Origin of the sequence: Marinobacter nitratireducens (assembly GCF_000708045.1) — a bacterium.
Lineage (GTDB): Bacteria > Pseudomonadota > Gammaproteobacteria > Pseudomonadales > Oleiphilaceae > Marinobacter > Marinobacter nitratireducens.
This window is the reverse complement of the sequence record NZ_ANIE01000006.1, coordinates 1-56,584: the sequence shown is the minus strand read 5'-3', so window position 1 is coordinate 56,584 and position 56,584 is coordinate 1. Positions and strand designations below refer to the sequence as shown.

Genomic DNA, 56,584 nt, shown 5'->3' with positions numbered 1-56,584 from the left:
ATCAAGAGCTACCTGTAGATTTTCCGGACCCGTTCTTCCGGGGCCTCCACCGTATTATCCGGTTTGCCATTCGCATTCTGGCGGTGCTGATGGTTGCTGTCATCCTCTGGGGCGTGGGCGACGTCGTTTATATAATCTACGATCGTTTGGTCACGCCTCCTTTGATGCTATTGGGCATCAACGATATTTTCTACACGTTTGGTGCCTTCATGGCCGTGCTTATCGCGGTAGAAATCTTTATCAACATAAGGCTCTATCTGGGCACGAATGTCTTTCCGGTGCAGTTGGTCGTAGCGACAGCTCTGATGGCCATCGCCCGAAAAGTGATAGTACTGGATTTTGATGAGCTGACTCCGATGTATCTGATCGGAATCGCGGCGACAACGCTTGCGCTGGGTGTGACCTACTGGCTACTTCGTCAGGGGCAGCAATATGATCGTTGGGACGATTAAGTTTCAATGAGCCTGAGCGATGTTTTCTCCCTTTGTTTTGAACAATTCTCTCGGATCGTCTAAATATTAATCAGAGTGACTGGGTACTCTGTCTAATCCCAACGGTGTGCGAACCACGCCAACAACAAGACGACCAGCCCCGATGCTGACACCGGGCCGGCCACAAGCCGGCAAGTGTGTCGCCAACGCTTTCACCAATAAGCGGGGGTAAGGAGGATGGGATGAAGCATCTCCACGAGTTTCATGTGGATAGCGTTGTTTATCTGGATGACCGGGGCGAGCCGCTTGATGAGCTGCCGCACCAGGCCAAGGATACCCAAAGGACCCTGGCCGCCTACCGCAACATGGTGCTGGCACGCACCTTCGATTCTAAAGCCATTGCTCTTCAACGCACCGGTAAGTGCGGAACCTACCCTTCGGTACTCGGCCACGAGGTGATTGGCACCGCAATTGGCCAGAGCCTGGCGAAGACGGATGTATTCGTTCCTTACTACCGTGACCAGGCTGCCCACATTCTGCGCGGGGTAAGTCTCAGCGAAATGCTGCTCTATTGGGGAGGGGATGAACGGGGAAGTGCCTGGAAGGCATGCCCTGAAGACCTGCCGATCGCTGTGCCTATCGCAACTCAGTGCTGCCACGCAGTGGGCGTGGCAGCGGCTATTCGGGTCCGGGGAGAATCCCGGGCGGTGGTGTGCTGCGTGGGTGACGGTGGAACCTCCAAAGGGGACTTCCTTGAAAGCATCAATCTCGCAGGCGCCTGGCATCTGCCTGTGGTCTTTGTGGCGATCAACAACCAGTGGGCAATCTCAACCCCCCGAAGCATTCAGACCGGTGCGGAAACCATTGCCCAGAAAGCTATCGGAGCCGGACTGCCGGGGCATATTGTTGATGGCAATGATTACTTCGCTGCTATTGAGGCGCTCGACAATGCACTGGAGCGCGCCCGTGCAGGCAAGGGCGGAGCCGTCATTGAGGCTGTGACTTATCGACTGGGTGATCATACTACGGCCGACGATGCTACCCGCTATCGCAGTGCTGAAGAGCTTCGGGAGGCGTGGGAAAAAGACGGCATAAAACGGTTACAGAATTATCTTCACAACGCCGGGCTCTGGAACCCGGAGAAGGAACAGGCGCTGCAGGCTGATTGTAAGCAGACTGTTGAACAGGCTGTTGAAGAATACCTGGCCACCGAAGCCGAACCTCCCACCGCAATGGTGGACTACCTTTTTGACAGCCTGCCCGCTGCGTTGGCATCACAGCGCGAGCGTATTGCCGAGAAATATCGGGGAGGTGAGTCATGAGCAAGCCCGATGTCCGTGATGTCACCCTGGTGGAGGCGGTCAACCTCGCTCTGGCCTGGGAGATGGAGCACGATGATAACGTGGTGGTGCTCGGTGAGGATATCGCCACCAATGGGGGAGTCTTCCGCGCGACGGTTGGTCTCAAGGACCGGTTCGGTTTCAAGCGGGTGATGGACACACCTCTGGCAGAGAACCTGATTGCGGGTACCGCCATTGGCATGGCAACCCAGGGACTGAAACCGGTGGCTGAGTTCCAGTTTATGGGTTTCATATACGCTGCCATGGAGCAGATCGTTAGCCATGCCGCCCGAATGCGAAATCGAACCCGCGGCCGCCTGAGTTGTCCGCTGGTATACCGGGCGCCATTCGGTGGCGGCATACATGCGCCGGAACACCATTCGGAGAGCACCGAAGCACTGTTCGCCCATATTCCCGGGCTACGGGTGGTGATTCCAAGCTCGCCACAGCGAGCCTATGGACTGTTACTTGCGGCTATTCGCAACCCGGACCCGGTAATCTTTCTCGAGCCCAAACGTATCTATCGGGCTGTTACTCAGGCTGTGGATAACAACGGCGAAGCCCTGCCACTGGATACCTGCTTCACCCTGCGTGAGGGCGAGGATGTGACCCTGATTAGCTGGGGCGCCTGTGTGATGGAAACTCTTCAGGCGGCAGACAAACTGGCAGAGCAAGGCATTATGGCAGAGGTCATTGACGTGGCGGCTGTCAGTCCGCTGGATCGGGACACCCTGCTGTGCTCGGTCGCAAAGACCGGCCGGGCGGTGATTGTGCATGAGGCCTGCGGCAATGGTGGTGTGGGCGCTGAAATCGCGGCCTCGATTGCTGAGGGAGCGTTCCTGGATTTGCAGGCGCCGGTGGTCCGGGTCACAGGTTACGACACCATCATGCCGTATTACCGTAACGAACAGGCCTACCTGCCCGAGGTGGGCGATATCGTTCAGGCAGTGGAACAGGTGATTGCGCTATGAAAAATTTCAAGTTGCCTGATCTGGGTGAAGGTTTGCCAGAAGCCGAAATAGTGGAGTGGCACGTCAACGTGGGCGACGAAGTGACTGTCGATCAGGTCCTCGTATCAGTGGAAACCGCCAAGGCCATTGTCGAGGTGCCGTCTCCTGAGGCTGGCACCATTGTAAAATTGTACGGCGAGCCTGGGGATATCATCCATACCGGGGAGCCGCTACTGGCCTTTGAAGGAGAGGGCAGCGACAGCGGTACGGTTGTCGGCGAACTGAAAGCCTCGAGGCCAGAGGCGGGCATGTCGGCAAAGGATGAGTTCATCATCGGAGCCGCCCCCTCAAGCAAGCGCGCCCGGGCTAATCGGGCAACGCCAGGGGTCCGGGCGCTGGCGGAACGCCTCGGCGTCAGCCTCGAGCAGATCCGTGGCAGCGGCCCGGGAGGTTTGGTTACCAACGATGATGTGCACAAACACGCCAGCCACCAGAAACAACTGGGTGATGCCGAGGCGCTTCGAGGCACTCGTCGTACTATGGCCAAGAACATGGCGCTGTCTCACGCTCATGTGGTGCCTGTGTCCATCTTTGAAGACGTGGACATTGGTGACTGGAAGCAGGGTACGGATATCACCATGCGCCTTGTTCAGGCCATTGGCGCCGCCTGTGAGGCATCGCCGGAACTGAACTGCTGGTTTGATGGCGATAACCTCAGCCGCCGTCTGCTCACGGAAGTCCACGTAGGCATTGCTGTTGATACGCCGGATGGCCTGTTTGTACCGGTGCTGCGTGATATTACCCACCGTAGTCAGAAGGACCTGCGCAGTGGACTCGAGAAACTGAGAGAGGCGGTGGCAACCCGTAAGATTCCGCCGCAGGAAATGCAGGGCGCAACCATTACCCTATCCAATTTCGGTACCATGACCGGCCAATACGCCAACCCGATCGTTACGCCCCCGCAGGTTGCCATTGTCGGGGCGGGGCGTATCCGTGAGAAAGTGGTTCCGGTTGACGGAGAGCCGGGGGTTCGTCCGGTGTTGCCGTTGTCACTGACGTTCGATCATCGCGCGGCAACCGGCGGGGAGGCCTCAAGATTTTTGCGGGCGATGGTAGAAGCCTTGGTATGTGCTTGAGGGATATCAATAAAAAATCATTGACGCTGACACAGCGGATGCGAAATCCTGAGAGTTACCTATAATGATGTGAATGATTATTGCTGTAGTTTATTTATTTCATTTGCCCCAGTTGCTGTGAGTCCCGGGTTTGGCCATTCTGAAAAAAAATATCTGGTCTCTTTTTTTCCTGATCGTCTTCAGTGGCCTGATCTTGCTCACCGTGATTCTGGTGTTTCGCTGGCAAGCCATCGTGTCCGAAACGAAAACCTACCAGACCACCCGTGCAGAGTTGGTGGACCAATCTGTAGACAGCCTTCTGAGGACTCAAGAGCTGGTGTTGGATGTGGTGGGCCGGGAACTTCTGAGACAGGAGGATCTGTATTCGGAAAGCCAGCACATCCCACTGCTGGACAGCATTCTCAGCGTTGATGAGTCGCTCGTGGGTTTCGGGCTGGCCCGCCCGGACGGCACCCTTGTGCGCACCAGTTCAAACCTTGATCTTTCTGAGCTTCCAAACCTTCGCACCCATCCCCAGTCCCGTGACAGTTTTGCCGAGGCTCTCAAGTCAGAGGCCATGGTTCTGGGTCGCACATACTATTTTGAGCCCCTCGATACCTGGTTGATACCGATCCGAAAAGCGCTCAGGAATGAAAACGGCGAGGTGGTTGCGGTGATGACCGCGGGTTTCAAGCTTACCTCAGGAAATTCGGTTTTCAACAAGAGGCTTTATGACGGGGCTGATGACAGCGTAATGCTGTACCGTGAGAGCGACGGCTACGTGCAATTTCTTTCCCAGGAAGGTTCCAGCCCCGACGTCTACTCCCAGATACATGTCGATAAAAAGACGCGTGATGAGCGGCGCAGAGGTTTTGAGATTGCGCTGGGCCGCACCGTTGAGTCGATCAAGCAGAGCCGCGAATCGGTGGTGGTCAGAACATCGCGGGGAGAGGAGTCCTTCATAACTGCGGCCATCTTCAATCAGCGTTATCAACTGTGGACTCTCTCTGAGACGCGCTTGAACAGCATCTACAAGGAATTTTCCGTCGCGTTGTTGCAATACCTGGCGGTTTTCATCGTGGCCGCCCTGGTATTGTTCAAATGGTTCAAGGCCATCGACGGCGCAGAACGCAACCGGCGCCGCGAACTGCTATACGTTTCCCGCCACGATGAACTCACCGGGTTGCTGAATCGGACGGGGTTGCTGGACCGCATTGAAAGCCTGATCCCGAGTCAGCAACCGTTCAGCCTGATCGTCATCAATATTGATAACTTCAAAGGCATCAATGACCGGTTCGGCCTGGAAATCGGAGACGCGGCGCTGATCGAGTTCAGCCGTCGTCTGGTGAACCTGGTAGAGCGCCGTGATGACCTCGCACGCCTTGGCAGTGATGAGTTCGCCATTGTCACTCCCAACACCGATCTGCTTGCCGTTGAGGACGCGTGCGTCTCCTTGGCGGATAACCTTGGTGAAACCTTCGAAGTCGATCGCCTCCGGCTGCAGGTAACCGCCAGTATTGGGGTGGCCTCCTTCCCCGATCACGGCAGTTCTCTGAGCAAAGTGATTCGCAGCGCCCATCTGGCGCTTTATGAGGCCAAGCAGAACCGTAATTCCGTCTGTGTGTACCGGTCAGAAATGGAACAGGCTTACCTGCGCCGCCTGTCGGTGGAGCAGCGTCTGCGTTACGGCCTGGCGACCAACTCCCTGTTTATGATGTATCAGCCGCAGGTGAACGAAGAGCAGCAAACGGTTGGTCTGGAGGCCCTGGTACGTTGGAAAGACGACGAGCTGGGTTTCGTCTCGCCGGCAGAGTTCGTTGAAGTTGCCGAAAAGAGCGGCCTGATGGTCCCGCTGGGCCGGTTTGTATTGGAAACCAGTGTTCGTGAATACGCTGAATTGCGCAAGGAACTTGGCCGCTCCATCGATCTGGCCATCAACATCTCGGTGATTCAGTTCCGGCAGCCGGATTTTGTTACCTCGGTGGTCAAAGTGCTCGAGACCTATGACGTTTCCCCCAAAGATCTGGTTCTCGAGATCACAGAGACCCTGTTCATGAGCGATTTTGACCGTGTGCTTTTCACCATTGAACAGCTTCGGGTGATCGGCATTCGGGTATCCATGGACGACTTCGGAACGGGCTATTCCTCCCTGAGCCTGCTGCGCAAACTGCCTTTGGACGAACTGAAGATCGACAAGAGTTTTGTGGACAGTATCCTGGAAGATGAAAAGGCCGCTAACATGATCCGTAGTATCATCGCGATTGCCCAGGGACACAGTATGGAGCTGGTCGCAGAGGGCGTTGAGGAATCGGAGCAGGCAAGCGCTCTGATCAAAATGGGATGTCGGCGCTTCCAGGGTTATTACTTCCACCGCCCGATGCCGTTGGATGCCCTGCGTGAACTCCTGGCGGAAACCTCCGAATCCTGAGCGAGCCTGCGACCATTAGCCGCAACTCGCGGCTTGGCAGCTGAATCAAAGCTTTCTATGCTGTTTGCCAACACGTCAGCCGAAAGGATCCCAGATGAAGCAATGCCTTAACGTGCTCCTGCTTGCAGCGGCGCTGATCTCCCCGAGTGCCTTCGCCCACGACTATACCCACGGTTCCATCGAGATAGAGCACCCCTGGAGCCGGCCAACGCCACCGGGAACCCCGATGGGCGTGGGCTATATGGCCGTGACCAACAACGGCAATGACGCGGTTACCCTGGTGAGTGCTGAAAGCCCGCGTGCAAGCCATATCTCCATCCACGAATCCAGCATGCGAGATGGCGTGATGCGCATGCAGCCTGTCAGTGGTGGCCTGGCTATCCCTGCTGGTGAGACCATTGAACTCAAACCCCACGGCTATCATCTGATGCTCGAGGGGCTGCGTGAAGCCCTGAAGCCGGGAGAGCGTATTCCCGTAACCCTTCAGTTTGACGGGGCAGAAAGCCTGAGTGTTGAACTGACGGTGGAGACGTTGGACGGCGCGATGAAACAGACAGAAATGAAGATGGAGCACTCCGAGCGTAAAATGAATTAAAGACATTTGGCCTGAGTACGTTACCGATGGTGTCACAGCAGCCTGTCCCCGATTTTCACACGAATGTGAGCCGCATTGACGGCATTCTCGAACCTTGGCGGGAGACGATTGGTGGCGATTTTCAGGGGTATCGAAACCATGTGATTCGGATGGCCACGGTCAGTCTTATGCTGTCACCCTGTAACTCTGACGACCAGAAAAAGTTGGAAATAGCCGCGTGCTTTCATGATATCGGGCTCTGGACTGCGGGAACTCTGGATTACCTCGAGCCGTCGCTACCGCCGGCAGAGGAGTACCTCAAGGCCCATGGCCATGCTGACTGGGTGCCAGAGGTCTCACAAATGATCCTCCAGCATCATAAACTGACTCCGGTAGCGGATGGTCAGTCCAGGTTGGTGGAGGTGTTCCGGCGGGCGGATCTGGTTGATGTTTCAAAAGGCGTGGTGCGATTCGGCCTCGGGAGAGGAGAGATCAGCCAGCTCAAAAAGGCGTTCCCGAACGCCGGTTTTCACGCCATGTTGATGCGTCGAACAGGTCGTTGGCTGCTGAAGCACCCCCTTAATCCATTGCCCATGATGAAGTGGTGAGGCGTTGCTCTGATGGCTTTTCATAATCCGGACCCCAAGCTGCGTGAAATCGAGTTGGAGAATGCACGGCTGCGCTCGGCCATGTTTTCCCGTGTCTATCGCCGAATCGGGCGTTTCCTCATGCGCCTGATGGGTAAACGCGAGGGCGAGTTCCAGAAAAACTCTGATGCCTCAGGAACGCCTGCATCAGACTCTGGCGGTTGCAGAGCTCGAGTTGATGATTAAGTCTGAGCTGCATGCTTCTCAACGGTACGATCAGCAAACCAGCGTCTTTGTTTCCTCACTTTCCACATCCACATAGCTGACCTTGACGGTATTGAAGTTCAGATCCACAAACAGGTGGCAGTAGTACTCCCCATGCCGCCAGGCCATGGCGACGCTGGAGTCGTTGGAGTAGTTCAGTTCAAATCGACCGTCGAATGCCGGGTAGTTGGTTCGGAACTTCATCAGAGCTAGCAGTCGCTGTACCACCGGTTTCTCTATCGCCTCATCCACTTCATCCAGCGTGTAATAGTGTCTGTTGATATCCCGCAGTTCGCCGGTCTTCTCCATCAGTTCCTGATCGTTGCAACCGGCGAGGAGACCCACGTAATAGACTTGGGGGATGCCTGGGCAGAAGAACTGGATGGCTCGGGCGGCAATGTAGGCATCGTCATTCTGCATCAGGGCGTCGTAGAAGGTACAGGTGAGCTGATAGATGGCGCCCACGCTGTGGATGTTGGCGGCGGAGCGGCGCATGATCGGGTCGGCACTGCGGGCATCGATGTTGTCGATCAGCACTTTGATCTTGTCATCCGGGAGCACACCCTCCACGTCCGGGATGCAGATGCCGTCGTGGGTGTCGAGCACGGTCACCATGTTGCGTGGGCACATGCGCAGCCAGTTTTTCAGGTACACGCTGTTGGCATCCAACAGCGAGTAGAGCAGCAGTGGCGGCAGGGCGAAGCCGTAGGGATGCATGTTGCGGCGGCTGATGGCGTACTGGTAACTGGTGTGATCATGAACCTCCGGAAGGCACTCGGCACCATGCTTCAGGGCGACTTCGTTGATCCAGTCCAGAATGCGGTAAACCTCGGGTTCCACCAGGAAGCAGCTGGTACCGATGCGTTTGGTGGTGTAGCCGAAGGCGTCCAGGCGCAGCAGGTTTACGCCCTTGGAGGTGAGAAAGCCGATGTAGCTCTCCATCAGCTGGTAGGCGAGGTCGCCGTCGTAATTCAGGTCGATCTGCTGCTCGGTGAAGGTGCACCACACGCGGGTTTGAGTACCGTCTGCCAGGGTGACTTCCCGGAACGGCTCTTTTTCCTTGCGGATATGGATCTTGGCCATGTCGTCCGGGGAAATCTCACCGAACTTGTCGACATGGACAAAGAGATCTGCGTATTCCGAGTCGAGCCCTTTGGCGATGAAGTCCTGGAATTCCTCGGACTCGTCGGAAATATGGTTCACCGTCAGGTCAACGCACAGATCGTATTTCTGGGTAAAGGCTTCGATGTCGTCCCAGGTTCCGAAGGCCGGATCCACCTCTTTATGGGTGAGGGGGGAAAAGCCGCCGTCTGCATTTGAGGGGAAAAATGGCAGGATGTGAAGACCACCAATGGCATCAGAAAGGTGTTTCTCTACGACGGTGTGAAGATCGTTCAGGTTGTTGCCGATTCGATCCGGGTAACAGATAAGCTGCACAGCGTTTATTAGCAGCATGGTGAGGCTCCTGGTCTGGAAAAGAATGGGGGCTCCGTGGCGGAGCCCCTGGGCGATAGTGGTGGGGCTCAGTTCGTCAGGCCGCGCTCTGGCCGATGTCTACAATTTTTTTAAGCTTGCTTGCCCGGCGCTCTTCCACGGAGTCTATGAATTCTTGGCCCCAATACCCGATGTCGTAACGACATACGGCTTCAAAGGCTTCGGTCAGCCGGTTTCTGGCTTCACTTCGGCTCATGGCCAGGGCGTAGTAACAGGTGTCGGCGAGATCTTGCGGGTGGTGAGGGTTGGCAAGAATAGCACCCCGAAGCTCTGCGGCAGCACCGGCAAACTCGGACAGCACCAGTACCCCGCTGCCCTGAGTAAGTCCCTGGGTGGCGATGTACTCCTTCGCGACCAGGTTCAGGCCGTCTCGCAGGGGGGTAATCCACATCACATCGGCCATGGTGTAGTAAGCCACCAGTTCCTCGAAGGGCAGGGCGCGGAAGAAGAACTGCACCGGCGTCCAGCCGACCCGCGCGAACTGGCCGTTGATCCGGCCGACAGTCTGTTCGATCTGCGATAGCAATTCCTCATAGATTGTCATGCCCTTGGCGGCCGGTACGCACACCATCATCAGGGTGACCTTGGTTTCCAGCTCCGGATGTTCGTTGAGCATGCGCTCGTAGGCGTGGAGTTTTTCAATAATGCCCTTGGTGAAGTCCAGGCGCTCCACCGAGAGAATCAGGCGGACGTCCTCCAGCTCCTCTCGCAGCGCTTCCATTCTGGCCTGAACATCCGAATCGTTCAGGGCATTGCGTACCCGGTTCAGGTCCAGCCCGACAGGGTGAGCGCCCAGTCCGATCCGGCGTTCATTCACTTTGATTTCGGTGCTCATCTCATCGAGCCCGACCGCGCAGCCATAGGTCAGGAAACGGGGGGCACATCCGGCCCTCTGAGTGACTTCCAGCGGCGTGACGCCTCGGGCGACGTCCACAAAGTTTTCAGCCTGTTTGGGAATGTGGAAACCGATGTGGTCACACTGCAACAGGCTGCCAATGATTTCCCGGCGCCAGGGCAGCACATTGAACACGTCGGCCGATGGAAAGTAGGTGTGGTGGAAGAAGGCGATGGTAACGTCCGGGCGCAGCTCCCGGAGATACGCGGGCACCATCCAGAGGTTGTAGTCGTGGATCCACACCACGGCATTCTCCGCTGCTTCCGCTGCGGTCCGTTCCGCAAACAGCTTGTTGACCTTGAGGAACACCTGCCAGTGATCGTCCCGGAACGTTGCCCTCTCCCAGAAGGTATGCAGAGTCGGCCAGAAGGCTTCCTTGGAGAAGCGTTTGTAGAAGATCTCAACGTCTTCCTTGGTCAGTGGGACCCGGGCGGCTACCAGCTTCTCATACCGGCGGGTATCTACCTCCGTGTGGGTCTGGAATGGTCCCAGCTCCGGATCGTCGATGGACCAGGCCACCCAGGAACCGGCTTTACCGTCGGCGAAGAAACTTAGCAGCGTGGGGATGATGCCATTCGGAGATTTCGGACGGCGGCGGATCAACTCACCGTTTTCGACCACTTCTTCATAGGGCAGGCGGTGATACACAATGACCAGGTCGGATTTGCCCGAATTCATGGCATCGGGAATCTCGGCTTCAATGCCGGCATGGCCCAGGTACCCGAAGTGTTCAAACGCTTCGAGTATGCCGCCACAGCCGGGTGCCTCGGCATGATAAACCCTGGCCTGATGCTCGGTGGCTTCCAATAAGCCACTCTCGGAAGCACCAACGCATACGCCTTTGAATACCTGTTGATACATGGACAAGTCGTTCAGCGTGTCACCGGCCACCAATACGGTTTCCGGATCCACGCCCAGATGTTCCACCAGACGGGTGAGGGTGCTGCCCTTGTTCACGCCTTTCGGCAAAATGTCCAGATACTTGCCAGCCGAGAACAGAACCTCGCATGACAGGGACTCGGCCGCGGAGCGCAGTTGATCGCTGACGAATTCGCCATCGCAAAAATAGGATACCCGCCGTTCCTGGGGGACTTCCTGACGTTGCAATCCTGCAAAGGATGAAATGGCATCTTCCACTGTCTGCTGGCCTGGCCAGAGCTCGTCGATTTCGCCCTGGATCGGATGAATCGCCTGCTGAGAATCGCCGTGCACCACGGTGCAGCCAACGTCGCAGATGATGTAGTCCGGTTGCGGAATGGTGGGATCCGAGAGCAGTGGAAGCACCGATTCGAGACCGCGACCGGTCACAAAGACCAGGTCAATCTCGGGGTGGGCAGAGATCAGTTGGTAGAGTTTGAGGCGGTGGTCCGGGTTACCGGCGAGGAAGGTGCCGTCCAGATCGGTGGCCAATAGCATCTTGGACTCCTGTGTCAGTTAACAGTCTGTCCAGGAGCTCAGCAAAACATCGCATTGGCAAGAGAGTCTCTCAGTACCTGCAATGCTTTGCTGAACCAGAGGACTCCTGACGGGAGTCTTGCAGGTATCGTACCGACTATTGGCCGATGGTCGGCGTGCTAAGCCTGTTTCAGCTAAATAATGCCATCAAAACAGTGGTATAGCATGCCTGATGGAACAGGGTTTAACGAACGACAAAAACCGAAATATCACTGTGCCTGACAATGTTTGCACCATTAGAGTGCAGGATGTGGAGTTTATCTCCCGGTCCGGGTGTGTGGGAGGCCATGACGATCAGATCGGCCCCGGTGTCTTTGATGGCATCCAGCACACGGTCGTCCAGTTCGATCGCGGTGTCCGGTGTGGTAATGACCAGGCTCTCGGTTTTTATGCCGTGGGCTTGGCCCTGCTCTTCGGCAAATTCTTTCATCTTCTCCGCCAGTTCCTCCGGCGTGTGCGCGGCGGCTCCGGGGGTCGTGTTGGTGATGGCCACGTAACAAAGCTTTGCCTGGTAGTGCTTGGCAATGTCTATGGCCGTGTTCAGTGCTTTGGCCAACTTATCGGTGTGAGACAGGTCAACGGGCACGAGTATCTTGTGATACATAGTGGATCTCCTTGTCTTGCGAACCATTCATCGCAGGGTTTGCCTATCAGTGTAGACCAAGGAGTTTGATCAGGTTGTCCCGGAAAGCTTCAGCCACCGGACGTCCGGCCAGGCCCTCCGCCAGGCGGATTCGTTTGTTGCCGTCCCGGAATGCAACGGAAAAATATTCGATGGTGCGATTGCCGTAGGTCATTTTTCCGCCGTCGACGAGTTCGACCTGGCCCGGGTTAACCAGCATGCCGGTTCGCTTCCACAGCGCAATGCCGCACCAGTAACGAACGGATTCGACCCGATTGGCCGAGATTCGGGTTTTCATGCTGCGTCCTGCCATGAACAACCCGCCGAGGAACATGGGAAAGCCAAACAATCCGAACACAAACGCCATCAGGTACAGCATGACGCCTTCGGTGGCCGCGGCATAGGCAAGCCAGACGCTTGCACCGCCGAAGATGATGCCGAACAGAATAACCATCAGCTTCATTGTCAGGTTGCGGCCAATCCGACTGGTCACGATCAGGCCTTGAGGGGCCATCTGAACATCGATCTGTTCGGCTGCTTCGGTCAGCGCCTGAACCTTGCCGACTCGCTCATGGTGTTCAACGTGAGCTTCACTCATCGTGATGGCGGAGCGTTCTGTCCCTTTGAGCACCGGAATATCGAACGTGCGCTCCAGTGGGAAGGGCTCGGTAGGCCCTGCGAGCAAGATACGCCAGGTGACCTGATCTCGGCCCTCGTCGTCGGTTTCAGGGAGATTTTCAGGCGGCTCAAACTTGAAGACGATGGATGAGCCCGGGTGCTCGTTGATCACTTCTGGAACCTGCTCGCTCTGCCAGATGACCGATTCCCGGCGGCTGCTGTTTTTGCCTTTACTGATGCGTACCCGGACGCATTGCAGGGTGATCAGCCAGTTACCATCCGTCGTTTGTCGCGCCAGTCGGATCCGGCCGGCAATGTCCCCGCCGACCTGCCCCGGGGCCGGGTCCAGTTGCAGCGGCGTTGGGCCGTAGTAGCGCCAGTTTCTGCGAGACACCCAGGCCATCCTGGCAAGCCATAGACCGACGAGAGGAAACAGAAGCACGGCGAGTATCGGCCAGTTGCCGTCGTTCAGCTCCTTCGGGATTGCAAGCAGTACCGGCACACTGATGCCGATGAACATAAAAGCCATGAAGGCGAATACCCAGAACCCGTGCTTTTCGGAGGAATGAATGGAATCGGAGGTCCGGATGTCGGCAGCGGAACGCGTCTTCCGGGTCCCCAGGAAGATAACGAGCAGTCCTGCGGCGCTGAATACGGCGCCGAAAATGGCCGTGAACAGGATTTTCTCCCAACGAATCTCCCGCACCAGATAACTTTCGGCAGGTGCGCTCGGGTTCACCCAGGCGCTGACCTGGCCCCGTGCCTTGGCCTGTTTAAGCCGACGGATCATGGCGTGGTGAAAGTCGCCAATGTTATCGCTGCCCCAGTCGTAGTTGACTCGAGAGCCGTAATAGGTTTTTCCGCGATAGTCGTACCGGTAGCTGGCGTTGATGGAGTAGGTGTCGGAATCGTCACTGGAGCTGGTCTGCAGGCTCACGCTATCCAGAATGGCGGGCACCCGGATCCAATCGGCACTGGCGGCGTGCTCGTAGAAGGTGAAGAGGGGGCCGACGATGAGAATTCCCAGTCCAGGCAGGGCAAAGAGCAGCCCGAAGATGATTACGCCGATGCCGGATTTCCGGTTTTTTTGTTTTTCTGCCACAGTGTGAGTGCCCTCCTTGTGCGCGAATGCCCGTGAGCCTGAGTAATTTAGCAAGCTTCAGGGCGAAAGAAACCCGGTAGCGACGAGATATGGACCATTACGACCCGATACTTGAGACCATTCCTGATGTCCGCGACGGCCTGACCAGGACGGAGCGGATCATTCTCCACGTTCTTAATGAGGCTCAGAAAGAACTGAATGGGCGTAACGTGCCGACGGTCATGCTCTACGGACGGGTGGTCGAATATGTGAATATCAGTGAGGCGGAACTGCATGAGTACCTGTACCGTCTTGGAGTGAGCCGGAATTGAGTGGGCAGCTCAATGGCGAAAGTCTCGAGGGTCCATCCGGTAATAGTTTTTCAGCGCGTCGAACACATCCGGTTGAGCCTTGTGGATGTGCTCCGGCTGCTGGAAGAAGGCTTCGGTCAGCACGGCAAAAAACTCCGCGGGTTGCGTCGCGCCATAGGGATCCAGCCAACTGTGGCTATGGTGCCGGAGTGACTGCCGCAGGTTTTCATAGGCTCGACTCATGGTTTGCTGCCACTGATCGGCAAATTCTCCACTCAGAGGTGGGGCGCCATCGGCGGTGCCGTCCAGATAGTCCAGTTGATGGGCGAATTCGTGGAGGATGACGTTGTGGGCACCGGCTGACTTCGAGGCAGCTTCTTCACATTCCGTCCAGGCAAGAACCACCTGCCCACGGCTGGAGGCTTCACCGGCGCGGACCTGTTCGTTCATGTGGACGATCATCCCGTCATGTTGCGGGGACTGTACCCGGTAGATGTCCGGGTACACGAGAATGCTGCGGACCTCGTCATAGGTGGAAAAGGGTCGTTCCAGTACCAGCAGGCAGGCATGGCCCGCGATGGTTACCCGGACGGTGTCATCCACCTCAAACCCATCACAGCCGTAAAAATCCTTCTCGGCGATAAAGAGCTGAACATGTTCCTCGAAGCGTTTTTTCAGTGATGAGTGGAGGCTCGCATAGAATGGCACTGTTTCATGCAACAGCTTCCGCCAGGTTTCGGGAAAGGGCTGCTGAAGTTCCCGCTGCCGACGCCAGTTTCGGTAGAAAAACAGATAGAAGACGGAGAGGGCAATAAAGGCGAAGGCAAATATCGCGTAAACCAGTGGTGATGACATTCCGTTTTTCCTTTGACGGGTGGTAAGTTTTGCCCTGGTTACTCCATAAGCTCCAGTTTGCCCTCTCGGCTGAGCCTGAGTTGCGCGAAATCGCGAGCCATAATCAGGTTGCCCTGATAAATTCCCCGGGCTTCGGATTCCACCTCGCTTATGTTGGGGTAGGCGTCCGGGTGTGACTGGTACCGGGAGCTGAAGTGGGTCAGTACCAGATTGGGAATACTGGCCGACTGGGCGAAGCTGGCGACCTGGGCCGCGGCACTGTGCATGGGCCAGGAACCGACGCGGTCGGCGACTTCCTGAGTGTACGTGGCCTCGTGGATGAGTACTTGCGCGCCGTGGCTGGTGTCTCTGAGTAATTCCGGCGTGTCGTTATCGCCCCCGACGATGACCTTTCTCGGACGGCGGTTGATCTCCGTGTAGTCGTGGCTGCGGATTAGCGTGCCATTATCCATAATCACGTCCTGTCCCTGTTGAAGCTTTCCCCAGATTGGGCCAGCCTCGATACCATCGGCGGTCAGTTTTTCTTTCAGTAGCTGACGCTCCAGATTCTTTTCGGTAAACGTAAAGGCGCGACAGGAGACCCGATGGGAAAGCTCTGTGGCGGTGACCTGCAGCGCGTCGTCTTCCCAGTAGAAATCTTCCGCTTCCGAGTCGATGAACTTGAGCTCGTAACTGAGGCTGGAGTCGGTATTGCCCAGGGCGGTTTCAACGAATGTCCAGACCGGGCGTGGCGCTATCAGAAAGAGTGGATCCGTGCGGCCATTCATTGAGGCGCTGCAGAGCAGGCCGGGCAGGCCGAAGGTGTGGTCGCCGTGCACGTGAGTGATGAAGATCGCTTGCAGTTGCATCACTGAAAGCCGTGTCCTCAGCAGGCGATGCTGAGTGCCTTCACCACAGTCGATCAGGTACCACTGCCTGGGAGCGCCGTGCTGCAGGGCCAGCGCCGTGACATTGCGGGACTTGGTGGGCATTCCACCGGAGGTTCCGAGAAAGGTGAATTCCATGTTGTCTCCTGCATTCGAGTCTCGCTGGCGAGGATGCCCCGCCCGGACAGAGGCAATTCATACGAACGTATCAGATTTTTGGTGGTTCGGGTTGTTTGGTGATGGTTAGGTGGGTAATTATGTGTGCTTTCCCAATCAAAGGAGTCCAGCCTTGTCCGATCTTGCCTCATACGAAAGCTTCAGCGTTGAAGTGAAGGATTACATTGCGCACGTGCAGCTGAGCCGCCCGGAAGCTCTGAATACCATGAACAAGGCCTTCTGGCTGGAGCTTCCGCAATGCATGCAGGATATCGAAGCCAACACCGATGCCCGGGTGATTGTCATTTCCAGCACTGGCAAGCATTTCTCTGCAGGCATGGATCTCGGCGTGTTTTCTGATCCCAAAGCGGTGCCGATGTCCGGAGATCCTGGCCGTATGGCGGAAAACCTGCGTCGAGTTGTCCTCCAGCTCCAGGACACGCTGACCTCTCTCGAGAAGATTCGCCTGCCGGTGCTGGCGGCGGTGCACGGTGGCTGTATTGGTGGCGCCCTGGACATGGTTTGTGCGGCGGACAGCCGATACTGCACCGAAGATGCCTACTTCACCATCAAGGAAACCGAACTGGGTATGACCGCTGACGTGGGCACCCTCCAGCGTCTTCCCAAACTCATGCCAGAAGGCGTGGTTCGGGAGCTGGCCTACACAGGCCGCAAGTTCTCAGCCAACGAGGCTCAGAGCCTGGGGTTTGTGAATGCCGTTTATGCGGACCAGGCGGCTATGCTTGAGGCTGTCATGGGTATTGCGGCCCAGATTGCCGCCAACTCACCGCTGGCAGTGACCGGCTGCAAGGAAATGCTGAATTACAGCCGGGATCATTCCGTAGAAGACAGCCTGAAATATATGGCCACCTGGCAGTCAGGCATGTTCCGTCCTGGCGATATGATGAAATCCTTCCAGGCCAAGGCGCAAAAGCAGGCGCCGGCGTATGACGATCTGCTTCCGGTAAAGGGCCTGTTTGAGTCCTGAATGGCGGCGCGAGGAGCGAGCAACGGTATCTCAGCCCTTGCCGCCCTGTTGTTTCAGGGCGGCATCGGGGTGCTGGGGTTGCTCGCGATCTGGCTGTTTGACATACCGGTTCGCTGGGTGGGCATCGGCGAGGGCAGAGTCTGGCTGTTCGGGGCCATCGGTGCTGTTCTGACTTACCTTCTACTCCTGGTGTTGACTCGCATCCCAGCGCTTTTTCCGGATGATATGGCCCGGCAGATGCGTGGGCTCTATCAATTTGCCCGCAGTTTCTCTTGGCCTGTTCTGATTGCACTATCAGTACTCGCCGGAGTCGGGGAGGAGCTTTTGTTCCGCGGCGCTGTGCAGGGTTGGCTGGCGAACCTCACCGGACCCTGGCCTGCAATCTTCGCCTCGGCCTTGTTGTTTGGCCTGGTTCATTACGTCTCGTTTACCTATTTTCTGGTCGCGACAGGTCTCGGACTGCTGCTTGGCTTTGCCTACCACGTATCGGGCAGCCTTGAACTGGTCATGATCTGGCACGCCCTGTATGACATGGTGGCGCTGTTCATCCTGGTGCGCTTTCCCCACTGGTTCGGTGTCGAGAGCCCTGCTTCCGGTTAACTGCCTCAGGCCTGAGTGCCGCTTTTTCTGGCCTCGAAATTGGCCAGTTCCACGTTAATGGCGTTGGTGGAGATCTGGATCTCGTAAAGCGAGTAAAGCAGCGAGAGCGACAGCAGGACCAGGCTGATGCCGAATGCGATGATTCCCGGCATTTCCAGACCAAGGAACAGCAGAAACATCGACACCGTGCACAGGAAAAAGCTCAAGACACCAAACGCCTGCATTCGCTTGGTGAGCACGATCCGCTTTCGGAGCATGCCGATTTGCCTGGCAATCAGCCCGTGATCTTCCTCGGTATCCATTTGCTTGAGCTGTCGGATGAGCTGGGCCAACACCAGAAATCGATTGGTGTAGGCCAGCAACAAGAGTGAAATTGCAGGAAAAAGCAGGGCTGGTGTGGTCAGGTCCAAGCGTGAATCCTTTTAAACGGGTGAAACGCCAATGAGCCACTGATGGGCCCAGAATACCGTAATGAAATACACCGCCAAACCACCGATTACCGCAATGGCATCATTTGCGCCCGATTTGGGCATGGTGATGATTGCGCGCTGGGTCCGGCGTTTCATGGAGATCCGGTCTACCACCGCCCAGGCAAGGAAAGCACCAAACAGAAGAACATCATGCAGCATGCCGTTTGCCAGCAAGTGAGCCAGCGCCCAGAGCTTGACCGCGACCAGCATCGGATGCTTCAACGTGGCTTTGATCCGGCCCGGAAAGTAGGTGGCAAAAAGCAGGGGAAATACCGGTATCAGAAGCAACATGGCAACATGCCGCAGCCATCCCGGTGGTGTATACAGAACCGTCGGTTCCAAGCGTGCAGCGCCGTACCCGATGACGATCAGCACCAGCCCCAGCAAAGACACAACAGAGTAAGCCCCTTTGAAAGGCCATTCACCCATTGAGTTGCTAAGCCGGTTCCTCAAAGGTTCGTTGACGATGGATAACGAATGAATGCCGAGGAATATAACCAGTCCCGCTATTAACATTGCCATGTCGATTTTCATCCTTTTATGCCAGGGAATCTGTGTCCGTGAGCGTCCGGGTCAGACGATTCATGGTATCGCCCCCATGACGCCAGAAATGCCAGTATAGTTCCACTCGAAGCTCCTTTCCCGGCGCAATGTTGATCAGCTTGCCTGACTTCAGCTCGTCCTGTGCCTGTAACTCCGGAACCATGCCATAGCCCATGCCGGCCAGTGCGAGTTTGATGAACCCTTCCGAGGATGGGCAAAGGTGGTGAGGAAAGCTGCCGTGATATCCGCACCCGGCCAGAAACCGATGCTGAAGCTGGTCATCAGGGCCGAAAACAATCACCGGTGCGGTCCGCAGGGCCGATTCGACCAGCCCCTCCGGCAAATATCGTTCGACATAGTCAGGGGAGGCCAATGGCAGGTAGGTCATCTCACCCAGACGGACGCAGCGGGCGCCTGCAATGGGTTGAGCACTGCTGCACAAACAGGCGGCCACGTCACCTTCGCGCATTTTCCTGAGCCCGATGTCCTGATCCTCGACCACCATATCCAACAGAAGCCCTTCCTGATTGCAGAAATCGCCGATGGCATCTGCCCACCACGTGGCCAGGCTGTCAGCATTGAGTGCAATCCGCAGCCGGGTAGCCGATTCCGAGAGTGATGGAATGGACTGGCTGAGGTCCCGTTCAAGCAGTTTTACTTGCTGTACGTGGTTGAGAAGCCGTTGGCCGGCCGGGGTTGCTTTGATGGCCGGGCTTCGGACCAGAGCGGGCTGCCCGAGCCGGATCTCCAGAGTGCGGATACGCTGGGAAATCGCAGACTGGGTAAGGCCGAGTGTCGCGCCGGCCCGCTCGAACCCGCCACACTCAACCACCGTTGCCAGAGCTTCCAGCAGTTTGTAATCCAGCATTAGAAAAACTTATCCATCATTATGATTATGAATTTCCAGTATATACGGAAATCGCTATCCTGCCTGCATTCGGGAACAGGAATTCATGCAGGGGGCGTTGTGCTGGAAAGCTATCTCACGGGGTTGGTGGTCTGTGGCGGAATCATCGTGGCCATTGGAGCCCAGAACGCTTATGTGCTGAGCCAGGCCATCCGCCGTGAGCATCACTGGTGGTCCGCTGGGCTGTGCATGCTGTCGGATATTGTCCTGTTCTCGCTGGGTATGTTCGGCGTGAGTGCGGCTTTGATGGCGATGCCGGAGGCTCTCGAGATACTGCGTTGGTTAGGTGTGGTCTTTCTCGGCTGGCTGGCTTTGCAGGCGCTGGTGAGGGCTAGCCGAGGGCGCGCTGCCCTGGAGACGGGGGAAATTGCCAAACGCAGCTTGAAGGGGGTTCTGTTCACGACCCTGGCCGTGACCCTGCTCAACCCGCAGGTGTATCTCGATACCCTGTTGCTGATTCCTGCGGTCGGCGCACAACAGGCGAATGCGACCACTTTTGTCGCCGGGGCCAGCAGCGCATCCATTCTATGGTTCGGTGGACTGGCCTGGAGCGGGGCCGCCCTGGCACCTGTTTTATCCCGGCCGCTGGCCTGGCGGATTATTGATGGTGTTATTGGTGTCATGATGGCTGCTATTGCACTGCAGCTCGCCGTAGGCGGTCATTGATGTTGCAGGACTTCGACCTACGGCTTCACCCCCGCTAGAAATGTCCCAATGTCATCAAAGGCGTCCTCGGCTTCTGGGAGAAGCGGGGTGAATATCTGCCAGACGTGTACCATCCCGGGCCACGTGTGCAGTTGAATAGGCGATCCCTGGGCTGTCGCTTTGCCCGCGTAGCGGCGTGCGTTGTCCAGGAGCATTTCGGAATCGCTGGCTTGAATCAGTGTTGGTGGCAGGTGACTCAGGTCGCCGCGCAGTGGGGATGCAACCGGGCTCGTGGGTGAGACCCGAAACGCGGCCCAGGTCGCCCACCAGATCACTGGCAACGGTATCTTCGCGAGTCCGCCAAAAACCGGACCCAACAGGGGATCGGTGCTGATATTGTTGCGATTGCTGGGCGCCGTCAGAGTCAGGTCTGTCGAAGGCGAGAGGGCTACGGCAGCGTCGGCCTGTTTCAGGCCGTTGTCACGTATCCACGCCAGCAGACCAAGGGTGTGGCTGCCGCCCGCCGAGTCCCCGGCGATCACCATGAACTCGGATTTCTCCGGTCCATCCGGGCCATTCTCGAGCAGCCAGCTGTAGGCGCGGCGGCAATCCCGGACCCCATCCATGTACCGGTGTTCTGGCATCAGCCGATAGTCCACCGCAAACACCGCTGCATTGGCGATGTGAGAGAACCGATCGGTGATGGCCCTGTGGCTTCGCGGGCTACCAGCAGCCCAGGCGCCACCGTGAATGTAGAGCACGCGCCTTGCGGTATCGACCCCAGGTGCAATGACCCATTCACCCCGGGGCTCCGGGCAATGCCGGAATTCAGATTCCAGCTCGAGGCCTTCGCTAAGTCCGTCCATATGCTTGCGGAGCGCCATCAGCCGGGCCCTGCCTCGAAGCCCCCGGCCGCTTTCACCCATTTCGCGAATGCGTCCGAGGACTTTCTTGTTGGCTTCGCTGGGGTGACCATCCCGCACCGGGTAGTCATGGCTGTCCAGATGGGAAAGGTCTTCGAGCCGGAAAAGCACCAGCGTTGCCACGATAATAAGGGCAACGATTGCAAGCAGAATCCAGAGCATAGAGTCTCCGTGTCCAATTAGCCCGATGGTACGGGGCAAACTAAGATGAAGATAATACCCGTTCATTTGGGTGGGTGCTGCCCTTTCGAATCACAGAAGGAGTAGGGCGATGCAGATAGCGTATCGTGCCCGGGATATCACCGAGGCGCACATTGTGGCCGGTCTCCTGGAGGCTAACGGTATTGAATCGTTTGTGGGGGGACATTACTTGCAGGGCGCCATGGGGGAAATTGGCGCTGCCGGTTTCACCAACGTGCACGTGGCGGATGAGGATCTGTACCGGGCAAGAGAACTGGTGAAGGAGTATGAAGCGGGCGGGCATGCCGTGGCCGTCACGGACGAACTGGAGGACAAGCCCGATGCCTATGCGCGCTGGTTCCTGCTGGCGTTTATCGTTGTGGTGTTTGTATTGGTATACCTGTAATCGGCCGGTCGCTTCTGGGAGAGAGTCATGGCACGCCTGTTTTTGGGGCTGGAATTGCCGAACCGGGTAAAGTCAAACCTGCTGGAGGTCCGTGAAACGACCTCGGGTGTGAAAGGCGCCCGGTGGCAGAGTGCCAGCCAGTTGCACCTGACGCTGGTATTCCTGGGCGAGGTCAACGAGGAACGGATGTTCCAGCTCAAAGATGCCCTCGATGGAAATCTGGCGACGGTCTTTGATCTTTGGATTGAGGGTGTCGGTTGCTTTGGCGCTCCCTCTTCACCCCGCAATCTCTGGGCAGGAACCTTTCCCGAAGCGCCTGTGGCCGCACTGCACGATGAATTGAGAAGGAGGCTGGAGACTGTTGGCTTCGAGTTTGAGGCCCGACGATTCCGTCCTCACATAACGTTGGCCCGATTCCGGAGGCACAGTGGATCCGTTGAGGCATTGCTGGATCAGTGGCACAGCGAGGCGTTTGGTTGCTTCCCGGTTCAGGAGGTTGCCCTGTTTCAGAGTACGTTGAAGCCGGACGGCTCTGAGTACACCGTGAAAGAGCGTTTTCCTCTTTCAGAGCCCGATTGAACGTGTGGGCTAACCGCGTTTAGGGCTGCGCTGGCGACTCTTGCCTGCCTTGCCGGGTTTGGCCGGCATACCGGGTCTGGCTGGTTTTCCGCTCGCGCCCGGCTTGCCGGGCCGCGAGGGACGGCCTGGTTTGCCCGCTTTTTTCTGCCTGCTACCGGATCGGTCCTGCCCGCTGGCATGTCGTCTGGTTTTCGCCGGTGCGGATTGCTTCACTTCCCGTTTCGTGCCCGGAGGGGCTTCGGACGAAGAATCCTTGATGGCATCGAAGAGAATACTCAGTTCCTGTTTCGTGAGATCCCGCCACTGGCCAACCGGAAGGTTGCCGAGTTCGATGTTCATGATTCGAACCCGCTCCAGTTTCGTCACTTCATAGTCGAAATACTCACACATCCTGCGAATCTGGCGGTTCAGCCCCTGGACGAGTGTGATGCGGAAGACAAACCGGGACTCCTGTTTGACCCTGCATTTCTTGGTGACCGTTCCGAGAATTGGCACGCCGGACGCCATGTTCTGGACAAACTCACGGGTCACGGGCTTATTCACCGTCACGACATACTCTTTCTCGTGATTGTTGCCTGCTCGGAGGATCTTGTTGACCAGGTCTCCGTTGCTGGTCATGAAGATCAGACCCTGGGAATCCTTGTCCAGCCTGCCAACTGGGAAGATGCGGGTGCTGTGGCCGACAAATCGCTGGATGTTGTTCCGCTCAGCGCTATCAGTTGTGCTAACAACGCCCACGGGTTTGTTCAGAGCAATGAAGACAAGATCTTCCTCGGCCCGGGGTTTGACCAGACGATTGTTCACTTTTACTGAGTCGCCGGGCATGACCTGGTCACCCACCTGCGCCCGCTGACCATTGATAAACACCTGCCCCTGCTCGATGTAACGGTCGGCTTCACGGCGTGAACACAGACCGCTTTCGCTGATGTATTTGTTGAGACGTTTGGAGGCAGAGCTGGTCATGAAGCATCCGGGAGCAGAAAATGAGAAAGCGCATAATAACAGGTATATTGGCGAGAAAAATCCGACCCAACGATTCCGGGGCCTTTGTGACAACTCTGAAAATTGAAGCGCTTTCCATCGGCGCGCTGGCTGGCGTCAACCTGACCGTGCGTGCAGGCGAGGTCGTCTGCATATCCGGTCCCTCCGGCAGCGGCAAAAGTCGGCTTCTGAGAGCCATTGCGGATCTTGAACCTCATGATGGATGTGCCTATCTGGACGATGTTTCCCAGTTGTCTATGCCGGCAAGCCATTGGCGCAGGCAGGCGATGATGGTTCCGGCCGACAGTCAGTGGTGGTTCGAGTCGGTGGGGGAACATTTTCCGGAACACTGCGACCTGGTGGCTCTGGAAGCCTTTGGGTTCAGCAATGACGTGATGGACTGGACGGTGGATCGGCTGTCGTCAGGAGAAAGGCAGCGGCTTGCCTTGCTGCGGGCCATGGCCAGATCCCCAAAAGCCCTTCTGCTGGATGAACCGACCGCCAATCTGGATGAGTCCATGACCCGTCGGGTGGAGGCCTGGCTGAAAGCGGAGATCCATAAGTCACAGGTACCGGTGATATGGGTTGCTCACGACCACAGTCAAATAGAGCGTGTGGCGGACCGCCACTATGTGATAGCGGGCACAACACTGGAGCAAATCGATGGAAGTGATTGACCTGGCCTGGTGGAAACTGGCATTGGCTGCGCTGCTGATTCTGGCGCTGGGCGGTGTCAGCATGGTCGCTCGCCTCGGTATCGTTCGAACCCTGTTCATTGCCAGTGCCCGTACCATTATTCAGCTGGCATTGATTGGTCTGGTTCTGGAGGCGCTTTTTGCGTCTTCTGAGTTCTACTGGATAGCGTTGCTGGCGGTGATCATGCTGCTGGTAGCGGGTCGGGAAGTGGTTGCCCGACAACAGCGCCGTCTCAAGGGATTCTGGTCGTTCGGGATCGGTACCGGCGCCATGTTTGTTTCCTCGTTCACGGTAACGGTGCTGATTCTGGCCGTGGTGATCGGTCCGGACCCCTGGTATTCGCCCCAATACGCCATTCCGCTGCTAGGTATGATGCTTGGAAATACCATGACCGGTGTTGCCTTGAGTCTCGACCGGTTGACCGAATCGGTCTGGAGCCAGCGCGCTGTCATTGAGAACCGTCTTATGCTGGGTGAGACCTGGCGTTCGGCACTTGAGAGTATCCGTCGGCAAGCGATGCGCAGCGGTATGATGCCGTCCATCAACGCCATGGCCGCAGCGGGCATTGTCAGTCTTCCGGGTATGATGACTGGCCAGATTCTCGCCGGCAGTCCGCCGTCCGTGGCGGTGAAATACCAGATACTGGTGATGCTGACGATCACTGTTGGAACCGGCTTCGGAACCTTGATCGCGGTTGCCTGGGGCAGTCGTTGCATGTTTGATGATCGTGAACGACTTCGGTTGGATCGTCTGGTGAGAAAGAAACATTGAACACTGGGATTTCGTGATGCTAAAAAGTGTTATAGTATAACGTTTTATCTGGCGGTAGACCCATCATGAAACAACCCATACCCACCAACCTGATCCTCGGCTTTCTCGGCGTCGGCAAAACCACGGCGATTCTGGACCTCCTGAAGTCCAAACCCGACGATGAGGTTTGGGCGGTGTTGGTGAACGAGTTCGGCGAAGTTGGGATCGATGGGGCCCTTTTGCAGACCAACGGGGCCTTTATCAAGGAAATTCCCGGTGGCTGCATGTGTTGTGTCGCCGGCCTGCCGATGCAGATCGGCCTCAACCAGCTGATCCACAAGGCTCGCCCAGATCGCCTGATCATTGAGCCCACAGGGCTTGGCCACCCCTCACAAATACTGGAAACCCTGACCAGCGAACACTATGCCGATGTGCTGGACCTGGGACCGGTCATTACTCTGGTCGATCCCCGAAAACTCGATGACCAGAAAGTGCGGGAGAATGTTCAGTTCCGGGATCAGGTTGCGGCCGCAGACATCCTGGTCGCCAATAAGACTGATCTGAGCAGCCCTGAGCAACTCCTCCGGTTCGATCAATGGGCCGGTGATCTTCGGCCGGAGAAAAAAACCGTATTCCGGACCCGTTACGGGAAGTTGCGTCCGGAGTGGCTGGATGGAAACACCGCGCTTTCCGAAGTGTCTCAGCCAGATGCGCATCACCACCATCACGCCCACGAGGTGAAGGAACCTGTTTCCATTGACGAGGCACCATGGCAGGTGGCGGAAAACTCAGGGCAGGGATTCCATAGTGTTGGCTGGCGGATTCACCCGGATGGTGTCTTTGACGAGAGTGCCCTACTGGTTATGTCCATGGACAGCCGCCTCGTACGTTTCAAGGCAGTGGTCCGAACGACAGAGGGGTGGCGGGCGATTAATGTGGTCGATGGTGCCCTTTCAGTACTGGATACGGAGCCCCGTGACCAATCCAGACTGGAAGTGATCAGCCCGGAGCCAATAGAGACTGCCGGGCTGGATCAACAGTTACGTAGCGCCCTGTGTGAGGGCTGAACAACGAACCTGGATCAGTGGCCGTAGATACGCATAGCGGTATTCTGAACGGCCAGGTTGTCGATGGTCAGGGACCCGATTGACGTTCCTCCCACCAGCACCTGTCCAACGGTCATGTCCGCTTTGAAGGTGTTGAGGTCGATTGCCAGGGCATCGCCGCCATTGGCGCGGGTACCGTTGTAGATATCCATATCGACGGTTGCGCCGATAGTCAGGATGCCCGGGTTTTCCAGGTACTGGTCGCCGGTGAGTTTCAGATCACGGATGCCGAGAGCGAGGAACGGGATATCCACATCCAGATCGGAAATGCCGAACATGGTGTTCAGATTCAGGGTGTCGGTGGCGGTATCCACCGTCAGGCCGAGTTTGGTGACGGCGCCGACCATCGAGAAGTTGTTGGCCAGAAGGGTGGTGTCCGTTTGGCCTTCGAGGGTCCACTCGCCGGTGCTGATGCCGAAGTCGATCGGCGCGGCGGTAAGTGGCCAGACATTGATCAGGGCGTCACCGTCAGCGGCGACGTCGATCTCGACCTTGATGTTGTCGATCAGGTCACTGGTGGTCCCGAACGCCATATTTCGGATGGCAGGATCGGTGATCTCTTCGAACAGGTCGGTCCGGTTTGCACCGCCGATTGAGATGTCGCGGATGGAGAGGGAGCCCTCATCGGTGTATTTGAACTCGCCGATGTTGACCTTGGTTTCCAGTTCGATGGTGACACCGGCCTGGCCGGTAATGTTACCCATGTGAGTGTCTTCGAGGGGCTTTAGCTCGGCTTGCGCCGCCAGGGGCAAACCGGCTACGGCCAGCACTAACGCTGTTTTTTTCAGGCTTTTCATTTCAGATTTCCTTTCTTTTTTGTCGTTGGGTGCCTGCCGGCAGAGCCGGCAGGCCAGGGCATCGTTATGCCCGCTTCCTTACTGCTCCGGTGTCAGCATCAGGTCGATGGTGTTGCCGGGGCCGGTGAGGAACTGGTTGAGAACGTCGGTCAGCAGTCCACAGTTTTCCAGTGGAGGCAGGGTGTACTCGCCACTCACGTTGCCGCCGGTGGCTGGGGAGAAGTTGGATCCCTCGGGAGAGGTCAGGGTGATGTCCACGGGCTCAATGGTCTGGCACTGGTCACCGCCGCCCACTTTGAACGGAATGCCGAACAGCTTGAGTGCAACCCTGGGCACCTTCACGTAGAGGTGTGAGTTGGCGGTCAGTTCGCCATTGATCAGCGTGCCGGTGGTCATCTCTGCTTGCTCGAACTCGACGTTAGCAACCGCGTTCAGGCGGCTGAACAGGAGCTTGATGGAGAAGTTGCCCACGGTGGGATCAACCGCCAGATCTGCTTCGAATGTGCCTGAGGCGAGGTCAAGAGCGGTTGCGATGCTGCCATTCAGGGGCAGGGTGCTGCCGGAAGATTTGATGTAGGTGGAGCCTTCAAGGGCCAGCAGCAATTCAATCACAGAGCCGGTTTCCTCATACCCTTCAGCGGTGACCGGGACCGTGATCTCCGGGTTTTCCGGATCGTCTGAGGCAATCACAAGCTGAGCATTGCTGACACCCACAGCGCCGGCGGTAAACGCCAGATCGATGGTGCAGCTCTGATCGGGAGCAACGGTGGTGCAGTTGTTGGTCTGGGTAAATTCAGACGCATCGGAGCCGGTCAGGCTGATGCCATTGATCAGCAGGGTTTCGTTACCACTGTTGGATACCGTTACCTGAGCGGAGGAACTTTCACCCAGAAGTAGACGGCCGAGGTCAACCGAGCCGGGGTTAACGCCGATCTCTGGTACCGGGGCGAGCACGCTGTTACCGCTCAATGCGACGTCGACGCTCGGGTTTTCTGCGTCAGTAGAGGCAATGGTGAGGGTTGCAGTCTGGCTACCTTCGCCGCTTGGAATGTAGGTAACGTCGACATCGCAGGCCGCATTCGGTGCGATAGTGCTGCAGCTGTTGGTTTGCATGAAGGCAATGCTGTCGGCACCGGCGATGCTGATGCCATTAATGCCCAGGGCAGCGTTGCCTGTGTTGGTGATTGTAATGGTGTCCTGTTCAGTCAGACCCGCCTGTACGTTGCCAAAGGCAACTTCCTCGCGGTTAACGGCAATGCGGGGTGTTTCAACCACGTCACCTTCAACCATGATGGTTTGCAGCAGATTGTTCTGACCGGCAAGTTGAGTACAGTCAGTGTCGATTTCACCGATGGGTGCTGGGGCAATGTCGCCATTCGCGGTGCGGGCGATCAGGCTCAGGGATAGAGCGCCCACGCGGATTTCCGCTTCACCGACATCCTGGTCGGTAAAGGTGACCGCCGGCGCGTTGCCTGTCGCGGGAACCGTGAACTCGCCCGTTTCATTGGGAATCGGGGTTTGGGGAATCGAGAGGTTGACGATCTGATCCAGCGTGCGGCTTTGAGTCACCACCTCGTTATAGGAAACGGCGGAGCCTTCCACCGTTTCGGAGCCTACAAGCTTAAGCCCGGTACGGGAATCCTCGTTCACCACGGTCAGCGCGGTTACTTCGAATTCCGGGGTTGGGTTGCCAACGGTGGCTGTTGCCGGGATGTCGGCACTGATTTCAGCCCGGATCGGCTGGTCACCGATCAGCGGGAAGGGGCAAGAGAAGTCGAGAGTAAGAGATACTGGAGCGGCGGCGGCCTGACCGCCGCCGGCCATCAGCGCTGCTGCAGCGATGGCCGGCCCAAGCTTGCGGACCCCTGCGTTGAGATTCCTGCATTTCATGAATTCGTCCTTTGTAAAGCGTTCGTTGTTGTTGAGAGAGGGCTGCAGACAACACCGACACGGACTGCTCAATCGGACTTGCAAAGATCCCTTTGCCACGCGCTTCTGTGCGCATGAGTGCCGCATCATTAGGCACGGGAAGCCTGCTGTGGGTCATTGCTTGCCACGGCAGGCTTTTTGTCCAAAGCGGAGAGGATGTGTAAATAATGTTGAAACCGTGACTGGTTTCAAATTGAAAGTGTGATTGGAGTGTTCAGTTTTTCTGCCGGGCTTGTCGTCGGACATCGCCGGGGGTGGTGCCTGTCCAGGAACGATAGGCCTTGGTAAAACCTGCCTGATCACTGAAGCCGAGTTTGTCGGCAATGGATTCCAGCGGGACGTTGGTGTCTTTGAGATACAGTGTTGCAAAACTCTCGCGAATCTCATTTCTGAGCTTCCGGAAGGAGGTCCCTGCGGCGGAAAGGTGCTGTCGAAGGGTACGGGCACTTATATCGAGTCTGCGGGCAATATTTTCGGTCGTACATGGCCGGCCCGGCTGACTCATGATCATTTCCCGTACCTGCATCACTGTCTCGTCAGACTCCCGGCTACGTTCTTCCGTGGATTGGCGATTGCGGGCGACCAGAAACTCCAGAGTGGCATCATCAGGTCGAGCAGGGCGCCCGGCAAGTGGCATCGTGACCTGGTTGTAGGGCTGATCAAAACGGAAGTCGGTATTGCCGGCTACTGTACGCCACGCCTCATCTTTGATGCCCGAAGGAAAGCAGAACTGGATCTCGAAATGATCACAAACCTGGGACGCAATTCTGTAAATGCTCCCCATGTATATCTTGGCAACGCAGGGGAGGAGCGCACCCAGCTCCCAGGTATCTATCAGGCGAATGCGGAACGTCGATCCGGTTGAACTCAGGTCCATATCCATCAAGGGCAGCCCGACCCGGAGGTACTGAACGATCATGCCGATCAGCTGTCTCGGATTTTCCTGACCCAGTACAGCAAAACCGAGTAATCCGTGGCTTGGAAGATCAAGTTGCTGGCCAAACTGGAATGGGGCCCGCTCATCCACCATCAGCCAGTTGGCGTTTTCCAGAAGCCTCATGACCTGATTGATCGATAGGCAGGCCTCCTGGTTCTCGAGTTGTTCTTCATTGATGTTCGTGTCTTTGATGAGTGCTTGACGTTTCACCCCACGGCGTTCCATGAACTGGATAAAGCGTCGCGCATAGCGTGCCGACATGATCGGCACTTCCTGTGCGATTCGGTTTGAAGTTTCCATGTTTCCTTCCCTGAACCGGGGGCATGCCCGGTTTTATGTCGTCATGTGCTTGCGGTTGTTATTATTTGCCCGGCCAGTATAGGCACGGGGTCAATGAGGGAATTTCGTGGCAGGTCACGAATCAGCGGTCATGGCCGGAAATGACAATGAAACATAATTTAGGTTTGGGGGGCGTATGGAGCATTGTCCGGTCTGTATCAAAGGGGTGTTAAGTCTTTTTTCAGAGGTGGGAGGACTCGCGTATTTGCGCTGTTCATCCTGCGAGGCCACCGTGATGACGGAAGCCTGTCGGTTGTCCGAGTCGGAGGAAAGGAGGATCTACGAACTGCATGAAAATACCGAAGATGATCCCGGCTATCGCCGTTTTCTCTCCAAGTTGGCGGACCCCTTGTTGAAGCGCGTCGATGGGGGGAGCATTGGGCTTGATTTCGGATGTGGCCCGGGGCCAGTACTGGCCGGGATGCTGGTAGAGGCGGGAATGACGATGCGCCTTTTTGATCCTTTTTTTCAGCCGGATCCGTCGGTGCTTGAGGATCAGTATGACTTTATCACCTGTACCGAAGTTGTCGAACACCTCCATGCCCCGGCAGAAGTCTTTCAAACCCTGGACACGCTGCTAAAGCCCGGCGGTTGGCTTGGTATCATGACCTGCTTCCAGACCGACGACGATCGGTTTGCCAACTGGCATTATCGCCGGGATCCAACGCACGTGGTGTTCTATCGGGAGCAAACCTTCCGGGTGCTTGCAGAGCAGCATGACTGGCATTTGGAAATACCTGCAAAAGATGTTGCTATGTTACGAAAGCCGCTCTGATAAGACATCGGGTGATGCTAGAACGTCGATAGCCCCGTGAATTCCATGATGCGGTATCGCCAGTAGCGAAATCTGGATTCATCGGCCCAGGTGTCATAGGGCAGGCTCATCACCGGATCTTGATCCGGACCGTGTCTCCACTGCTGGTCGAAAAAAGCAACGGCTTTTTGGACAATGGCCGATTCCTGCGGTACAGAAAGCCAGACACTGGTTTCCAGATTGAGATCATCCAGGTTTCGTCGGGTAAAGTTGGCAGAGCCCAGTAAAAGCTGGGGCGCGCCTCGGGCAGGCCTGAGCATCAGTAACTTGCTGTGGCATTGCTCTCCGAGCGTATTGCACCAGCGTACCGGGACGCCAGCATGATGGAGTTCCATCGCGGCTTGCCGGTTGGGGATCCCGCTCTTCTGATGTCCGAACGCTTCGTTATTGGCGTCCAGGAGTACCCGGATTTTTACCCCTCGACCGACCGCATTGAGGAGAGCCTCGATGGTCGCGCGGTGGGACAGATAGAACACGGCGAGATCGAGGTGATCCCCCCGTTTCGCGTCCGAGATCATATTCAATATTCGGTCCCGGATCGCGGATTCGGTCAGTATTGATATTTCGCCGGACTTAGACACCTCTGTGACCGTCTCAGAAGGCGCATTGGGTGTGTCGAGCCACTTTTCGAAGGCGCTGGTCTCCGCGCCTGACATCGCCATCACAGCCAACTCGCTGCGTAACACATCCCTTGCGGCTGCGCCCTGAAAGCTCAATCCGACATTACTGTGGCGACTGCTGCCGTCATGAGGATTGGCGGATGTGACCAGAGCCCTTAGCGAGTCCTGCTCATCGACAACAAGCAATTTCCGATGATTGGCTTTGAAGTTGAGGAGAGCCAGGTAACTGCGAAGTGTGACGGGCTGGCTACCCAGGGCGTTTCCTAGCCACCCTGCGCTCGAGTCGTTGCCTGACCAGCGGCAGCAGATCCGCCACATTGACGACCAGGCCGGATTGCTGTCGCGCATGGGTAACAGGTTGGTTTCTATGACGGTAATACCCTCAGCCCTGAGAGCCTCGAACCATGGTGAAGAGGTCCCCCCATACATGGTATTCAGCGGATCAGAAATGACGGTAATGGAAAGGCTGGGCCTGGCTCTTTTGCTTTCGATGAGCGCTTGGGACAGCTCTTTTGCCAGCGGACGATGTGGAACGCCTTCTGGTCGAGTGCTGTTGTAAAGAAACATGTCGACCAGGATGAAATGCTGCGCTTGCCCGATCATGCGGAAGGCTTCGTCGAATATTTCGTGATGGCGGGTTTCTGAGCCGTCCTGGTGATGGTAGGTGAGATCGGTCAGTAGCGTCGCCCCATGGAGAGGCCTGATGTCACCGCGATAACTGAGCCCTTCAGGAAGCGCCTTGTTCGTGTGATAGACACCGACTGCAACCAACGTGAGCACCGTTAATGCCAGAATTAGCTTCAATGTCATCAGGTTGTTCCATTTCCAGTGATTAAGTGGCTTTCCTTTGCCGAACCAGCTCGACGAAGCGAGTTAGCAGGCTGGTTGCTTCCGGTGTGGGGCTCACGTTATCCAGAAGGGTTTCGGGTGTTATGCCCTCGTTCTTCAGTTCCGGCGTCTGAACCCTCAGATAGCCACGCATGATGTCCGCAGAGAACTCAGGATGGAACTGAACGCCCCAGGCCCACTGACCAATCCGGAATGACTCGTGCGGCTCGAAGTCGTTTCTGGCGAGAAGAACCGCATTGTCAGGAAGTTCCAGAACAGACTGTTTATGGGTGAGTTGAGCTCGAAACGTTTTGGGTAATGAACAGAACAAGGGATCGGATGCCGACGCTTCCGTGAGCTCCACCTCATGAGTTCCGGTTTCACGGCCGTTTGGGTGATAGCCCACTTTACCACCCATAGCATGGGCCAGTAGCTGGTGTCCGTAGCACACGCCGAATACCGGAACTTCGTTAGTGACGGCTTGTGCTAACCAGCGGGCAGTGTCTTCGCTCCATGCTTCTTTGTCACTGACCATTGCCGGTGATCCTGTCACAACGATGCCGTCCCATTCGGAAGGCTGAGAATCCGGTTTGCCACCGGTGACGTCAATCACGGTGGTTCGCACGGCAGGTTGATTCAGGTACTCCTCGAACCAGTTTTCGAAGTCCCCGAAGTCACGCTCCAGCTCTGTGTAGGTGGATCCGGTTTTAAGGATGGCGATACGTATTTCTGCGGCGTTAGTGGCGTTCATTTATTACCCGGGTGAAAGAAAGATCGTGGGTTATGTATAGCAAAGTAATGATTTGTAATTTGCGCGAATTGCGCACATCCGTCGAAATTTTTCACACGTAAACTGCGCGTAAATTTCAGGTCCTTTAGGTAAATAGTAAATGTCTTTGCGAACTAATTCTGCCCTTTATGTCGTGTTCAGTCTTCTGCTCGTCGGCTGCGGTGGCGGTGGCTCCAGTGCCACCGCGACGTCGGGCAGTGCAGGATCCGCGCTTTCTGATGCAAGTGAGACTAACTCGGGGTCAGCCGAAGGACCGGTGACTATCGTAGTCGATGGATGTGACGTAGAGGAATACCAGGCAGCAATGCTGGAGTATGTAAACGCCGCCCGAAGCCGCGGACGATACTGTGGTACCGAGTACTATCAGGCCGCTCCTGAAATACGGTACAACTGTCCAATTAAAGGTGCTGCGCTCAAACATAGCCGTGACATGGCAACAAACAACTTCTTCAGCCACATCGGTTCAGATGGGTTAAGAGTGGGCGACCGCATTACCGAGACCGGGTATCAGTGGTCCGTGGCGGGTGAAAATATCGCTGCAGGGTACGACAAAGTTTCTACGGTGATGAAAGGTTGGCTGAACAGCCCTGGCCATTGTAAGAACATCATGGATCCGCGTTTTTCAGAGTTTGCCGTTGAGCGCGTGAATGCCTCCTCCGCCGACTACGACAACTACTGGACCCAGGTCTTCGCAAAGCCTCGTTAAAGACTGGTGGAGCGACAATTGCCATTGATCGCAGTTGTCGCTCCAGCCTTGCCTGAACGGCCTACTTACTCTGCCACTTCGGCATTGTGGAAAACGTTCTGAACGTCGTCCAGGTCGTTCAGCATATCCATGAACTTTTCAAACAGCGGGATATCGTCGCCTTCCACCGGCGTGGTGGTTTTCGGCACGAACTGTATTTCATCCGCGTCGAAATCTATTTCTCCGAACGCATCGACCAGGGCCTGCTTGGCCTTGGCGTATTCGGTATGCGGCGCGAATACGGTAATGGTGTCGTCTTCGTTCTCAATGTCGGTCACGTCGACATCTGCTTCCATCAGTGCTTCCAGTACAGCCTCTTCGTCCTGGCCCTTGAAAGCAAAGATGGCGCAGTGATCAAACATGTGGGCAACGGCGCCCGGTGTGCCGATCTTGCATTTGGTTTTGGTGAAAGCCAGACGGACATCACCAAAGGTGCGGTTCGGGTTGTCGGTCAGGCAATCAATGATCACCATGCAGTTGCCGGGGCCGTAACCCTCATAGCGGGCCGGGGAGTAGTCTTCACCTCCGCCGCCTTTGGCTTTGTCGATCGCCTTTTCAATAACGTGGGCCGGTACCTGGTCTTTTTTCGCGCGCTCGATCAGTCCGCGCAGTGACAGGTTGGCTGTTGGGTCCACGCCGCCGGATTTTGCGCACACGTAGATCTCGCGACCGTATTTACTGTAAACCTTGGTTTTTGCCGCGGCCGTTTTGGCCATTGATTCTTTGCGGTTCTGGTAGGCTCTGCCCATAACGCGCTTTCCCTTCTTCCTCGAAAAGGGTGGAATTTTACTGAACTCTGCCCTTTTGGGACAGGCCTATTTGCGGAATTGGGAGGGCGGCTCGGGGAGTGTTGCACACAGCCGGGGTGAACCGGCTGTGTGCAAGTGGGATTGGTTAAAGCACCAGACCCTGGTGGGATTCGCTGAGCAGCTTGCGTTCTATGGTTTTGATCAGCGCAGCTGTGTCGATAGTGTAGGTCGGCTCATTTTCCAGGCCGAGTATCTTCCGCAACCAGGGGGTTTCGGTGACATTCAGGCTAAAGCTCAGGCGGGGCACAAAATAGTGGTGCTCGCCATCCTGGACCCAGCGCACAACGGGCGCCCGGTGTGTATTCCCCATTGGGTCTTTCTGCACCTGTGAAGCAAACTCGTTTTGCCATCCAATGTGGAGGTCATCAACGCCGGTGTTGTCCTCAATAGCCCTTTCCTGGGTCAAGCCGATCAATCTCGGATTAATGAAGGTCATAAAAATCTCCTTGAAGCAATAAAACAAACATGGGATGCCTTCGTCTGTTTTTGTCGCGGGCCGTCCTGGCCTCACCTTGTTATGTGTACAGTTGTACACAATCATTTTTCGCTTCGCCAGAGCTATCCGTTGGCTTGACCTTTAATGACAATGTGGGAAGTACCTACCGGGTCAGACGTAATCCACCGGGCATTGGTAATTTTCCTGTGTCATCAAGTCGATACCGCAGTCCATCCCGCTGACCCAGTCCAGGAATCGATTCACCATCTCCGGGCCCTCGAAACGCTTTCCGTGCTGGGGAACAATGGCAACCACATCCATCTCGCGGACCATGTTGGCCCAAAGTTGGCAAACTGTCTTCGAGGCAATGTAGCGTCGGTGAAAGCCAATCATGGAGGGTATGTGCTTCTTGAAGTCCTTTACCGGCAGATGGTCATCTTCGCCCCCCAGGGAAGCGCCGAGGTCACCTGAAAACAGAATCTTTGAAACCGGATCGTAGAACTGAAGGTTGCCCACCGAATGCATAAAGTGGGCGGGCAGACATTGAAGGTATGAATCCCCGAATTTTACGTTGGCACCGGCGTCCGGGACGCTGACGATGCGGTCATAAACGCTGCCGGATAACTGGTTGGTAACATAACTGGACACCAGGTGAGGCAGGAAACGGGCCCACAGGCGTGAGGTGACAATTTTGGCCCGGGTATGGACGATCCATCGATCAATCGCGCCGATGATGTCCGGGTCCTGGTGGGAGGCGAAAACATAATCCATGTCCCGGATATTCATATAGCGGGACGCGGCGACGGACAACGGCGTGTAGGTCAGATCCCCGCCAGGATCAATCAGCGCTTCGTGTTTTCCGTCGACGATCAGAAACTGGTTTGATTGAACGCCTTCGCCGCTGACCAGCGAATCAAACATCAGGCACTTGTGGTGCCCGTTATCAAACAGGACGATTGGCTCAGCTGCCATATTGGGTTCCCCGCAGAACAAGATTTTCCGGCCGGGATGGCCGGATAATGCAATTGCGCGGAGATTACAAAATCAGCAGGTATAACCTATTGCCTCAGGTCAAGAATCTGATATCCATCAAGTAACGGTTTGTTGCGATCTATCAATCACTCACGCCAGATCGGGTACCCGCTTAATTCCTCGCCGGATTCCTTGCTCGAGCGCGGTACGGACGATTTTGCCGGTCAGCGGAACCACGTCCTCGAACGTAATGGTGTAGTTGATCCGGGTGTGTCCCTCCGGCGTGTCCTCAAAGCGGATTCGGCCCAGATGATTCTTGATCGGGCTCATACTGGTCACGGTATATTCGATAAGCGAGTTGGGTTCGAAGTTGAGGATGGTCTCCTCGAGCCCGACCGGGCCGATACCGATTTTACGGACTGAGCCAATGCCGTTGGGGTCCGCCTGGTCACTGTCCTTGATGCGCTTGATCGGTGCGCCAAGCACCTTGCCGATCCGGTTGTGGTCTGCAAACAGGGCGAATACCCGGTTGCGGGGAACGTCAAAGGTTTCATCGATCTCAATCGTATACATTGCCATGGCTCGCTCTTGTTTAAACTTGATGGAACAAGAGTAGTCGGTTCGCATCTACAACAAAAGTCGTAGTTGTAGACAGGTGCCAGTCTGGCCCGAATCGCTTGGTGTCAGTGTCGGGCTGTGTGCCGGTAATCCCGGGGCGACTGGCCCATGACTTTCTTGAATAGCCTGGAAAAATAGTAGGCATCATCGTAGCCCAGTTGCCGGCTGATATCGGCAAAACTCAGGTCGGTGTTGTCCAGCATCTGGCAGGCGCGCTCGACCTTGAGGTGGAGGAAGTGCTGAATCGGCGATGTGCCGGTCTTTTCCCGGTATCGAGTGGCGAAGTGTGCGGGCGACAGCCCGGCCAACTCCGCCAGTTGCTCCAGTGAGATTCTGTCTTCCAGGTGTTCCCGCATATAGCTGTGAATGGTGTCCAGCTCGTTTTTGTCGTCATGGGGCGCGGAATCGGCTGTGATGGGGATCGCAGTCAGGAGCTGGCGTAAGCGGTTGGCGGCATGAACCAGGCCCCGGGTCCGGAAACCGGTCTGGCGAACGGACAAAAGGCCGTTGAAGTCCACCAGAAGTCTCGGCTGGCGGCCTATATGGCGGATGCGCACAGTCTCGTCGAATCCCATGTAGGCACGGAACTCCTCGGCCAGTGGGCCGGTGTAGTGGACCCAATGGATTGTCCATGGGTTGTCCGGATCTGCTGTATAGCGGTGGTTGGCTCCGGCCGGAAGCAACAGCAAATCGCCGGCTTCTACCTGGTAGGGTGTGCCGAGCACATTCAGGAATGCCTTACCCTCTGTGCAGTAGATCAGCAGGTGATCGTTGTGGTGCTCCCGGTGCATATGGTGACCGGTGGCGCGGCGATAGTGGCCGAAAGCCAGGGGATAGAGGTCCCGGGTCAGCGGGTGTTTTGCCAACAGGCGGATAATCGGATCCGGAACAACGTAACGCACGCTGTCCTGGGGGACCGGCCATTGTGATGTCTGAGCCATTTTGAGGTCTTTTATTTTTCCGTGAATCGAAAAATAGTCCATCACGAGCGAAATTTAGTCAATCACCATTGTCCGAATCGCGTGCTAGGATTTTTTCAAACATGGCTGAGCCAGTGATTCTCTGGCTCGCTTCCCGCATAACAACAAACAGGGACATCACAATGAAGAACGTACCTCTTTATCTCGCCGGTGAGTTTGTTCAGAGCCAGACTCAGGACTGGATCGACGTCACCAATCCCGCGACCAACGAAGTTATCGCCAAGGCCCCTTGCACCACCCACGCTGAGATGGAACAGGCCATCAAGTACGCAGGTGAAGTGTTCAAGACCTGGAAGGAAGTCCCGGTTTCTGAACGTGCGCGGGTTATGCTTCGCTATCAGGCGCTGTTGAAGCAGCATCACGATGAAATCGCCGAAATTCTTTCTCAGGAAACCGGTAAGACCTTTGAAGATGCGAAGGGCGATGTCTGGCGTGGAATCGAAGTTGTTGAACATGCCGGTAACGTCGCTTCCCTGATGATGGGGGAGACCGTTGAAAACGTTGCCCGCGAAGTAGACACCCATTCCTGGATTCAGCCTCTGGGTGTGTGCGCCGGTATCACGCCGTTTAACTTCCCGGCCATGATCCCGCTCTGGATGTTCCCGATGGCCATTGCCTGCGGCAATACCTTTATCCTCAAGCCTTCCGAGCAGGATCCACTGACGCCGATGCGCCTGGCTGAGCTATTTGAAGAGGCCGGTGCGCCGAAAGGGGTTCTCCAGGTTGTTCATGGTGGCAAGGAGCAGGTGGATACGCTGTTGACCGATCCGGCCATTAAAGCTGTTTCCTTCGTGGGTTCCGTGCCGGTTGGCCGTTACATCTACGAAACCGGCACCCGCAACATGAAGCGTGTACAGAGCTTTGCCGGTGCCAAGAACCACATGGTGATCATGCCGGATGCTGACAAGCAGCAGGTGATCAATGCGTTGGTGGGTGCATCTGTCGGTGCCGCAGGCCAGCGTTGCATGGCGATCTCTGTGGCTGTGTTTGTTGGTGAGGCCCAGCAGTGGATTCCGGAACTGAAAGAAGCCATGGCCAAGGCCCGCCCGGGTGCCTGGGACGATGCCGGTGCCAGCTATGGTCCCATTATCAGTGGTAAAGCCAAGGATCGAATCGAATCCCTGATCGCCACAGGTGAAGCCCAGGGTGCAAACCTGTTGCTGGACGGTCGCGGCTGCACAGTGGATGGCCTGCCGGATGGTAACTGGGTTGGACCGACACTGTTCTCGGGTGTGACCACTGACATGGACATCTACAACGAGGAAATCTTCGGGCCGGTGCTGTCCTGCATGGAAGTCGATAGCCTGGGTGAAGCCATCGAAGTGATCAACAACAGCCCATACGGTAATGGTACGTCTATCTTTACCAATTCGGGCGGTGCCGCTCGTCGCTTCCAGCATGATATCGACGTAGGTCAGGTGGGTGTAAACATCCCCATTCCGGTGCCCCTGCCGTTCTTCTCGTTCACCGGCTGGAAAGGGTCCTTCTATGGGGATCAGCACGCCTACGGCAAGCAGGCAGTGCGGTTCTACACAGAAACCAAGACCGTGACCTCCCGCTGGTTCTCCAGCGAGGCGACATCGGAGGCGAACTTCTCCATCCAGTTGCGTTGATTCTGCCAGGAGGAAATCAATGGACTTCAACCTGACTGAAGACCAACTGGCGTTTCGTGAGGCAGCCCGGGCCTTTGCTGAAAAGGCCATGGCGCCCCACGCCGCGACCTGGGACGAGGAACATATCTTCCCGGTGGATGTGATGCGGGAAGCGGGCGAAATGGGCTTCATGGGGATGTACACCCCCGAAGCCCTGGGCGGTATGGGGCTCTCCCGCCTCGATACCTCCGTGATCGTGGAAGAGCTGGCCGCGGCCTGCCCTTCCACGGCAGCCTTCATCACCATTCACAATATGGCCACCTGGATGATCGCCAGTTTTGGCTCGGATGCCCTCAAACACGAGTTTGTGCCGCGGTTGGCCAGTGGTGAATGGCTGGCTTCCTACTGCCTCACCGAACCTGGGGCAGGGTCTGACGCCGCAAACCTGAGAACCAAGGCCGTCCGGGATGGCGACAACTATGTCATCAACGGTAGCAAGATGTTTATCTCTGGCGCTGGCAGTACCGATATTCTGGTGCTGATGGCACGCACTGGCGATGCAGACAGTGGTTCGAAGGGCATTTCTACGTTCGTGATTCCCGCCGATGCCGATGGCATCAGCTATGGCAAGAACGAAGAGAAAATGGGCTGGCACAGTCAGCCGACCCGAATGATCAGCCTCGAAAATGTGCGAGTACCGGCCTCTTATCGAGTGGGTGAAGAGGGGGATGGTTTTGCCATTGCCATGAAGGGGTTGGACGGAGGCCGTCTGAACATTGCCACCTGTTCGCTCGGTGGCGCCCAAGCGGCACTGCTGCGGGCGCGTAACTACATGCATGAACGAGAGCAGTTCGGCAAGCCTCTGGCCGCGTTCCAGGCACTTCAGTTCAAGCTGGCAGACATGGCCACCAACCTGGTAGCGGCTCGACAAATGGTCAGGTTGGGTGCGTTCAAGCTCGATAGCGGTGATCCCGAGGCGACTCTTCATTGCGCCATGGCGAAACGGTTCGCCACGGATGCCTGCTTTGATGTGGCGAATGAGGCGCTGCAGCTTCATGGCGGTTACGGCTACATCCGTGAGTACCCGCTTGAGCGTTATCTGAGGGATCTCAGAGTCCATCAGATTCTTGAGGGGACCAACGAAATCATGCGTTTGATTGTGGCTCGCCGGCTTTTGGACGACGGCGTTGCCGAAGCAATCCAATAATCAGAACGATAGGGATACAGGAGAGCAAACATGAGTGATCTGCTTCAGCTCGAGAAGCGCGGGCATATCGCCGTAATGACGATCAGCAATCCGCCGGCCAACACCTGGACAAAGGCGTCACTGAACGCCCTGGTGGAGATCGTCAATGACCTGAATGAGGACAGGGACATCTATGCCCTGGTTGTGACCGGGCAAGGGGAGAAGTTCTTCTCCGCCGGGGCAGACCTCAAACTCTTCGCGGATGGTGACAAAGCCAACGCAGGAGATATGGGGGCGGCTTTCGGTCAGGCCTTTGCAGCGTTGTCCTCATTCCGCGGCGTTTCTATCGCTGCCGTCAATGGATACGCCATGGGAGGCGGGCTGGAATGCGCCATGGCCTGTGACATCCGGATTGCAGAAGAACAGGCCCAGATGGCCTTGCCGGAGGCGGGTGTTGGTCTCTTGCCTTGCGCTGGCGGAACCCAGAACCTGCCCTGGCTGGTAGGAGAGGGCTGGGCCAAGCGCATGATCCTTTGTGGTGAGCGGGTCACGGCAGAAAAGGCCGCTCAGATCGGTCTGGTCGAGGAAGTGGTTCCGAAGGGCGAGAGCCTGGAGAAAGCTCTGGAGCTCGCAGAAGGTGCCTGTAAACAGAGCCCGTCCGCCGTTTCGCGTTGTAAAACGCTGGTCATGAGCGCCAGAGAAGGACGCAGTCACGCAGACGGCTGGCGAATGGAGCGTGAGCTGTTCGTTGAGCTTTTCTCCACCGACGACCAGAAAGAAGGTGTGAATGCCTTTCTGGAAAAGCGTAAGCCGGAATGGAAAAACCGTTGATCCGCTGGATCGACGGTTCAAGGAATAGCTATGAGTGAGCAATCCATCGTATTTGATGAATGGCAGAACGAGGACGGTACGGTCATCGGGTCCGTGCATTTGAATAACCCGAGAGCTCTGAACTCTCTGTCGCTCGAAATGATTCGAATGCTGACGCCCAAGCTCAATCAATGGGCGGAAGACAGCCGGGTTAAGGCGATCTGGCTGGATGCCGAAGGTGATAAGGCGTTCTGCGCGGGTGGCGACATCGTAGCGTTGTATCGCAGCATGACCGAGCCGGAAGCCGGCGCCGAAGGCGACGCCTTTTTCACCGAAGAGTATGAACTGGATTACCTGATCCATACCTACCCGAAGCCGATTGTCTGCTGGGGACATGGCATTGTGATGGGCGGCGGTATGGGCATCATGGAGGGCGCGTCCCACCGGATCGTCACTGAAGGTTCGAAGCTGGCGATGCCCGAGATCACCATCGGACTGTATCCGGACGTGGCCGCAGGATGGTTCCTGAACCGTGCGCCAGGAAGAACCGGTCTGTTCCTGGGCTTGACCGGCGCCCGCATCAATGGTGCGGATGCTGTATTCACTGGCCTGGCGGATCGCTTCATACGGCATGATCTTAAATCCGAGGTTTTCGCGTCACTGAAGCAGCAGAGTTGGGCGGGCCGCGATGCCCACAGTGTTGTCAGTTCGGTGGTTCGGCAGTTCGAGGCGCGTAGCACAGATGCCTTGCCGGCATCCCCGGTTCGCGACAACTTTGATGAGATCAATCGTGTTACCGACGGTGATTCGCTGGAAGCCGTGGTTGATCAGCTGAAGGAGTTGTCTGGCGGCGACGGTTGGATGGCCAAGGCGACAAAAGCACTTGATTCGGCCTCTCCGACATCTCTGGCGCTGGTCTGGAACCACCTTGCACGCTGCAGGCATGACGGCCTGAAAGAGGTTCTGGATAAGGAATTGATTCTGTCAAAGAACTGCCTGAGGAAGGGAGAGTTTGCCGAGGGTATTCGCGCGCTTCTGATCGACAAGGATTTACAGCCGCGCTGGCGCTACGCCTCGCTGGGTGAAATGGATACTCAGTGGATTGACGACTTTTTCGCATAACCGACGTCGGGCGGGCGCCTGGTAACAGGGGCTGCCCGGCCCATCGAGTACAACAATAAAGGGGAAAACGATATGGCAATCATTACCTTCATCGGTCTGGGCAACATGGGCGGCCCGATGGCCGCAAATCTGGTCAAGGCCGGGCATGACGTGACGGTTTTTGATCTCTCGAAAGAGGCCGTTCAGGCTTTGGTGGCAGAGGGTGCTAAAACCGCAGATACCGCTCATGAGGCCGCCGACGGAGCCGAATGTGTGATCACTATGCTGCCTGCTGGCCAGCATGTGGAAGCGGTTTACCTCGGCAGTGAGGGCCTCTTGGCGAATCTGCCAGAGGGCACTCTGGTCATTGATTCCTCCACCATCGCGCCGGAGACGGCTCGCGGCGTTGCTGAGGCCGCAGAAGCCCACAACATTCCGTTCCTCGATGCGCCAGTATCTGGCGGTGTGGGTGGTGCCAAGGCGGGCACGCTCTCCTTCATTTGCGGTGGGTCGGAAGAAAACTTCAACAAGGCGAAGCCCATTCTGGAAGCAATGGGTAAGAACATCTTCCACGCTGGCGATCACGGCTCGGGGCAGGTCGCAAAGATCTGCAACAACATGCTGTTGGCGATTCTGATGGCGGGCACCAGTGAGGCGCTGGCGCTTGGTGTCAAAAATGGTCTTGATCCAGCGGTACTGTCGGAGATCATGAAGCAGAGTTCCGGCGGTAACTGGGCGCTGAATGTGTACAATCCTTGGCCGGGCGTGATGGAAGGCGCGCCAGCCTCCCGGGGCTATGAAGGCGGATTTCTAGTCAATCTTATGAATAAAGACTTGGGGCTTGCATTCGATAACGCGGTCAAAAACCATGCGTCTATCCCCATGGGATCCTTGGCCAGAAACCTGTTCGAACTGCATGCCGGGCAGGGTAATGGAGGGCTGGATTTCTCAAGTATTCAAAGGCTTTACAAGCCTGAATGAGATGGACGGGCACGGCTGTCCGTGCCTGTTCCTCGGACTCCCTGCCTTTGCGATATGTCAGGTTTGTTTACGGTCGATGTCAGGCTGAACTTATAGGTGCATGAAAAATAATGCTTTATTTTTCTGGCCCGAAGCTTGCTTACATGCGTTGCGTAACGTTAGTTCGCTACAAAGCGTGTTGAGTTTAGTTAAAGGGATGTTCCTATGAATATGTTCAAATCGATTGTTGGGGGCGCAGCCCTCTTTGCGCTCTCAGGTTTCGCAACAGCATTTCCGGTTGATCTCGATTCGGTGAGCGGCCAATGGGTCAATGCCGCAGGCGGCCAGAACGTCACCGGTGAAGATACCAGTCAGATTCGCTGGGGCGGAAGTTACGGTGACAAGAGTGGATACGGCTTCGAAGCCAATCCTCTGCTTCCTCAAACCATCAATGACAACTCGCCGTTCGTGCTGGGTGAATTTACCCACTACAACTATGAAATTCCGGCTGGTACTGCCATCGACAGTGTCGATCTGGACGTATACGCCAGCTTTTCCAATGGCTCCGGTTCGGTAGCAACCGGGCCGTTCACATTTGGATTCGCTCACAATGAAACGCTGAATCAGGCGCCTGTTGAAAAGTGTGTCTGGTTCTTTGGCTGGCATTGTTGGGAAAAGATGGTTCACAGCCTTGTGGATGACATCGTCACTGTGACCTTCGATGAACAGATGATGAGCTCGGAGTTTGTTTTGGGCGGAAACGCTTATTCTTTGAGCCTGCTTGGGTTTGAAGGAAATGTGAATGAACTGGTCACCAAGGAAAACGGTACAACCAGTGTAAACCTGTTGGCCAGTCTGAATGTGCGCTCGGTTCCCGAGCCGGGAACCATCGGGCTCCTGGGGCTTGGATTGCTGGGCCTTGGCGTGTCCCGGAGGAGAAAGGCCGCGTAATTGATGCCTTATCGAATCAGCCCCGCAACTGCGGGGCTTTTTCGTTTTGGGCTGGATTTTTGGCATAGGTGCTGATAATTTTGCGAGGCTTCAGGGACAGTAGCCAAGGAGCTGGTTACTGATGTTCCCGAGACAATACAAAACATACCTTCAAGGATTGAAGATATGCCCCAGGCAAGCGGACTGCAGTTCACCGCCCGTGTTGGTGAACTCCCCCAAGATCTATTCGCCGTGGTTGGCTTTGCGCTGACCGAAGGCCTCTCCGACCTCTTTCAGGGCCGGCTCGAACTGGCCAGCACCGATCCTTCGATCCAGGCAGCCGATGTGCTGGAACAGCCCGTGGATCTGGTGGTCTGGCAGGATGGCGCGCCGCTGCGGCGCTTCACCGGCGTGGTCAACGAATTCGCCCGCGGGGACACCGGCCATCGGCGAACCCGCTACGAACTCGTGATCCAGCCGCCGCTGTGGCGCCTGGGCCTGATGCACAACAGCCGCATCTTCCAGACCCAGAGCGCCGACGCCATCGTGCGCACCCTGCTGGAAGAGCGGGGCATCGTGGACTCCGTGTTCGACCTCAAACGCCCCCCGGAAGAACGGGAATACTGCGTCCAGCACCGGGAGAGCGATCTGGACTTCATCAACCGGCTGGCGGCCGAAGAAGGCTGGCACTACCGCTACCAGCACGGCAGCGTGGATGGCGAAACCCAGCCCGGCTTGATCGTCGCCGATCATCACGGCGACGCCCCGAGACTGGATAACGTGACCTACAACGCCAAAGCCGGTGGCAGCACCAAGCAGGCCTGCGTCTTCCGCTTTAGCTATCAGGAACGGGTTAGAGCCGCCTCCGTCGCCATGAAGGACTACACCTTCAAGAACCCCGCCTACGCCCTGATACACGAACAGACCAGCGGCAACCTGAACCAGCGGGACGATTATCAGCACTACGACTACCCCGGCCGCTTCAAGGCTGACGCCTCGGGCCAGCCCTTTACCCAGACCCGGCTCGACGCCCTCAGAAACAACGCCAGCACCGCCAACGGCGAAAGCAACCGACCGGACTTCACCGCCGGGGCCAAAGTCGCACTCACCGACCACGACACCGAGACCCTGAACCGGGAATGGCTGCTCACCGCCATCACCCACACCGGCAAACAGCCCCAGGCCCTGGAAGAAGAGGGCGGCAGCGACCCGACCAGCTACCACAACGAATTCAGTGCCATCCCGGCGGACAAGACCTGGCGCCCCATCTGCGAACACCGCCCCCTGATGGACGGCCCCCAGATCGCACTCGTGACCGGCCCGGACGGGGAAGAAATCCACTGCGACCAGTACGGCCGGGTCAAAGTCCGCTTCCCCTGGGATCGATACAGCCAAAACGACGAACACAGCAGCGCCTGGCTAAGAGTCAGCCAGGGCTGGGCCGGAGGCCAGTACGGCTTCATGGCCCTGCCGAGAATCGGCCACGAAGTGATTGTCTCATTCCTGGATGGCGACCCGGACCAGCCCATTATCACTGGCCGGACGTACCACGCCACCAATACACCGCCGTACTCGCTGCCGGAACACAAAACCCGAACCACCCTGAAAACCCAGACCCACAAGGGCGAGGGCAGCAACGAACTGCGGTTCGAGGACGAAGCAGATCAGGAACAGATCTACGTTCATGCCCAGAAAGACCTGGACCTGCTGACCGAACACAACCGCACCGAAGTGATCAGAAACGATAGCCACCTGACGGTGGAGAACGACCGCTTTGCCCACACCAAAGGCAACAGCCATCACACCGTAGATGGTGAGCACCGCGAACAGATTGGCGCTGATTACAGCCACACCGTGAAAGGAAATCATCACAGCAAGCAGGGCAAAAATCAGCTGGTGGAAGCGGGAACGGAAATCCACCACAAAGCTGGCATCAAAATCGTCATCGAAGCCGGCGCGGAAGTCACGCTGACCGCCGGCGGTAGCTTTGTGAAAGTTGACCCGAGTGGTGTGACGGTTTCCGGGCCGCTGGTACGCATGAATTCCGGCGGTGGGCCGGGAAGTGGTACTGGGGTGTCGGCGCTGGCGCCGATTCAACCAAACGCCCTTGCGGATCAGGAGCAGCCGGGCAGTGAATCGGCGCAGTTGGCGGCAACGGGAGTACGCATGAATGGCGTAGCAGATACGTCGCTATCGCCAAGCGTGTCGTCGGCCAATGCCAGCGACTCAGAGGCCGGGATTGTTACGGGGATTTCGGCATTGACCGCGACTGTATTTGCCCAGGTTGCCAAGGCCGGTAATACGTTTGTCTCCGGGTGTGAGTTCGATAGTAGTGGGCATTGTGTTATCCACAATCACGATCGTCAGAGTTCACCTGCGAGCCGTACAGTGGATAATGGCGGCGGTGCTCAACAGAATGATGTCAACGGCATGGCACAACCAGACCGCAGTCAGGATGGCGGAAATGCCGAAGGCGCTGGAAACAACGCGCAAATGGAATTAAGCGTGGAAGGAGAGGCGCTGCTGAAAAGCGTCGAGGAATTGCGTCTGAGTCCATACGATGACCAGACAGGACAAAATATTTCTACTTGGGTCAGAGGTGCGACCATCGGGTATGGCCACTTAATCTCAAAAAGTGAGTGGCCTATTTACAAAAATGGAATCACGGCTGATCAGGCTGATGCTCTTTTTGCCGCGGACGTGGCGCCTTTTGTTGACTCCGTTAATGAAGCGATCAGCGTTAGCCTTTTGCAGAACCAGTTTGATGCGGCTGTCATGCTTGCGTACAACATCGGTATCTCGGGCTTCTCCAGCTCTTCTGCGGTTTCCCTGATAAATGATCCGCAAACGTCCACGCCTTATTCGAACCTGGAAAGTGCTTGGAAGGCATGGAATCGTTCGCAGGGTTCCGTTAATCAGGGGTTGGTGAATCGTCGAAAAGCAGAATGGGATGTCTATTCAAATGCCACCTATGAAAAGTGGTAGCTTAAATACAGGGGACCGTTGATGTTCAGAAGTTTTCTAGTTCTCATGCTGAGTTTAATTTCGGCAGGCTGCTTAGCCGTTGGTGGCAGTAATAATGCAACGACTTGCTCAGGGCATGCACTGGGCGATATTTATTCCAGCTACGTAGTCTTCGATATTGTTAAGTATGGTGGGGGGCTGACTACAGAGTCATCGGCTCAAGAACATATTGGTGAACCGGTTTTAGTCTATCCCAATAAATTCCAGGTCAGGGATTTCGTCATTTCCAATCCATCCTATGAGTTGGAGTGTTACCCAGTACCTGAAGAAGGTGAGATAGATGTTAATCGCTGGAGTAACTTTTACGGATTCGGGTTGGATAGGACTTCCATTAACGTCTTACACGTTTATGACGAAGGCGATGCGGTCGGGGAGGCTTCCATTAACCTTGAGCTGGTGAATGGCCAGCTTTGGGAAATGTATGATGGCTGGATTTATAAGATGAAAGCCCCGGAGGGCCGCAAGCCGACGGAGGTCGGTAAATAACCATTCTTTCAATCCGACTGCGATGGACCTCGAGTCACCTATGAGCATAATTGAATCGATACCTCAACAAACGGAAGCACCAGAACAGACAGACTTTGCCATTCTGGACCTGGCCCAGAAAGACGAAGGTCAGCTACTGGGCTGGCTGTACAGCCATGTTGACCAGCGAGAGATTCCTTGGGCGTCTCTGTACCAGGGCACGGCGCTGGCGAATCACTGGACGACAGGTCCCATTCTGATTGAACTCAGGGAAGCGCCGGCATTTCACCAGGCGTTGATTGAGCGCTATCAGAGTGAATGCTTGGGCATGCTGATTTCCGCGCCCGATGTCAGTCTTGAGACAATGGCAGATCACCTGCGCCTGCGAGCTATTGTTGAAAAGGACGGAAAACCCTCCGTCTTTCGCTACTACGATCCCCGCAGCCTTGGCCCTTTGTTTGCCGTTCTGGAGCCCCTTCAACAACAGCAACTGATTGGGCCGGGCAGTCAATGGTTGTGGTATCACCACGGGCAGTGGCAGCAAGCGTCATCATCGCGACAGGATGGCGAATTCAGTGAAAATAAATCATTTGTGATATCGGCTGAACAACTGGCAAGAATGGATCAGGCCCGGTCTCACCTGTTCGCCCTGTCACTGGCGCATAATTACCGAGGTTATATTCCCTCAGACGATGCCGATAGTTTTGTGTTGAGCGAAGTAAAGGCGGCCCAGGAATTAGGATTAGCGACCCAGGCGGACCAAGATCGCTGGCTCCGTATGGCCATCAAAGTCCAGGGGCCGCTGCAGGAATCGTCCCAGTGGCGACAACTGGCCCAAGGTACGGACCAGACACCCCTCCAGATCCTCAGCCAACTGGAATGCGAACAAGGACGTTAACGCATGTTGATTGATCAAGACTCCCAACAGCCCACAGCAGGGGGAGAACTTCCGCCCCCGCTCGTGCCCGAAACCGATCTGACCTCCGCTTATTCCGAAGCCCGACCGTGTCAGGACTGCAAATTCGCCACCGTGATCTACGTTACCGGCCACCGCAGTTTCTGGCTGATTCCCCAGGGCGTACTGGACAAGATCGAAACCAGTGCCGACCGGCTTCAGGCCGCTGCGACGCGGGATACCCTGGAGCAGCGAATGGCCGAACTGGAAAAAGCCGGATTAACCGACCTGTTCCTTCCCGCAACCGCTCAAAGCTTCTTATTGCCGATGGAGCAGAACGAATGGAATGAGCTGGTCCGCGAAAACCAGGCTGCTGAACGAGAGTCTGAGCGACTTGGTCAAGAGATAGAGGTGGCTGAGAAAAGGTATCTCGAGCAGGTTGAAGCACTGGGCGATGGCGAGAGCTATTATCGAAACCGATTGTCGTTGACCGCAGAGTGGCACCATCGACGACAGCAAATTCAGGACAAGCGGGATGCTCTTCAGGACACTATTGATGACCGCAAGGACCGCCTCGATGAACTCCGCGATCAGGGCTTTGAAGCGGCCAGGGAAGCTGGTTTCGATGTGGTGAATGGCAACCTGTACTCGCCAGAGCAAAAAGGCATCAAGCAGCTCCTTGAGGACTACATGGACGCTCGGCAAGCCTTCGAAGACGACGAGTTCGAGGATAAGGAAGAGACAGAGCATTTTATAAAGGCCATTCGCAGGAATCGGACCTTCATGGCTTATGAACTGGATCAGGAAACACCGAGCCGTCGTAGACTTGAAGAGTACCTGACGGCGCTCAATGTGCTCGAAGGGGAAATGCTGGACTACGCCACCACCATTCTGGATTTGGCGAACATCGGCATCGCAACCCCGGAGTACGCCTTGGCCAATGGCCAGAGCAAGGTTACCGACGGCATTATTGAGCTGGCCGACTTCAAACGGCTGCAGTGGGACATCGAGCAACTGACCGAAGATATGAAAGAACAGGGCGGCATCTGGCATCAGGTGATCGGGCGGAATGGCCCTGCACCAGCCGCTGAACTGCTCAGCTACCAGGTCAGAATAGAAGACTGCGAGGCCCAACAGGAACAACTGCGCTGCACGGCCCGGGAACGGGCGGAAGCCCTCGTCCCGCCCCGGATGTTCGTGTGGAACCCGGCCGAGTATCAAGCCAGCCCCTACAAATCACTGATGCGCCCAGGGGTGCCCCTCAGGGAGTTTTCCTTGCCCGGAGGCGGTTCCACCTTGCGGCACTTCTCCCTGCGGGACCTCCCCGGTGGTGAAGAGCATCTGGACGACGATAACGACGTGCTTGGCACCATGCTTGACCTGGCCAAGGCCCTCAAGGCCGCCCAGAAACCCGGCAAGGACGAAGCCCTGGAGAAGCTCCTGACCGCCCAGGGTGCGAAGAAATACCCATTGGATGGCCATTGGTTCGATAACAATGGCCTATTCCTGCCAGAACGATTCTATGACTCCATCAAGGATGAGGGCGTCCTGGACCTGCAAAGCCAGGAAGACCTGGACGCCTGGGGCATCCGGCTCAGATCCTTCCTGTTTGAGTCGGAAGCCAAGCGGCACCTGCTGGGCTTTGATGACAGTTATACGGGGCAGTTCATTCGTCTGGTCATTAGCGGCATTCCGGGCGACTTGGGTGAAGAGCTGCAAAACACCCTCAACGTCGAAGTGTTGACCGGTGCGAACGGGCCGTCCTTAGCCCTTCCTGATTATGGAAAGGACGATGAGGGACGGCGAAAGCTGGGCTATACACTGGCAGACACCGCCGTCGGAGCCAACCTGACCTGGCGCCAGGGCCAACTGGACTTGCTGTCCATGAAATTTCCCAAACCGGAAGAGGCGGAGACGGTGATCTTGCCGTACATCAGCGAAGGCGGCAGAAACGAACTGGAAGTGGGGCGCTTATACTGCGAGCTGGATGTGAAGTGCTGGGGCCATGTGGGAGCGCGGATCTTGCTGAGCCACTCGGTTGGCGTTGAGTTGGTGGAAGGCCAAGGCGTCCAGGTGACTGGTATCGACCCCAAACAGCGAGCGGTCGATGGTGCCAAGTTCGACGCCTTTGCCGGCGTGCAGGCAGGCCTGATGGCCCGTGCCGAAATGAAATGGGCGATCCCTGATCGATTGCGCCAGTCCGAGAAATGGCGGCTGATCAACGAAGACGTGCCCGAGTGGACCACCCTGGGGGTGGTGAACGGCGAACTGGTGGGCTCGGCGGGTATCGGTGCGGGAGGGGATATCAGCATCGGTCTCAAAAACAAGCGCTTGGTCTTGCGCGTTAAGGGCAAGGTTGTGGCCGGGCTGGGCGGCGGCATGTCGATGGGGGTGGAACTGGCCTACGACACACTCCCCCTGTGGATGCGGCTGTTGCAGCAGGAACTCCACGACAATGGCTACCGCCGGGTGTACTGGATCGACCCGGAAGCGTTTGAATACATGAGCATGCTGATGAACCTGTGCCTCTCCACCGCACTGAAGATCTCCTTCCTGGCGGCGCAGAGTTATGACTTTGTGCAAAAGGTGTATGACGACTTCTACAGCAGTGAGAATGCCGGGGTTGTGGCGGTGAGGATTCACGAAGCGATTGAAATCGCCGAAGGCCGCCTGATCCCGACGGACGATGTCCCCAGAGTGACGTTGAACGAGTACAAGTCCTGGTTCCTCGGCTTGCAACCGGAAGCCATCGGCCCGATGCTGCATAACCTGGTGTCTGAGCCGGTTGAGTTTGAGGGCGACGATGGGCAAGAACCAAAAACAGCAGAAGAAATGCTAAAACTCCAGCAAATCTCCATCCTGCAATGCCTGCGCTGGATCAACGACTCGGAGCTGGTGCGGCCAGAATCCTATCGCGGCGCAACACCCAACCGCATCCAGCGTCAGTTTGAGGAATCCGTTACCCGAATGAACACCCACGGCACCAAGCCCGAGGGCGACCCGCGAACCGTTGCCCGAAATAACGTGGCCCGGTTGGATGAGTTTATGGGCCGAGACATCGTTCAGCCAATCGACAATAGACGATTCCAGGGATACCGAACACTCCGCAAAAAATTCAGTCTCCATCTATGGGAGCAAGTTTAAGTGATGTCGAAAACCATGTTCCAAAAAGCCTATGCCCTGTTGCTACTGGTTGTAATGTCTTGCCCTGTTTGGGCACAGACGGATCAGGAACGGGCAGAGGCGTTGTTTCAGGAAGGTTATATCCTTTACCAGCAGCACTACAGCCCCAACGCCTTCACCAAGTTCAAAGAGGCGGCTCAACTGGGCCATGCAGAGGCGGCCTATTATGCTGGCAATATCCTTCGCCGGAACCATACCTTCATCACGGAAGAAGCGGAACAGTTCTATCGCCAGGCGGCAGAAGGGGGGGATGTCTATGCCATGCTCCGTCTTGCTCAGGACGGCAACTTCTGTGGAACGCTCCGAGACTGTGATTATGACCATGAAGAGTGGATAGACCGGGCCTTGGAGACAGCGCTTCCCAGAGCGGAAGGGGGTGACAGTGAGGCCATGATGGAATTGTTTTCCGTTTATTGGGCGGCTGGCGAAAGGGGGGAAGCTTTTGAGTGGACAGAAAAGGCAGCGGAGAACGGTCATGCCTTTGCACAATTCTGGTTGGCCGTAGGGCTGCTGGATGAGCGGGACATGGGCTTCTACTGGACCGAAGAAGGCCGGCGGGAAGACATCCTCAAGTGGCTCCGGGCCTCGGCGGAGCAGGGGTTTCCGAAGGCTATCCTCAAATTGGCGGTGGAGCTAAAAGAAGATGGCCGGTTTGAGGAAGCTAATGAGTGGGTCGATCGAATGGGGCAGACCGATTATTTTGATGCACTTTTTAACTATGGATTGATTCTTCTGGATGGCCCAGAGGGAATGTTCCGATATCCAGCGGTTCGCCCTGTTGAGGGGTTGGCAGCTTTGATTGCTCTGCAACGCCAAACCGACAGTTCCGAAGTGGAACGGGCGATTGACGATTACAAAGAAACTTTGGATGCCGATGTGATCGCTGAGGCAGAAGCCAGATCGGACGAGTTGTTGGTCGATACCCCCATACTTCACTATCTGCCCAAGTTCGGCATCTAAGGGGCGGTTCTTGTTTTATCGCGTAACGATTAGCCTGATCCTTTGCCTAAGTTGGTCGATACCTGCTTGGGCCGAGACCGATCAGGAGCGGGCAGAGGTGTTGTTCCAGGAAGGTTATATTCTTTACCAAGAGCGACTTAGCCCCGGCGCGATAGTTAAATTTGAAGAAGCCGCTGAGTTAGGCCACGGGGAAGCAGCCTATTGGGTAGGGGAAATTCTCCGCAAGCGATACGCCTATATGACGGCTGAAGCCGAGCAATTTTATCGCCAGGCGGCAGATGGTGGTGAAGTGTATGCGATGTTGCGTTTTGCCCAGAATGGCAACTTCTGTGGCACCTTGCGTGACTGTGATTATGACCATGAAGAGTGGGTCGACCGCGCCTTGGCAACCGCGCTTCCCAGAGCGGAAGCTGGTGATAGTGAAGCTATGATGGAATTGTTTTCCGTTTATTGGGCGGCTGGCGATAGGGGGGAGGCTTTTGAGTGGACAGAAAAGGCGGCTGAGAACGGTAATGCCTTTGCACAATTCTGGTTGGCCGTAGGGCTGCTGGATGAACGAGATATGGGCTTCTACTGGACCGAAGCAGGCCGCCGTGAAGACACCCTCAAGTGGCTCCGGGCCTCGGCGGAACAGGGGTTTCCGAAGGCTATCCTCAAATTGGCGGTGGAGCTAAAAGAAGATGGCCGGTTTGAGGAAGCCAATGAGTGGGTCGATCGAATGGGACAGACGGATTATTTCGAGGCTCTATACAATTACGGTTTGATTCTATTGGATGGCTCGGAGGGCATGTTTCAATACCCAGAAGCCAAGCCGGTTGAAGGTTTAGCAGTACTTATGGCGTTACATCGTCAAACCGGCAGCTCGACGGTACAGAGAAGCATCGGGGGAAGTCCAGCTTTCATCTGTATATGGCTAAGGAGAAAAGAACGGCGCTTAATTTCTAACGCACCGAAACCCACTGGCTAGCGGCATAATGGACTCAGAGACTTCTCTTCGAATTACGGTTGAACTGCTATTTGTGTCTCCATATCGGCTGCCACGTATTACCCGTTCTGGTTCATCCAAGTGTGGTGTTATCCTGCCTGAGTCGGGGCCCTTGGGATTAGTCTTTTCAGAATACTGATAATAATCCGGTTGGTAGTAGTCATTAACCCATTCTTCTGCGTTGCCCGACATGTCGTACAACCCTAATGGGTTAGCTGGAAAGGTACCCGGGGGCGTAAGGGTCGTGCGATTGAAACCGAGGAAAGATAAAGGCTCGCTATTAATATTTAGTCCCAATAGCAGCTCGCCATTGTCGGTAGCATGACGCACCATTTGTCCTCGCGACCGGGCCGCGTACTCCCACTGAGCCTCGGTGGGTAGATCAACGTTGTGACCAGACTGCTCCCCGAGCCAACGGCAGAACGCCTTGGCATCATGCCAGGAAACGGGTGCGGGTAATTCACCTTCGAATCTCTCAGGGGATTCGCTTCGTTTGTCTTCGTAAAAGCGGGCTTTAATCGTGTGACCTGACGTTTCTACAAAAACTTCAAAATCCTCCTGGGTCACTTCAAACTTTTGGATATAGAAATCGTCCAGCACCACCTCGTGGGCCGGAATCGTATCGGCCCCCATGGCCCAGCCACCCGTGTTGCCCATAAGGAATTCGCCGCCTTCGACAAACACCATGTTGTCCAAGTTGCGCTGTACCATCTCAATTTTTTGCCAATCGCGTAGCGCATCACAGCCAGTTAGCTGGATATAAAGAGGGGTGAGGACGATAGCGCCCAACCAGGGGAAGGCTCTCATGCTCGCTCCGTGCGATAAGGTTTCACATTCCATGTATGGCGCGAATGTTACCACCCGAAAGCCCGGAAAAGCATTAAGAGGGCGAAAGCTTTGAGGCTGTCTTCAGTTCATAGAGACGCATGACCACATACTTGCAGACTGGGAACACCCTTTTACGGGGCAGAAGCAGCGCCGTGGGTGTACGTTTTCAGGTGGGTGATGGAGAAACGCGCTACCGCCTACCTCGTGGCTTGCATTAAACTGCGCGCCGATTCGGGGTGACAGGACATCATCCCGAATATGGAAGAATCCACGAATTTTCAGGGACCGAAGATATGCCTCAGGCAAGCGGGCAGCAGTTTACCATCATCCCGAGAATCGCCCACGAAGCCGCAAGAGAGGGGGGGCGGTGAAGTTCAATCTTATACAGATAACGTTGTGCATGCATTTCGCTCTCAGTTTTATCAACAGGCTTTTGCCGAGTCCCCGGTCGGCAGGCCCCGTTCAGCTGGATCCATTTGATGCCTGCCGCCTATGCGGCGTGGTTGTATAAGGGAGTGATTAATGGATTATTCGAAACTCGTAATTGTGTTGGCGTTGGGATTCGCTTCGGGCTGTTCCTGGGATGCCGAGCAACGTCAAGAAGTAGATCCGGCTGCAATCAAGGCCGTGGTGAGCCAGGCCAAGTCAAACATGGTGTTCGTGGAAGGGGGCGAGTTTACTCTGGGTGACCTGGGATTCCGGAAAGGCCTTCGATATACAGGGCTGACGGATGCCAGTATTCCTCCGGTGGATATCACCATCGACAGCTTTTCGATATCCAGGTATGAGACCACGTGGGGGGATTTCATGGTGTACCTTGAATCTGTCCATCGCGCCCGGGATTACACTCGCGAAGAAGGTTATCTGGGTGCGAATCTTGTTCCTGTTACCCGCAGCGATGATCCCTTGTCACCAAACTACCACCTCAAACCCGCCAAGAGCCCGAATTATCAGGAAGCGGAGGGGTACTGTCACTGGCTGGCAGAACAGACGGGCTTACCGTTTGATCTACCGACCGAAGCCCAGTGGGAATACGCAGCCCGAAGCGGCGGGCAGGACGTTCTCTATGCCACCGATACCGGGGCATTGGAAAAAGATACGTATCTTAATCGCCCCAAACAGTATATAGACCCATCCATCCCCCCATCTGGAAACACCCTGATTCACTCTTCGCTCGTGAATGAGCGAAGGCCGGTCGGCACCTACCCTCCCAATCCGATTGGCTTGTACGATATGACCGGCAACGTGGCGGAGTGGACCCGGGACTGGTACCAGGAAGACTATTACCAGCACGCCCCGCACGACAATCCCTCGGGGCCGAGCGCCCCCCCTAATGCCGATAAGCCCTGGAAGTCGGTGCGAGACTGGGCGGGCCATGGTGACACTATGGGAGGCCAAGGAACTGTATTTGCTCGGGCTGGTGAACCAATGGACTCTTCATTTAACGGTTTTCGGTGCGTGGTCAATCAGCCGGAGCCGATTGAGTCGGGTGAGGCCGGACAGTGAGCCATTTTTCCGAGATTGACCGGGAAACCCTACGGGCGGTGGTGGCTGCAGTTCTTGACGATGGTGCATCAGATAGCCAGCTTTCCCAATTTCATCAGTGGATTACATCGGATCTGGCGATAAAGCACACCAAGAGGTCACTTAATTTAGCTTGGGTTCCGGTACCCCTGCAGCAAAAGTCTGAGCGATTGAGGCATCGACTGGCAATGCTCCACGACCCCAGCAACAGTGCCCGGGCTTAGTGCTGGGCACACCTGAAGCCTTGGTCCATTAGGTACGAATTTTCAGTTGGCGGGATGTTATCTCTGAGTATGGTGGTACTTGCGCTATCTGATGTGCGAAACCCTCCAGATCTGATGACTTTGGTCTCGCCAGTCTCGGGGCCTCGGGGATTACTGCTAGGACTTTCCTGATAATAAGTCTTTGAATACCAGTCGTTGACCCATTCAGCACTGTTTGATGTGAGATGGTGAATGCCGAGCGGGTTCGGTGGGTAGCTGTCAACCGGGACCGTTTTCATAATTCCGTCATCGCCAGGAGAATTGACGCCTCTAACCCATTGCCCATTGTTCGTAGCAAACAGAACATTTTCCCCCCGATTACGGGCGGCATACTCCCACTGAGCCTCGGTTGGCAGGTCTACGGATCTATTCGCCAGTTCGCCAACCCAGAGGCAGTAGTCCTTTGCTTCCTGCCATTCCTTTGTCCACGCCGGAAGGTTGGGCTCGA

General features: G+C 56.3%; 55 protein-coding genes and 1 pseudogene (1 of these 56 cut by a window edge). 33 read left to right on the top strand and 23 right to left on the bottom strand.

Annotated features, from left to right (window positions below; genetic code table 11):
- The 8 genes from D777_RS09870 to D777_RS09835 form a co-directional block, all read left to right on the top strand.
- A protein-coding gene (locus D777_RS09870; RefSeq protein WP_051669057.1) for a phosphate-starvation-inducible PsiE family protein crosses the window boundary here: on the top strand, nt 1-452 show its 3' portion. It extends 67 nt beyond the left edge of the window; the window shows 452 of its 519 coding nt (coding positions 68-519); the start codon falls outside the window, past its left edge; the stop codon is at nt 450-452.
- 221 nt (nt 453-673) lie between these two features.
- A complete protein-coding gene (gene pdhA, locus D777_RS09865; protein ID WP_051669056.1) occupies nt 674-1,753 on the top strand; it encodes a pyruvate dehydrogenase (acetyl-transferring) E1 component subunit alpha in 1,080 nt (359 codons plus the stop codon).
- Nucleotides 1,750-2,742, top strand: coding sequence for an alpha-ketoacid dehydrogenase subunit beta (locus tag D777_RS09860; RefSeq protein ID WP_036131515.1), 993 nt, complete (start codon nt 1,750-1,752; stop codon nt 2,740-2,742). Before pdhA ends, D777_RS09860 begins: the two co-directional genes overlap by 4 nt.
- Nucleotides 2,739-3,857 (top strand): dihydrolipoamide acetyltransferase family protein, encoded by a 1,119-nt coding sequence (locus tag D777_RS09855; RefSeq protein ID WP_036131511.1) that lies wholly within the window; start codon nt 2,739-2,741, stop codon nt 3,855-3,857. The genes D777_RS09860 and D777_RS09855 overlap by 4 nt, the downstream gene beginning before the upstream one ends.
- Before the next feature lie 130 nt (nt 3,858-3,987).
- The gene (locus D777_RS09850; RefSeq protein ID WP_036131508.1) at nt 3,988-6,264 is read left to right on the top strand and encodes a putative bifunctional diguanylate cyclase/phosphodiesterase; all 2,277 of its coding nucleotides are present in this window, start codon (nt 3,988-3,990) and stop codon (nt 6,262-6,264) included.
- Between the two features lie 94 nt (nt 6,265-6,358).
- Complete coding sequence (locus D777_RS09845) at nt 6,359-6,859, top strand: copper chaperone PCu(A)C (RefSeq protein ID WP_051669055.1); 501 nt, start codon at nt 6,359-6,361, stop codon at nt 6,857-6,859.
- A 65-nt stretch (nt 6,860-6,924) separates the two neighbouring features.
- A complete protein-coding gene (locus D777_RS09840; protein WP_201443361.1) occupies nt 6,925-7,446 on the top strand; it encodes an HD domain-containing protein in 522 nt (173 codons plus the stop codon).
- Between the two features lie 12 nt (nt 7,447-7,458).
- Nucleotides 7,459-7,671 (top strand): hypothetical protein, encoded by a 213-nt coding sequence (locus D777_RS09835; protein ID WP_036131499.1) that lies wholly within the window; start codon nt 7,459-7,461, stop codon nt 7,669-7,671.
- A 30-nt stretch (nt 7,672-7,701) separates the two neighbouring features.
- Here D777_RS09835 and gtfA read toward each other — a convergent pair whose 3' ends face one another.
- The 4 genes from gtfA to D777_RS17665 form a co-directional block, all read right to left on the bottom strand.
- Nucleotides 7,702-9,144 carry a sucrose phosphorylase gene (gene gtfA, locus D777_RS09830; RefSeq protein ID WP_036131496.1) on the bottom strand — a complete coding sequence of 481 codons (1,443 nt, stop codon included), beginning with the start codon at nt 9,142-9,144 and terminating at the stop codon, nt 7,702-7,704.
- Between the two features lie 76 nt (nt 9,145-9,220).
- Complete coding sequence (ggpS, locus tag D777_RS09825) at nt 9,221-11,494, bottom strand: glucosylglycerol-phosphate synthase (protein ID WP_036131493.1); 2,274 nt, start codon at nt 11,492-11,494, stop codon at nt 9,221-9,223.
- 223 nt (nt 11,495-11,717) lie between these two features.
- Nucleotides 11,718-12,137 carry a universal stress protein gene (locus tag D777_RS09820; protein WP_036131491.1) on the bottom strand — a complete coding sequence of 140 codons (420 nt, stop codon included), beginning with the start codon at nt 12,135-12,137 and terminating at the stop codon, nt 11,718-11,720.
- 46 nt (nt 12,138-12,183) lie between these two features.
- Nucleotides 12,184-13,875: a DUF3592 domain-containing protein gene (locus D777_RS17665; RefSeq protein ID WP_051669054.1), complete on the bottom strand. Its 1,692-nt coding sequence runs from the start codon at nt 13,873-13,875 to the stop codon at nt 12,184-12,186.
- Nucleotides 13,876-13,964: 89 nt separating this feature from the next.
- Here D777_RS17665 and D777_RS09810 point away from each other — a divergent pair, with 89 nt between their 5' ends.
- A complete protein-coding gene (locus D777_RS09810) occupies nt 13,965-14,186 on the top strand; it encodes a hypothetical protein (RefSeq protein WP_036131488.1) in 222 nt (73 codons plus the stop codon).
- A gap of 9 nt (nt 14,187-14,195) precedes the next feature.
- Here the strand turns inward: D777_RS09810 and D777_RS09805 are convergent, their stop codons facing one another.
- The gene (locus D777_RS09805) at nt 14,196-15,020 is read right to left on the bottom strand and encodes a M90 family metallopeptidase (RefSeq protein WP_036131484.1); all 825 of its coding nucleotides are present in this window, start codon (nt 15,018-15,020) and stop codon (nt 14,196-14,198) included.
- A 38-nt stretch (nt 15,021-15,058) separates the two neighbouring features.
- Nucleotides 15,059-16,024 (bottom strand): ribonuclease Z, encoded by a 966-nt coding sequence (locus D777_RS09800; RefSeq protein ID WP_036131481.1) that lies wholly within the window; start codon nt 16,022-16,024, stop codon nt 15,059-15,061.
- 151 nt (nt 16,025-16,175) lie between these two features.
- Between D777_RS09800 and D777_RS09795 the strand changes: the two genes are divergently transcribed.
- Together D777_RS09795 and D777_RS09790 are read left to right on the top strand one after the other, a co-directional pair.
- Nucleotides 16,176-17,030, top strand: a complete 855-nt coding sequence (locus tag D777_RS09795) for a crotonase/enoyl-CoA hydratase family protein (protein WP_036131478.1) — start codon at nt 16,176-16,178, stop codon at nt 17,028-17,030.
- Nucleotides 17,031-17,630, top strand: coding sequence for a CPBP family intramembrane glutamic endopeptidase (locus D777_RS09790; protein ID WP_201443360.1), 600 nt, complete (start codon nt 17,031-17,033; stop codon nt 17,628-17,630).
- A 5-nt stretch (nt 17,631-17,635) separates the two neighbouring features.
- Here the strand turns inward: D777_RS09790 and D777_RS09785 are convergent, their stop codons facing one another.
- The 3 genes from D777_RS09785 to D777_RS09775 are packed head-to-tail and all read right to left on the bottom strand — an operon-like array spanning nt 17,636 to nt 19,511.
- On the bottom strand, nt 17,636-18,040 hold the full coding sequence (locus D777_RS09785) for a DUF2721 domain-containing protein (RefSeq protein ID WP_036131475.1): 405 nt from the start codon (nt 18,038-18,040) through the stop codon (nt 17,636-17,638).
- A gap of 12 nt (nt 18,041-18,052) precedes the next feature.
- A complete protein-coding gene (locus tag D777_RS09780) occupies nt 18,053-18,622 on the bottom strand; it encodes an NnrU family protein (protein WP_036131472.1) in 570 nt (189 codons plus the stop codon).
- A 16-nt stretch (nt 18,623-18,638) separates the two neighbouring features.
- The gene (locus tag D777_RS09775; RefSeq protein ID WP_036131469.1) at nt 18,639-19,511 is read right to left on the bottom strand and encodes a LysR family transcriptional regulator ArgP; all 873 of its coding nucleotides are present in this window, start codon (nt 19,509-19,511) and stop codon (nt 18,639-18,641) included.
- Nucleotides 19,512-19,610: 99 nt separating this feature from the next.
- Here D777_RS09775 and D777_RS09770 point away from each other — a divergent pair, with 99 nt between their 5' ends.
- A complete protein-coding gene (locus D777_RS09770) occupies nt 19,611-20,216 on the top strand; it encodes a LysE/ArgO family amino acid transporter (RefSeq protein ID WP_036131465.1) in 606 nt (201 codons plus the stop codon).
- Between the two features lie 17 nt (nt 20,217-20,233).
- Here D777_RS09770 and D777_RS09765 read toward each other — a convergent pair whose 3' ends face one another.
- A complete protein-coding gene (locus D777_RS09765) occupies nt 20,234-21,280 on the bottom strand; it encodes an alpha/beta hydrolase (protein ID WP_036131462.1) in 1,047 nt (348 codons plus the stop codon).
- Nucleotides 21,281-21,389: 109 nt separating this feature from the next.
- Between D777_RS09765 and D777_RS09760 the strand changes: the two genes are divergently transcribed.
- A complete protein-coding gene (locus D777_RS09760; RefSeq protein WP_036131459.1) occupies nt 21,390-21,704 on the top strand; it encodes a putative signal transducing protein in 315 nt (104 codons plus the stop codon).
- A 27-nt stretch (nt 21,705-21,731) separates the two neighbouring features.
- Entirely contained in the window at nt 21,732-22,283 is a 552-nt protein-coding gene (gene thpR, locus D777_RS09755) for an RNA 2',3'-cyclic phosphodiesterase (RefSeq protein ID WP_036131456.1), read from the top strand.
- Between the two features lie 9 nt (nt 22,284-22,292).
- On the opposite strand, the gene rluF is transcribed toward thpR, so the two are convergent.
- Nucleotides 22,293-23,246, bottom strand: coding sequence for a 23S rRNA pseudouridine(2604) synthase RluF (gene rluF, locus D777_RS09750; protein WP_036131453.1), 954 nt, complete (start codon nt 23,244-23,246; stop codon nt 22,293-22,295).
- Nucleotides 23,247-23,332: 86 nt separating this feature from the next.
- Between rluF and D777_RS09745 the strand changes: the two genes are divergently transcribed.
- From D777_RS09745 to D777_RS09735, 3 genes are all read left to right on the top strand, one after another.
- Nucleotides 23,333-23,941 (top strand): ABC transporter ATP-binding protein, encoded by a 609-nt coding sequence (locus D777_RS09745; RefSeq protein ID WP_036132000.1) that lies wholly within the window; start codon nt 23,333-23,335, stop codon nt 23,939-23,941.
- Nucleotides 23,928-24,731 (top strand): ABC transporter permease, encoded by an 804-nt coding sequence (locus tag D777_RS09740; protein ID WP_036131448.1) that lies wholly within the window; start codon nt 23,928-23,930, stop codon nt 24,729-24,731. The genes D777_RS09745 and D777_RS09740 overlap by 14 nt, the downstream gene beginning before the upstream one ends.
- Nucleotides 24,732-24,796: 65 nt before the next feature.
- Nucleotides 24,797-25,777: a CobW family GTP-binding protein gene (locus D777_RS09735; protein WP_036131445.1), complete on the top strand. Its 981-nt coding sequence runs from the start codon at nt 24,797-24,799 to the stop codon at nt 25,775-25,777.
- 14 nt (nt 25,778-25,791) lie between these two features.
- Here D777_RS09735 and D777_RS09730 read toward each other — a convergent pair whose 3' ends face one another.
- From D777_RS09730 to D777_RS09720, 3 genes are all read right to left on the bottom strand, one after another.
- The gene (locus D777_RS09730) at nt 25,792-26,613 is read right to left on the bottom strand and encodes a DUF6160 family protein (RefSeq protein ID WP_036131442.1); all 822 of its coding nucleotides are present in this window, start codon (nt 26,611-26,613) and stop codon (nt 25,792-25,794) included.
- A gap of 78 nt (nt 26,614-26,691) precedes the next feature.
- Nucleotides 26,692-28,503, bottom strand: a complete 1,812-nt coding sequence (locus D777_RS09725; protein ID WP_036131439.1) for a choice-of-anchor D domain-containing protein — start codon at nt 28,501-28,503, stop codon at nt 26,692-26,694.
- Between the two features lie 253 nt (nt 28,504-28,756).
- The gene (locus D777_RS09720) at nt 28,757-29,779 is read right to left on the bottom strand and encodes a helix-turn-helix domain-containing protein (RefSeq protein WP_036131437.1); all 1,023 of its coding nucleotides are present in this window, start codon (nt 29,777-29,779) and stop codon (nt 28,757-28,759) included.
- A 274-nt stretch (nt 29,780-30,053) separates the two neighbouring features.
- Between D777_RS09720 and D777_RS09715 the strand changes: the two genes are divergently transcribed.
- Nucleotides 30,054-30,593 carry a class I SAM-dependent methyltransferase gene (locus D777_RS09715; RefSeq protein ID WP_081849532.1) on the top strand — a complete coding sequence of 180 codons (540 nt, stop codon included), beginning with the start codon at nt 30,054-30,056 and terminating at the stop codon, nt 30,591-30,593.
- Between the two features lie 17 nt (nt 30,594-30,610).
- On the opposite strand, the gene D777_RS09710 is transcribed toward D777_RS09715, so the two are convergent.
- Together D777_RS09710 and D777_RS09705 are read right to left on the bottom strand one after the other, a co-directional pair.
- Complete coding sequence (locus D777_RS09710) at nt 30,611-32,062, bottom strand: phospholipase D-like domain-containing protein (protein WP_036131432.1); 1,452 nt, start codon at nt 32,060-32,062, stop codon at nt 30,611-30,613.
- A 22-nt stretch (nt 32,063-32,084) separates the two neighbouring features.
- Nucleotides 32,085-32,831, bottom strand: a complete 747-nt coding sequence (locus tag D777_RS09705; protein WP_036131430.1) for a glutamine amidotransferase — start codon at nt 32,829-32,831, stop codon at nt 32,085-32,087.
- A 139-nt stretch (nt 32,832-32,970) separates the two neighbouring features.
- On the opposite strand from D777_RS09705, the gene D777_RS09700 reads away from it, so the two are divergent.
- A complete protein-coding gene (locus tag D777_RS09700) occupies nt 32,971-33,576 on the top strand; it encodes a CAP domain-containing protein (RefSeq protein WP_036131427.1) in 606 nt (201 codons plus the stop codon).
- Between the two features lie 65 nt (nt 33,577-33,641).
- Here D777_RS09700 and D777_RS09695 read toward each other — a convergent pair whose 3' ends face one another.
- The 5 genes from D777_RS09695 to D777_RS09675 all read right to left on the bottom strand — a co-directional run bounded on the left by D777_RS09695 (nt 33,642) and on the right by D777_RS09675 (nt 37,391).
- A complete protein-coding gene (locus D777_RS09695; protein ID WP_036131424.1) occupies nt 33,642-34,364 on the bottom strand; it encodes a YebC/PmpR family DNA-binding transcriptional regulator in 723 nt (240 codons plus the stop codon).
- A gap of 145 nt (nt 34,365-34,509) precedes the next feature.
- Nucleotides 34,510-34,860 (bottom strand): hypothetical protein, encoded by a 351-nt coding sequence (locus D777_RS09690; protein WP_036131421.1) that lies wholly within the window; start codon nt 34,858-34,860, stop codon nt 34,510-34,512.
- A gap of 171 nt (nt 34,861-35,031) precedes the next feature.
- Nucleotides 35,032-35,832 (bottom strand): oxygen-binding di-iron domain-containing protein, encoded by an 801-nt coding sequence (locus D777_RS09685; protein ID WP_036131419.1) that lies wholly within the window; start codon nt 35,830-35,832, stop codon nt 35,032-35,034.
- A gap of 150 nt (nt 35,833-35,982) precedes the next feature.
- The gene (locus tag D777_RS09680; RefSeq protein WP_036131415.1) at nt 35,983-36,411 is read right to left on the bottom strand and encodes an SRPBCC family protein; all 429 of its coding nucleotides are present in this window, start codon (nt 36,409-36,411) and stop codon (nt 35,983-35,985) included.
- 104 nt (nt 36,412-36,515) lie between these two features.
- Nucleotides 36,516-37,391, bottom strand: coding sequence for an AraC family transcriptional regulator (locus tag D777_RS09675; protein WP_036131412.1), 876 nt, complete (start codon nt 37,389-37,391; stop codon nt 36,516-36,518).
- Between the two features lie 161 nt (nt 37,392-37,552).
- On the opposite strand from D777_RS09675, the gene D777_RS09670 reads away from it, so the two are divergent.
- The 13 genes and pseudogenes from D777_RS09670 to D777_RS17655 all read left to right on the top strand — a co-directional run bounded on the left by D777_RS09670 (nt 37,553) and on the right by D777_RS17655 (nt 53,503).
- A complete protein-coding gene (locus D777_RS09670) occupies nt 37,553-39,043 on the top strand; it encodes a CoA-acylating methylmalonate-semialdehyde dehydrogenase (RefSeq protein WP_036131408.1) in 1,491 nt (496 codons plus the stop codon).
- Between the two features lie 19 nt (nt 39,044-39,062).
- Complete coding sequence (locus tag D777_RS09665; RefSeq protein ID WP_036131405.1) at nt 39,063-40,229, top strand: acyl-CoA dehydrogenase family protein; 1,167 nt, start codon at nt 39,063-39,065, stop codon at nt 40,227-40,229.
- Nucleotides 40,230-40,259: 30 nt separating this feature from the next.
- Complete coding sequence (locus D777_RS09660; protein WP_036131402.1) at nt 40,260-41,039, top strand: enoyl-CoA hydratase; 780 nt, start codon at nt 40,260-40,262, stop codon at nt 41,037-41,039.
- 30 nt (nt 41,040-41,069) lie between these two features.
- Nucleotides 41,070-42,140 carry an enoyl-CoA hydratase/isomerase family protein gene (locus D777_RS09655; RefSeq protein WP_036131399.1) on the top strand — a complete coding sequence of 357 codons (1,071 nt, stop codon included), beginning with the start codon at nt 41,070-41,072 and terminating at the stop codon, nt 42,138-42,140.
- 72 nt (nt 42,141-42,212) lie between these two features.
- Complete coding sequence (gene mmsB, locus D777_RS09650; protein WP_036131396.1) at nt 42,213-43,100, top strand: 3-hydroxyisobutyrate dehydrogenase; 888 nt, start codon at nt 42,213-42,215, stop codon at nt 43,098-43,100.
- Nucleotides 43,101-43,304: 204 nt separating this feature from the next.
- Complete coding sequence (locus D777_RS09645; RefSeq protein ID WP_036131393.1) at nt 43,305-44,030, top strand: THxN family PEP-CTERM protein; 726 nt, start codon at nt 43,305-43,307, stop codon at nt 44,028-44,030.
- A gap of 165 nt (nt 44,031-44,195) precedes the next feature.
- Nucleotides 44,196-46,086 (top strand): annotated as a pseudogene (locus D777_RS09640) (type VI secretion system Vgr family protein); the annotation flags it as partial.
- An 89-nt stretch (nt 46,087-46,175) separates the two neighbouring features.
- Entirely contained in the window at nt 46,176-46,994 is an 819-nt protein-coding gene (locus D777_RS18315; RefSeq protein WP_319802603.1) for a lysozyme, read from the top strand.
- A gap of 21 nt (nt 46,995-47,015) precedes the next feature.
- On the top strand, nt 47,016-47,519 hold the full coding sequence (locus D777_RS09635) for a hypothetical protein (RefSeq protein WP_036131390.1): 504 nt from the start codon (nt 47,016-47,018) through the stop codon (nt 47,517-47,519).
- 40 nt (nt 47,520-47,559) lie between these two features.
- Nucleotides 47,560-48,396 (top strand): DUF4123 domain-containing protein, encoded by an 837-nt coding sequence (locus tag D777_RS09630; protein ID WP_160171435.1) that lies wholly within the window; start codon nt 47,560-47,562, stop codon nt 48,394-48,396.
- Between the two features lie 3 nt (nt 48,397-48,399).
- Nucleotides 48,400-51,537, top strand: a complete 3,138-nt coding sequence (locus D777_RS09625; protein WP_036131384.1) for a hypothetical protein — start codon at nt 48,400-48,402, stop codon at nt 51,535-51,537.
- 3 nt (nt 51,538-51,540) lie between these two features.
- Complete coding sequence (locus tag D777_RS17660; protein ID WP_051669053.1) at nt 51,541-52,536, top strand: tetratricopeptide repeat protein; 996 nt, start codon at nt 51,541-51,543, stop codon at nt 52,534-52,536.
- 10 nt (nt 52,537-52,546) lie between these two features.
- The gene (locus tag D777_RS17655; protein WP_051669052.1) at nt 52,547-53,503 is read left to right on the top strand and encodes a tetratricopeptide repeat protein; all 957 of its coding nucleotides are present in this window, start codon (nt 52,547-52,549) and stop codon (nt 53,501-53,503) included.
- On the opposite strand, the gene D777_RS09610 is transcribed toward D777_RS17655, so the two are convergent.
- Complete coding sequence (locus tag D777_RS09610; RefSeq protein ID WP_051669051.1) at nt 53,471-54,328, bottom strand: formylglycine-generating enzyme family protein; 858 nt, start codon at nt 54,326-54,328, stop codon at nt 53,471-53,473. The two genes, D777_RS17655 and D777_RS09610, sit on opposite strands and share 33 nt — an antisense overlap.
- Nucleotides 54,329-54,871: 543 nt before the next feature.
- On the opposite strand from D777_RS09610, the gene D777_RS09605 reads away from it, so the two are divergent.
- The gene (locus tag D777_RS09605) at nt 54,872-55,855 is read left to right on the top strand and encodes a formylglycine-generating enzyme family protein (protein ID WP_081849520.1); all 984 of its coding nucleotides are present in this window, start codon (nt 54,872-54,874) and stop codon (nt 55,853-55,855) included.
- A 238-nt stretch (nt 55,856-56,093) separates the two neighbouring features.
- On the opposite strand, the gene D777_RS09600 is transcribed toward D777_RS09605, so the two are convergent.
- Nucleotides 56,094-56,584 (bottom strand): formylglycine-generating enzyme family protein (locus tag D777_RS09600; protein ID WP_036131379.1); only part of this gene is annotated, 491 nt, incomplete at its 5' end.

Bases quoted from the DNA above. Each gene is read 5' to 3' on its own strand.
- D777_RS09735 (WP_036131445.1), top strand. From the start codon at position 24,797: ATGAAACAACCCATACCCACCAACCTGATCCTCGGCTTTCTCGGCGTC.
- D777_RS09790 (WP_201443360.1), top strand. From the start codon at position 17,031: ATGGCGGCGCGAGGAGCGAGCAACGGTATCTCAGCCCTTGCCGCCCTG.
- D777_RS09760 (WP_036131459.1), top strand. From the start codon at position 21,390: ATGCAGATAGCGTATCGTGCCCGGGATATCACCGAGGCGCACATTGTG.
- D777_RS09665 (WP_036131405.1), top strand. From the start codon at position 39,063: ATGGACTTCAACCTGACTGAAGACCAACTGGCGTTTCGTGAGGCAGCC.
- D777_RS09715 (WP_081849532.1), top strand. From the start codon at position 30,054: ATGACGGAAGCCTGTCGGTTGTCCGAGTCGGAGGAAAGGAGGATCTAC.
- D777_RS09860 (WP_036131515.1), top strand. From the start codon at position 1,750: ATGAGCAAGCCCGATGTCCGTGATGTCACCCTGGTGGAGGCGGTCAAC.
- D777_RS09800 (WP_036131481.1), bottom strand. From the start codon at position 16,024: ATGGAATTCACCTTTCTCGGAACCTCCGGTGGAATGCCCACCAAGTCC.
- D777_RS09605 (WP_081849520.1), top strand. From the start codon at position 54,872: ATGGATTATTCGAAACTCGTAATTGTGTTGGCGTTGGGATTCGCTTCG.
- D777_RS09805 (WP_036131484.1), bottom strand. From the start codon at position 15,020: ATGTCATCACCACTGGTTTACGCGATATTTGCCTTCGCCTTTATTGCC.
- D777_RS09835 (WP_036131499.1), top strand. From the start codon at position 7,459: ATGGCTTTTCATAATCCGGACCCCAAGCTGCGTGAAATCGAGTTGGAG.
- D777_RS09730 (WP_036131442.1), bottom strand. From the start codon at position 26,613: ATGAAAAGCCTGAAAAAAACAGCGTTAGTGCTGGCCGTAGCCGGTTTG.
- D777_RS09700 (WP_036131427.1), top strand. From the start codon at position 32,971: ATGTCTTTGCGAACTAATTCTGCCCTTTATGTCGTGTTCAGTCTTCTG.
- D777_RS09820 (WP_036131491.1), bottom strand. From the start codon at position 12,137: ATGTATCACAAGATACTCGTGCCCGTTGACCTGTCTCACACCGATAAG.
- D777_RS09675 (WP_036131412.1), bottom strand. From the start codon at position 37,391: ATGGCTCAGACATCACAATGGCCGGTCCCCCAGGACAGCGTGCGTTAC.
- D777_RS09705 (WP_036131430.1), bottom strand. From the start codon at position 32,831: ATGAACGCCACTAACGCCGCAGAAATACGTATCGCCATCCTTAAAACC.
- D777_RS09775 (WP_036131469.1), bottom strand. From the start codon at position 19,511: ATGCTGGATTACAAACTGCTGGAAGCTCTGGCAACGGTGGTTGAGTGT.
- D777_RS09725 (WP_036131439.1), bottom strand. From the start codon at position 28,503: ATGAAATGCAGGAATCTCAACGCAGGGGTCCGCAAGCTTGGGCCGGCC.
- D777_RS09810 (WP_036131488.1), top strand. From the start codon at position 13,965: ATGGACCATTACGACCCGATACTTGAGACCATTCCTGATGTCCGCGAC.
- D777_RS09720 (WP_036131437.1), bottom strand. From the start codon at position 29,779: ATGGAAACTTCAAACCGAATCGCACAGGAAGTGCCGATCATGTCGGCA.
- D777_RS09845 (WP_051669055.1), top strand. From the start codon at position 6,359: ATGAAGCAATGCCTTAACGTGCTCCTGCTTGCAGCGGCGCTGATCTCC.
- D777_RS09655 (WP_036131399.1), top strand. From the start codon at position 41,070: ATGAGTGAGCAATCCATCGTATTTGATGAATGGCAGAACGAGGACGGT.
- thpR (WP_036131456.1), top strand. From the start codon at position 21,732: ATGGCACGCCTGTTTTTGGGGCTGGAATTGCCGAACCGGGTAAAGTCA.
- D777_RS09660 (WP_036131402.1), top strand. From the start codon at position 40,260: ATGAGTGATCTGCTTCAGCTCGAGAAGCGCGGGCATATCGCCGTAATG.
- D777_RS09855 (WP_036131511.1), top strand. From the start codon at position 2,739: ATGAAAAATTTCAAGTTGCCTGATCTGGGTGAAGGTTTGCCAGAAGCC.
- D777_RS18315 (WP_319802603.1), top strand. From the start codon at position 46,176: ATGAATGGCGTAGCAGATACGTCGCTATCGCCAAGCGTGTCGTCGGCC.
- D777_RS09625 (WP_036131384.1), top strand. From the start codon at position 48,400: ATGTTGATTGATCAAGACTCCCAACAGCCCACAGCAGGGGGAGAACTT.
- D777_RS09690 (WP_036131421.1), bottom strand. From the start codon at position 34,860: ATGACCTTCATTAATCCGAGATTGATCGGCTTGACCCAGGAAAGGGCT.
- ggpS (WP_036131493.1), bottom strand. From the start codon at position 11,494: ATGCTATTGGCCACCGATCTGGACGGCACCTTCCTCGCCGGTAACCCG.
- D777_RS09670 (WP_036131408.1), top strand. From the start codon at position 37,553: ATGAAGAACGTACCTCTTTATCTCGCCGGTGAGTTTGTTCAGAGCCAG.
- D777_RS09610 (WP_051669051.1), bottom strand. From the start codon at position 54,328: ATGAGAGCCTTCCCCTGGTTGGGCGCTATCGTCCTCACCCCTCTTTAT.
- D777_RS09780 (WP_036131472.1), bottom strand. From the start codon at position 18,622: ATGGCAATGTTAATAGCGGGACTGGTTATATTCCTCGGCATTCATTCG.
- D777_RS09765 (WP_036131462.1), bottom strand. From the start codon at position 21,280: ATGCTCTGGATTCTGCTTGCAATCGTTGCCCTTATTATCGTGGCAACG.
- pdhA (WP_051669056.1), top strand. From the start codon at position 674: ATGAAGCATCTCCACGAGTTTCATGTGGATAGCGTTGTTTATCTGGAT.
- D777_RS09635 (WP_036131390.1), top strand. From the start codon at position 47,016: ATGTTCAGAAGTTTTCTAGTTCTCATGCTGAGTTTAATTTCGGCAGGC.
- gtfA (WP_036131496.1), bottom strand. From the start codon at position 9,144: ATGCTGCTAATAAACGCTGTGCAGCTTATCTGTTACCCGGATCGAATC.
- D777_RS09645 (WP_036131393.1), top strand. From the start codon at position 43,305: ATGAATATGTTCAAATCGATTGTTGGGGGCGCAGCCCTCTTTGCGCTC.
- D777_RS09685 (WP_036131419.1), bottom strand. From the start codon at position 35,832: ATGGCAGCTGAGCCAATCGTCCTGTTTGATAACGGGCACCACAAGTGC.
- rluF (WP_036131453.1), bottom strand. From the start codon at position 23,246: ATGACCAGCTCTGCCTCCAAACGTCTCAACAAATACATCAGCGAAAGC.
- D777_RS09680 (WP_036131415.1), bottom strand. From the start codon at position 36,411: ATGGCAATGTATACGATTGAGATCGATGAAACCTTTGACGTTCCCCGC.
- D777_RS09740 (WP_036131448.1), top strand. From the start codon at position 23,928: ATGGAAGTGATTGACCTGGCCTGGTGGAAACTGGCATTGGCTGCGCTG.
- D777_RS09695 (WP_036131424.1), bottom strand. From the start codon at position 34,364: ATGGGCAGAGCCTACCAGAACCGCAAAGAATCAATGGCCAAAACGGCC.
- D777_RS09710 (WP_036131432.1), bottom strand. From the start codon at position 32,062: ATGACATTGAAGCTAATTCTGGCATTAACGGTGCTCACGTTGGTTGCA.
- D777_RS17660 (WP_051669053.1), top strand. From the start codon at position 51,541: ATGTCGAAAACCATGTTCCAAAAAGCCTATGCCCTGTTGCTACTGGTT.
- D777_RS09630 (WP_160171435.1), top strand. From the start codon at position 47,560: ATGAGCATAATTGAATCGATACCTCAACAAACGGAAGCACCAGAACAG.
- mmsB (WP_036131396.1), top strand. From the start codon at position 42,213: ATGGCAATCATTACCTTCATCGGTCTGGGCAACATGGGCGGCCCGATG.